Consider the following 57671-nt stretch of genomic DNA (forward strand, 5'->3'; position numbering starts at 1 on the left):
GCGCTAATGGTTAGGAAACCACAAGCGCTTTTTCTTTAAAATCTGCACCTCACATTTAGGCCTTTTTACCAACCTTATGTCCTGCAGAAGCGAAATATACTATGTATAAATAAGCTGGCAACATCGCATATAAAAATGCATGTTGAAAATCGATATGCAATTTATCTTTCATAAATCCATAGACCAACGGCCAGATGGCACCTCCGGCAATTCCCATAATCATAATGGCAGAACCCGTTTTCGTAAATTTCCCCAAGCCTTTAATACCTAGTGGAAAAATTGCAGGCCACATTAACGAATTGGCCAGCCCTAATAATGCGACAAACCAAAAAGAAACTACTCCGCTTGTAAATACAGAAAGTGCAGAAAATAAAATACCAACAGAGGTACAAATCCGGAGCGCTGCTTGCTGGCTTATGAACCTGGGGATGGTGATGATCCCAATTAAATATCCCACCAACATGAAACCTAAAGTGAAAGCAGTTGCATTGTCTCTAAACACATGGGGAACAGTACCCAATTCCCTGGCATAAGTTCCAATGATATCACCAGCCATTACTTCTACTGCCACACAAAAGAAGATAGCAAGTGCACCTAAAAATAAATGCGGATAACTAAATATTGTCTTTTTGGGACCTGCAGACAAGTTTTCGGTAACATCTTCCTCTTCCACATTTACTTCTGGAAGTTTCATAAATTTAAGCAGTACCGCAAGTAAGGCCAATACCACCGCAAGCGCGATATACGGTGCATGAAGTTGGTCTAACAACTCATTCAGGATGGTCTGTTTCTCCAGCTCAGAGGCGGCTTGTGCCAATCTTGTTTCTGCAGCATTTGCACCTTTCAAAAGCAGTGAACCAAGTACAATTGGCGCTATAATGCCCGCAGTTTTATTACAAAAGCCTGCAATCGATATCCTTTGTGCTGCACTGTCAATTGGACCAATAATGCTCAGATATGGATTTACTGCGGTTTGCAACAAGGCCATACCCGAACCCTGCACAAAGATTGCCAGTAAAAACAGTACATAGCTACTTTTTTCAGCAGCAGGAATGAACAATAAAGAGCCTAATCCCAAAATCACCAAACTTAATACTAAGCCATTGTGAAAACCAATTTTTTTAAGCATCCACGAGCTCGGAATGGCCAGGAAAAAGTAAGCAATGTAAGAAGCGAAAGTAACCAGGTAAGCTTGCAAATCTGTTTCAAGATCAAATGCTTTTTTTGCAAACGGGATAAGAGAGCCGTTAGCCCAGGTTACAAAGCCTAAGATAAAGAACAGTGCACAACAAATGATCATTGGCAGTAATGCCGTTTTGTTTTGACGTTGGTTTGGATTCATGGTTTGGTTTTAATATGATGAAGCTTACTTCTTTAACTATTTTAAGAACTTAAAACGCTAAAAATATAAAATTAAAAGGAATTACAAGCTTACTAAAATTGCTACAATTGTCTTTTTCACAGCGCAAACGATTGTTTAAGGCAGTCAGCGCAGAAATAACTTCAAAAAACCAGGAGAATTTGGATTATTTACCATAAAAAAACTCCATTAATCTGAAATTGTCATAACTTGTTATGCCCAATATATTTTTAGTTACATTTGTCATATTAATCAACAACCCCAATTAATGAAACATACAATCAATGAATTAGAAGATATCGCTTCACAAGTAAGAAGGGATATTGTTAGAATGGTACATGCCTGCCAATCCGGTCATCCGGGAGGATCATTAGGCTGTGCAGACTTTATGACTGCATTGTATTTTGAAATCATGAACCACGATACTGATTTTAAAATGGATGGTAAAGGAGAAGACCTATTTTTCCTTTCTAACGGACACATCTCGCCTGTTTTTTACAGTGTTTTAGCCAGATCCGGTTATTTTGATGTAGCAGAACTGGCTACATTCAGAAAATTAAATTCGAGATTACAAGGTCACCCGACTACCCACGAAGGGTTGCCTGGAATTCGCATTGCTTCAGGCTCTTTAGGCCAGGGCATGTCTGTTGCCATTGGTGCAGCACAAGCTAAAAAACTAAACAAAGATCATTCAATTGTATTTGCCTTACTTGGAGATGGTGAATTGCAGGAAGGCCAAAACTGGGAGGCGATTATGTATGCCCCGCATAATAAAGTAGATAACCTGATTGCTTCTATTGATTATAACGGACAACAGATTGATGGTCCGACAGAAAAGATTCTTTCACTGGAGAACTTACAAAATAAATTCGAAGCTTTTGGCTGGCACGTGATCAATTCAGATGGAAATGACATGGATGCCATTGTAAAGGCTTTACACTACGCAAAATCTTTAACAGGTAAAGGTAAGCCCATTTTGAACTTAATGAGCACCCAAATGGGCTATGGCGTTGACTTCATGGTGGGATCGCACAAATGGCATGGTGTTGCTCCCAATGATGAGCAACTTGCAAATGCATTAGGCCAGTTAACCAGTACGTTAAAAGATTATTAAGAAGAGACTTCAATGAAAAAGTATACTTACACTGAAAAAAAAGATACCCGCTCTGGTTTTGGAGCTGGTTTGCTTGAAGCCGGTAAAAAAAATCCGGAAGTAGTTGCACTATGTGCAGATTTAATTGGCTCTCTAAAAATGGATGCCTTTATTAAGGAATTTCCAGAACGGTTTTTCCAGATTGGAATTGCTGAAGCCAATATGATTGGAATTGCTGCCGGCTTAACCATCGGCGGAAAAATCCCGTTCACCGGAACTTTCGCAAACTTTTCTACCGGTCGTGTTTACGATCAGATTCGTCAATCGGTAGCCTACTCAGATAAAAATGTAAAAATCTGCGCCTCTCATGCTGGTTTAACCTTGGGTGAAGATGGTGCAACCCACCAGATTCTGGAAGATATTGGTTTGATGAAAATGCTTCCGGGCATGACAGTAATCAATACTTGTGACTATAACCAAACTAAAGCGGCTACCATTGCAATTGCAGAACATGAAGGACCAGTTTACCTGCGTTTTGGTCGCCCGGTTATTCCTGTATTTACAGATCCGGATCAAAAATTTGAAATCGGAAAAGCCTGGATGGTGAATGAAGGTACTGATGTGACCATCATTGCCACCGGACATATGGTTTGGAAAGCCATTGAAGCTGGTGAAAAATTGGCAGAATTGGGTATTGATGCTGAAATCATCAACATCCACACCATTAAACCATTGGATGAAGAAGCAGTGCTGAAGTCGGTAAAGAAAACCGGATGTGTAGTAACTTGTGAGGAACACAATAAATACGGTGGACTGGGCGAAAGCGTAGCCCGTTTATTGTCGACTGAGTTGCCAACACCACAAGAATTTGTTGCTGTAAATGATAGTTTTGGCGAAAGCGGAACTCCAGATCAACTGATGACTAAATATGGCTTAGATAGCGTGAATATTATTGAGGCGGCACAAAAGGTAATGAAAAGAGCCGGTAAATAATAACCATATAATTAGATGAAGCAGGTTGAAGATTCTGAAATAATAGCGAAATTCTCTGAGGAGAAGACTCGAAATGAAGCCTTTAACCTGCTTCTTACAAAATATCAGCAAAAAATATACTGGCACATCAGGCGACTGGTGATTGACCATGATGACGCTGATGACCTGGTCCAGGATACTTTTATCAAAGTCTGGAAAAACCTGGAAAAATTTCGCAGTGATTCTCAACTTTACACCTGGATCTATCGCATTGCGACCAATGAATGCATTACCTTTCTAAATAAAAAGAAACAACGGAACAACACCCCACTTGATGAAGTATCCGAAGAATTGGCAGAAACCCTCATCGCTTCTACAGATTTTAACGGAGATAAAGTACAGTTAAAACTTCAGCAGGCCATACTGACACTTCCTGAAAAGCAGCGCCTCATTTTTAATATGAAATACTTTGATGATTTAAAATATGAGGATATCGCGGAGATTACGGGAACAAGCGTAGGCGCTTTAAAAGCATCTTTTCATATCGCAGTAAAAAAAATTGAAGTTTTTATGCTAAATGATGACATTACCTTTTAAACCTTTTGCTGTATAATGTATCAATACATTTGTGATGGAGAATAATTTAGAAAATATCCCGAAAAACAATCCCTTTTCTGTACCGGAAGGATATTTTGATGAATCGAGAAGCAGGATAAATCAGGCAGTCTTTCTTGGCCGCTTAAAGGCACAGGTTCCGTCTGATGGCTTTACTACACCGGAAAATTACTTTGCTGAACTTACTGAACAAATTTCAGCAGGCATTGCGCTGGAAAACCTACAGGCGTTAACGGCATCAGAAGGTTATACTGTTCCTGCAGGTTATTTTGAACAACTTCAAAACAACATCATTGCAAAAACAACTGCTAAACAGAAAACACCTGTTTTGAAAATCTGGCATTCCAGCCTGATGAAATATGCTTCTGCCGCCTGCTTCATTATATTAAGCACAACAGGGTTCTATTTTTATCAGCAGCATACACCTGTACTAAAAACTGCTTATAACGACCTGGCTACTGAGCAGATGCTATATGACATAGATGAAGATGTAATCATTGATCACATCAAAGACAACAACCTACAACAGGCTAAAGCACCAGCTACAGATGTAGCTTTGGAAAACTACATTCTGAGCAATTATTCTCAAAGTGACATTGCTTCGGATTTATAAAATAACATCGAATGAAACAGTTAATTATTGCCTTTCTATTTACACTTCCAATTGTGGTTTCAGCTCAAGGGTTTGGAGACCGTAGAAATGAAATCGAAACGTATAAAATTGCTTTTTTAACCCAAAAGCTGGATCTCTCTGCTGAAGAAGCTAAAATTTTCTGGCCCATTTATAACGATTGGCAACGTGAGCAGGAAGAATTTCGTAAGGAACGTTCTCAAAAGATGATCAGTTTTAGAAAAATCTCTGAAATTGAGGAATTATCCGACAATCAAATACAGGCACTGATTACCAACGATTTCAATATGAGACAAAGGGAATTGAACCTGGACAGGCGATACTATTCTAAACTGAGAGAAAACCTGCCGATTAAAATTATCGGTAAATTTTACAGGGCTCAGGAAGCATTTAAAAAAGAATTGCTGTCAAAATATAGAAATGGCGGTCGGCCACAGCCAAATTAATTCGTAATTTTGGCGCATGCTTACACAACGCCAATTATTTCTTCAACATAACGCCCAAACAACTTTAGAACCACTTTTACTGGAATTCGTTAAAGCCAGCGGAATGTATCTTTACGATACAGAGGGCAATAAACACATGGACTTAATTGCCGGAATTGGCGTGAGTAATGTTGGTCATTGCCATCCTGCCGTGGTTAACGCCGTAAAAGAGCAGGCTGAAAAATACATGCACATTATGGTGTATGGAGAATTTGTTCAAAGTCCGCAGGTAGATTTCGCTAAGGCACTTGCCGATGTATTGCCTGCAAGTTTAAACTGCACATATTTTGTAAACTCTGGTGCTGAAGCTGTGGAAGGTGCCATGAAACTGGCCAAAAGATATACCCATCGTTCAGAAATTATTGCCTGCACCAACTCCTACCATGGCAGCACACAAGGTGCCTTGAGCCTGATGGGCAATGAGGAGTTTAAACAAGCCTATCGCCCGCTCCTACCCCAGATCAAATTTATCAATTACAATGTCATGGCTGATTTAAGCCAGATTACAACGCATACCGCAGCAGTTTTTATTGAAACCATTCAAGGAGAAGCGGGAATCAGAATTGCCGACCAGGCTTATTTTGAAGCGCTTAGAAAACGTTGCACTGAAACAGGTACGCTATTGGTACTAGACGAAATACAATGTGGTTTTGGCCGTACAGGTAAAATGTTTGGCTTTGAGCATTTCAACATCGTGCCGGATATTTTGTTACTGGCAAAAGGCATTGGCGGTGGCATGCCGATTGGTGCTTTTATCAGCTCGAATGAAATCATGATGTCCCTGGCAAGCAATCCGATTTTAGGTCACATCACTACATTTGGCGGACATCCGGTAAGCTGCGCAGCGGGTTTGGCTACCTTAAGTACCATTGTTAACGAAAATATGGTTGAAGGGGTAACGGAGAAAGGCTCGCTGTTTAAAAAATTACTCAAACATACTGCAATCAAAGAGGTTCGGGGTATTGGCCTGATGATAGCCATCGAATTTGGCAGCTTTGAACTGAACAAAAAGATCATTGACGCTTGTATTGCCGATGGCTTGATTAGCGACTGGTTTTTACATTGCAGCAATTCCATGCGCGTGGCACCACCACTGATCATCACAGAAGCTGAAATTGAAGAGGCTTGCAGAATTATCCTAAAAAATATCAATGAGCTGGCCGGCTAGTTGAGCTTTTGCCGCTTGATGAGATAAGCCTGCAATATTGGCGAAAAGCCTGCTGCAATGTCCGCATCAATCATATCGATCTTATATTGTGTACATTTTAGCTGGATAGTTCGCCGGTACCCGGCCATTCTGGATAAATAGGCGTCCTTAACTTTAGAGGTATGCGTTTTTAGGGTAGCTCCTGTTTCCATGTCAACAAACTCATAGGGACGGTTTTCAAAATTAAAATCAACTTCTTTTGCCTTATCTGTCACATTAAATATGATCACCTCGTGCTTGTTGAATTTCAAGTGCTGCAAGGCAGAAAACAATCCTTCAATATGATCTTCATTTTGAAGTGTATTGAGCATGTCGCTAAAAATAACCACCAGGGATCTTTTATGAATCAGATCGGCAATCTGGTGAAGCGCTGATTCCAGATTGGTTTGCTGATTCATCTGTTCAGACTGCAGGATTTGTTCCAGATGTGTAAACAGGTACTTTTGATGTGCAGTAGTCGATTTGGCCGTTGTATTGAGCTGTAAGTGATCGGTAAAAAGACTTAACCCAAAGGCATCTCGCTGTCGTTTTAGCAGGTAAATTAAGGCCGCAGCAGCCTGTACCGCAAAGTTCAGCTTATTGTAACCCTTTAAGGGGAAATACATGGAAGAAGATACGTCGATGATCAACTGACAGCGTAAATTGGTTTCTTCTTCGTAGCGTTTGCTAAAAAGCTTATCTGTACGGGCATACAGTTTCCAATCGATGTTCTTCACATTGTCGCCCGGATTATATAGCCTGTGCTCGGCAAACTCTACAGAGAAGCCATGAAAAGGACTTTTGTGTAAACCGGTAATGAAACCTTCTACAACTTGCCTGGCCAGTAAATCCAGGTTGCTGTTGAAATGTAAATCTTGTTCATCAATTGGCGAATCCATATCCTGTAAATATAAAAAAAGCGTTCATAATAATTATGAACGCTTTCCTTTATGGGTATGATATATTGCTTACAATTGTTTGTCTAATTTTTGAGCCAATACTGACTTAGGTACAGCACCAACTTGTTTGTCTACAACTTCACCGTTTTTGAAATACAATAACGCAGGAATGTTGCGGATTCCGAACTGCGTTGAAATCTGAGGATTGTTATCCACATTTACTTTTCCAACAATTGCTTTTCCGTCATACTCTTTCGAGATTTCGTCAACTACAGGACCTACCATGCGACATGGACCACACCATTCTGCCCAAAAGTCAACTAAAACGGGTTTATCTGATTTTAATACTAATTCCTCGAAGTTAGCATCTGTGATTTCTAAAGCCATAATTCTATTTTTTATATTAGTTATCAAGTTTAGTGTGCCAGAGCATCAAACTCTTGCAGACTACAAATATATCATCAATTGTAATGCCATCAACGTTACCGGTGCCATTATGACATTAGTTCAACTTTGAACTCACATTTAACGCAGTCAGCTGTGCTAGAAAATCATTGTTAGGATTGATTTTAAAGGACTTAGAGGGCAGTTTAACCATCACATTCTGTTCTCTATCGTAAACATCAAACAACAACTGACAGTTTTGTTGCTCCGTACTCGCCTTATTCTCCTCCAAAATGGCATAAATCTGGTTCATAAAATCGTCAGTAACCCGTTCTATAGGTACCTGGATGGTTACACTTTTAGCCAGTTTGTCGCGCAATTCAGACATTAAATTGATGGAAGTAATTTTAAACTCCCAATCCCCTTCTTTTCTAAACCGCTCGCCCACCCGACCTCTGATCTGTAAAAAGTACCCATCCGTCAGGAACTGCTTAAACTTAATGAAATCGTCACCAAAAAGCGCAAGTTCACAGGTATCGTCGTAATCTTCAAAAACCATGGTTCCAAAAGGTTTACCGGTTTTCGTCATGCGTTGCGCAGCGATAACCACCAAACCGCCTATCACCAGCTCCCGGTTTTTTAAGGCCTCAAATTCTGCAAGTACTTCTTCATTGGTATCGCCCATCCTGACCTTGTTCACCACAGAAAGATGTTTCACCTTATGTTGACAGAATTCTTTCAGCTCCAGCTTGTAATTATCCAGCGGATGGCCAGACAGGAAAATCCCGATCGCATCTTTCTCATATTTCAGCTTATCGATCAAACTCCATTCTGGTGCAACAGGCAATGCCGGCTCAGAAATCAAATCAGCAACGGTGCCCCCAAACAAAGAAGATTGTGAAGAAGACTCGTTACTCTGGAAGTCGTTGGCATATTTGATCAGCTTTTCTATGCCATTGTATTTATCATTGACACCTACAAAAAAGTATTGTGCACGATGGTTGCCAAAACCATCAAACGCTCCGCTGTATACAAAACTCTCGTAAGCTTTTTTGTTGACAGTCCTGGTATTTGACCTTTTGGCAAAATCATATAAATCTTTATAAGCTCCGTTCTCTAACCTATCCTGTATAATGCTTTCTACAGCCTTATCACCCACACCTTTAATTCCCGACAAGCCAAAACGAACTTCGCCCTGGTTGTTGACAGAAAATTTGGTTCCCGACTCATTCACATCAGGACCCAAAACCTGAACACCCATTTGTTTACACTCTTCCATAAAGAAAGCCACTTGTTTGATATCGCTCATGTTGTTCGACAATACCGCAGCCATATACTCTGCAGGGAAATGCGCTTTTAAATAAGCCGTTTGATAAGCAATCCAGGCATAACAGGTAGAGTGGGACTTGTTGAAGGCATAGGATGCAAAGGCTTCCCAATCTTTCCAGATTTTTTCCAGTGTTGCCGCATCATGGCCTTTTTCCGCCGCTTGTTTAACAAACTTCGGTTTCATCTTATCCAGTACGTCTTTTTGTTTCTTACCCATGGCCTTACGCAAAACGTCGGCCTCACCTTTGGTAAAACCAGCCAGCTTTTGCGACAAAAGCATCACCTGCTCCTGGTACACAGTAATACCATAGGTTTCTTTCAGGTATTCTTCGCAGGCGTCCAAATCGTACTTAATTTCTTCCTCTCCGTTCTTCCTGCGTACAAAACTGGGAATATACTCCAGCGGTCCCGGCCGGTACAGCGCATTCATGGCAATCAAATCCCCAAATACCGTAGGCTTAAGTTCCTTCATGTACTTCTGCATACCTGTACTCTCGTACTGGAAAATCCCTATCGTTTCCCCACGCTGGAAAAGCTCGTAGGTCTTGGCATCATCGATTGGAAAGTTATCCGGATTCAGGTCGATGTCATGTCTGAATTTCACCAGTTTAACAGTATCCTTAATCAGGGTTAAGGTTTTCAGTCCAAGGAAATCCATTTTCAGCAATCCGGCACTTTCTACTACCGAGTTGTCAAACTGGGTTACATACAGGTCCGAATCCTTGGCCGTGGCAACCGGCACAAAATTGGTAATGTCACTCGGGGTGATGATTACACCGCAGGCATGGATACCTGTGTTTCGCAAAGAGCCTTCCAGAATCTGGGCCTGCTCCAATGTTTTAGCGCCCAGATCTTTGGCACCGGCCAGATTTTTAAGCTCCAATACTTTTTCATACTCATCAGCACGAAGCGCATCTTTTAAAGCTTTCTCATCTAAAGTAAAAATCTTGGCGAGCTTCATGTTTGGAATCAGCTTGGCAATCTTCTCTGCCTCAAACAATGGCAGATCCAATACCCTGGCCGTATCTTTTACCGAAGATTTGGCCGCCATAGTACCATAGGTAATGATCTGTGCTACCTGATTGGCGCCATATTTTTTGATAACATAGTCCATTACCCGGCCGCGGCCCTCGTCGTCAAAGTCGATATCGATATCGGGCATGGATACACGATCGGGATTTAAGAAACGCTCAAATAGCAAATCGTACTTAATGGGATCGATATTGGTAATCCCCAAACAATAGGCTACAGCAGATCCGGCTGCAGAACCCCGTCCCGGGCCTACAGACACATCCAGGTTCCTTGCTTCAGCAATAAAATCCTGTACAATCAGGAAATATCCGGGATAACCGGTCTTTTCAATGGTTTGCAGCTCAAAATCCAGACGTTCTTTGATATCGTCTGTAATTTCCCCGTAACGCTTCCTGGCACCAACATAAGTAAGGTGTGCCAGGAATTTATTTTCCCCCCTTTTGCCACCATCGGCTTCATCTTCTGCAACTAAAAACTCAACAGGTATATCAAACTTAGGTAACAGTACCTCCCGGGCAAGTTTATAGATCTCGATCTTATCGATGATCTCCTGGATATTTAAAATTGCCTCCGGTAAATCGGCAAAGAGGTTTTTCATTTCCTCCGGCGATTTGAAGTAATATTCCTGATTGGGTAAGCCGAAACGGAAACCACGTCCGCGTCCAATTGGGGTGGCTTGTTTTTCCCCATCTTTTACACACAATAAAATATCGTGTGCATTGGCATCCTTCTTATTGATGTAATAAGTATTATTCGTTGCGATGAGCTTTACATCATGTTTTTTAGCCAGGGCAATCAGGGAGGTATTTACAATATCCTCATCCTGCTGGTTGTGCCGCATCAACTCAATATAAAAATCATCTCCAAACTGCGATTTCCACCAGATCAATGCTTCCTCAGCCTGCTTTTCGCCAAGATTCAAAAGTTTGCTTGAGATTTCACCATACAGGTTTCCGGAAAGCACCAGGATATCTTCCTTGTATTGTTCTATAACCGCCTTATCTATACGGGGGATGTAATAAAAACCCTTGGTATAAGCAATGGACGACATTTTTGCCAGGTTATGATAACCTGCTTTGTTTTTTGCAAGCAATACAACCTGGTAGCCATTGTCTTTTACAGACTTATCTTCGTGGTTTTCACAAACAAAAAACTCACAACCTACAATCGGTTTGATGATCGATTCCTCAGGCGTTTTGCCTTCCTCCATTGCGGCCTGATTCCGGGCTTCCACACCCTTGTTGTGGTTCAGTACCTGGGCAACAAAGTGAAAGGCCCCCATCATATTTGCATGATCGGTCATGGCCACAGCCGGCATTTTATAACCTGCAGTGGCTTTGATCAGCGAGGGAATATTGATAGTAGATTGCAATACAGAAAACTGCGTGTGGTTATGCAAATGCACAAAATTTGCCGAAGCAAGTTCCTGTTTATTCTCCTCAAGTGCTTGTTTAGAAATCTTTGGCGCTTCAGTTTTTTGTAAACGCTTTCTGATTTCTTCGGACGCTGCCTTAAGGTTAACATTCTTTAATCCAATGCGCTGGATGACATTTGGATTGGCTTGTTTAAAACGGGTTAAGTAACCTGCGTCAGAATGTAACTGGTCTGGCCTGAAGACCTCCATTTTAAGGAGCTGGAAAAAGCAACGCGTGGTTGCTTCCACATCGGCTGTTGCATTGTGTGCTTCAGCAAAAGGCTCCCCAAACAGGTATTGATGGAGTTCGGTTAGCGTGGGCAGTTTGAAACGTCCGCCCCTTCCTCCCGGTAATTTTAACAGCTCGGCTGTGGTTTCGGTACAGGTATCCAGCACTGGCATGCTTGCCATCGGACTTTCAACACCCATCCGGTGAAACTCACAACCCATGATGTTGACGTCGAAGCCAACATTCTGACCTACTACAAATTTAGATCTGGACAATGCGGTATTAAACTTCTCTAACGCCTCCGCTAAAGGAATACCCTGCTCATCCGCAAGTTCAGTAGAAATACCGTGAATCCGTTCCGCATCGTAGGGAATATTGAAACCGTCAGGTTTAACCAGAAAGTCCTGATGTTCGATCAGATTTCCCAGTTCATCATGCAATTGCCAGGCAATTTGAATACACCTTGGCCAATTGTCTGTATCAGTAATTGGTGCATTCCAATTCCGGGGTAAACCTGTGGTTTCGGTATCAAATATTAAATACATAGCTGGCAATTAATCCTCGTTTCAGAAATCAAAAATGAGTGATCAAAAATACGGAATTTTAACGGCCTTTATAAATGCGATGTGAAAATTTAAACAGTTTCCTCTTGCAGAACAGGTTGCATTTGCTGATGCTCCTGGGAAACCAGTCTGGAGGTATCGTATCCCCTTTTTTTGCAACGGCCAATGATATCCTGAAGTAAAGGCTGAGCCATTTCCGGCTTTCTTGCCATGATAAACAGATACTTATGCTTCGGATGCCCCACCACTACATAGGAATAGTCTTCTGCAAGCTCAATTATCCAATAATCTACCTTAAAAGGCCAGATGAACTGCGCTTTAAATACTGCATTTTTATAGCCACGAACAACAAAGAGTTTTGATCTTACATAATGTTGTTTGTCATCTCCGGAAAGCTTATAGGTGGTAAAAACAGCATAAAAACCATCTGGATGAACCACATAGGTTTCAGCCGTTTGTTTCCAATGCTTATCCATAAAAGTCGGGATGGAATATAACGAGTACCATTTCCCCGCATATGCCATAATATCTACATTTGGTACAGGTTGATTGTCCATAAAAGTTCTCCTCTATTATCTACTATTAGGCAAATGTAAATTCTTTATCATAAAACCAGCAAGGATGAATAAAGTTTTAAAAAGCATTTTTTAAACTCACCTAATTTTATAACTTCGACTGAAGGTAACCATATTAAATTAAGCTCGAGAAAGCTTATCACTTAAAAATATACTCATGAAGATAACCATTGTAGGTGCCGGCGCTGTAGGCGCTACTTGTGCAGATAATATTGCCAGGAAAGAGTTAGCAGAAGAACTGATTTTATTAGACATTAAAGAAGGTTTTGCTGAAGGCAAGTCAATTGACATGATGCAAACTGCCGCTTTGTTAGGATTTGATACCAAAATAAAAGGGGTTACCAACGATTATGCAAGTACAGCAGATTCTGAAGTCGTTGTCATTACTTCTGGCTTGCCACGTAAGCCTGGAATGACCCGCGAAGAGCTGATTGGTACCAACGCAAATATCGTTAAAGGTGTAACTGAAAACATTTTAAAATACTCTCCAGATACCATCATCATTGTGGTTTCAAACCCAATGGATACCATGAATTATTTAACCTTAAAAACCTCAGGATTACCTAAAAACCGGATTCTGGGTATGGGTGGGGCTTTAGACTCATCCAGGTTCAAATATTACCTGAGCCAGGAGCTGGGTTGTTCACCTGGCGACCTGAATGCGGTTGTAATTGGTGGGCATGGCGATACGACCATGATTCCTTTAATTGAACATGCGACCTGGAACAGCATTCCTGTAACTCAGTTGTTGAGTAAAGAACAGCAGGATAAAGTTGTTAAAGCAACGATGGTCGGTGGAGCAACACTTACTGGCCTGATTGGTACGTCTGCCTGGTATGCACCAGGGGCTGGTACCGCAGCCATGGTTGAAAGCATTGTGCGCGATGAAAAGAAATTAATTTCTTCGGGCGTTTACCTGGATGGCGAATATGGACAAAAAGACATTTCCCTGGTTGTTCCGGTAATCATAGGTAAAAATGGAGCAGAAAAAATCCTTGATTTTAAATTGAGTGATGATGAACAGGCTGCGTTTGCTAAAAGTGCTGATGCCGTACGCAGCATGAATGCGGTATTGAGTGACATGAATCTGATCTAACAACGCATGAGGACAATTGGTGTTCCGCTAATTTTAATAAACTTACAAGACGACGGTTTCCACCTCCTGGTGGAAATTGTTGTTTTTGGACAAAAATTAATGGCTGTTGTGGATACAGGCGCATCCAGATCGGTATTTGACAGTACTTTTATCAAAACTCATCTTACTGATATTGTGCAGACCGAAGAAACACAGGCCACCACTTTATTTACAACCTCAAACACTGTACAGGCAACCATCCCGAGGCTTAAGATTGGTCGCTTGCTGCTTCTGGAATATGAAACCGTAGGATTGGATTTAACTGCTGTTAACGAGGCTTACGATGGCTTGGGCCACCCGCCAATTGTGGCGATTATCGGCAGCGATTTATTGTTGAAATATCAGGCCTCGGTCGACTACAAAAAAATGAAACTATTTTTACACAAGGAATAAACCATTAAAAACAAAATACATCTATATCCCAAGCCCCTAAAAGTATTCCTTTTTTTGCATCATTTCATCTTATTCTCAAATAAGATAAATAATGCGATCAAACATCAAATTTAATTTTGCACAAGCAAAAAAAGTAACCGCGACTGGTACTGACGTACTTTTAAACAAGATGCTGTCCCTACGGATGGCTAAAGCTAGTTTTTTAAAATTAGTCAATGGAAACATACTGTACCACCAGGAAATCCATCACTTTCTAGCCCATATTGAGTTGTTTCAATACACACTCGAACAGGAAACCCAGGTTGATTTTTCCATTCTGAAACCAACCTTCTTCTTATCTGTAGATCTCAATAAAGATTCCTGTCATCTCGGTTACAGGCCCGCTGGGAAATATAAAAAAACATTGTCAGCCGGCTTAAATCAAATCCTGCTGATCACTTTCAGACCAGATTGGTTTCTAGAAAAATGTCAGCATTTAGCCGGGTTCAAATCACTCATCACACATTTTCGTCATTCCGATGACCAGCTTTTAAACCTATCCAATGTTGACATCGCTCAAAGTCTGTTTAAATCGTTAAAAAAAATGGATCAGGTGGTTGACGATTTCAGGTTAGACAACCAGAGTTACATTTTTATCAACAACTGTATTGACAGATACCACAACAAGCTCAATAGCAAGAAGGAATCTTCCGTTTATCACCGGCAAAAGGCGACAGCAATTTCTTTGTTTATTACGGAACATTTCAATGCAGAAATTGTCAATGACCTGCCTAAATTATCTGAGCAATTTATGGTATCAGAGCGTAGTATGGCCCGCCTGGCCAAAATCGCATTCGGAATTCCACTTCATGAACAAGTTACCAAACTCAGGATTCATTTTGCACTTGGACAATTATTGGTTACAGCCAAACCCATTAAAGAAATCGCGCAGTTAAGTGGTTACAAAGAGCCGCATTACTTTAGTAAAGTCTTTAAAAAGTATTTCGGCATTGCACCAAAAACCGTATCCAGACCATATAAAACAGCGAAATAGGGGTAAAATCCTGCCTGCATTTTTATTAAAATTTTGGCAGGATCCTCCATTTTTTAACGAAAAAATCTACCCCAATTTTGGGATATAGAAACTCAGGGTTTATGAATACAATAACAAAAAGCATGGAAAATACATTAAACAAACCTTCAAATTTTCGCCTCAACACAAAGTCCAGGGAAATGATCATGGATATCGCAGTTTATTTGTTCATTATACTTTTTATGTATACCGCGGCAAGTAAATTGTTCACGATTAAATCATTTGCCTCAACCTTAGCCAAATCACCACTTATAGGCAGCTTGAACATGTTCGTGGCCTGGTCTATTCCCCTGGTTGAAATTGCCATTAGCCTGGTACTGATCATCCCAAAGTACAGAAAAACAGGCATGCGTGCTGCGCTGCTATTGATGACCATTTTCACCGTATACCTCAGTTATATGATTCTGAGCAGCAGCAAATTGCCTTGCCATTGTGGTGGTGTCATCAGTAAAATGAGCTGGCAACAACACATCTGGTTTAATATAGGATTTATACTATTGGCCCTTACGGGTTTACAATCTCAAAAGAAATAAAAGAACTTACGCGCGTAACACAGGTAAATGCGGTGACCTGTATAAATAAACATAGCAAAAACTTACTAAACAAATTAAGATGAACAGAATTAAAAAAGCAGTATTTGGCGTTCTCGTTGCTGGTCTTGCCTTTGGGTTCAGCGCATTCACAACAGTTAAAAGACAAAGCATTTTAACTTACTACAAAACAGACATGACTTTTATAAATGCAAACGATCCCAGAGGGTATAAGTACTATTCAGATGACAGATGTGAATCTGAAGGAAATTTATGTTCAGCGAACTGGAATATAGGTACAAATCCAACCCCTTCTGAAGGTGATGCGTTACCTGCTCTGGGAGTAACATTTATAGCAAATACCATAACCGATGGGCATTTTGAATAATAACAATCAAATCAAAGGGCTACTTAAATGGTAGCCCTTTTTGATCTAACGGATGTTTTGTTGTATTCCAGTCATGCGAAGTTCTTCTTCATCCAAAGGAAAAACGTATCTACTGTCATTCGGATACAATACATAAGTATTGCCATCTAAAACCCGGGACAAAGTTTTGGCGAACCGACTATCTCTGTTTAGTCTTCTCAAATCCTGCCAGCGAAGCCCCCGAAACAACAATTCTTTTCTTCTTTCCTTTAAAATATACTCCAGTACAAGTACGGGATCAGAAATATTGATTGGAACATAGTTGCCCATCCAGCGGTTTTTTAGCAAATAATTCAAATCTGCCAATGCCGCTGAAACATGACCAGATCTGGCTGCAGATTCTGCACGAATCAAATACATTTCATCCGTAGCAAGCCCGCAAAATTGGTTTTTATCGCCACTATAATTCCCTTTAAAGGTCATACCATTTGCATTTGATGTAAAAAATATAGACCGCCGCAAATCTTTGGGATCATATGCATTGAAAAGTTCAGGTACAACAGTCAATTTTGATGCGGTAAAAATGCCATAACTAAAAACACCTTGAAAAATCACCTCAGCATTAACTTTTGAGATGGGATAAGAAACCCCCGCAGTTAACTTGCTATAATCAATCAGCCCAGCTTGAATCTGCAAAGCCAAATCTGCATAATACCCGGCACGCTCATAATTTTCCATTGCAAGGTATACTCTGGCCATCAAGGCATAAACAGCTTCTTTAGAGGGCCTACTCTTAAATTGAGCATTGGCGTTCATCAACTGACCCGCCTCTTCCAAATCAGACAAAATGCGGTCATAGGTTTCCTGCAGATTGCTCCGTTTGCTAGCTATGTTGACATCATAATCCAATCTGAGGCACAAACCTAAATCTGTACTGGCTGAAGCAGGGACATAAGCCACACAATATTCCTGGGCCAGATTAAAGAAATTAAAAGCCCTAAAAAACAGCGCGCTTCCCTTTACTTCTCTCCAGCTTTGTTCTTGGGCAGCACTGGGTTTAATCTGAGCAACTCCATAAAGTATCAGATTGGCATTTAAAATCCGCTTATATCCAGCCGCCCAATCGCCACTTAGCTCTCCAACATAAAACGTAGCAGTTGGTGCCCATATATAGGCTGATTTTTCCTGAACTGAAAAAAGAGACTGAAAGCTAGCTGTGCTCAGAAAAAAATCTCCGGAACCGATCTCTGCCAAACTTGATACCTGGGTAGAATTGAAAACAGTGAAGTTATCCAGCAGGGCCTGGTACTCTTCAATACTTTTAGGAATTAACAATGATTTATCAGGCTTGGCATCAAGCCATTCCTTTCCACAAGACTGAAACAATAGCAAGGAAAAGAATCCATACCATAAATAAACGATGCTGATTTTTTTCTTCATGAGCTTATCAAATTAATAACTTGCTTTAACGCCAAAAGAAATGCTTTTAGCTGTGGGATTGGACAACCTTAAGTATCTGAAATTAACCAGATCGGGATCCAGTCCAAATTTATTAGCTTTCCACAGGATTCCAAGCTCATTGGCATAAACATACAACTGAATTTGCTTGAATGGAATTTTTTTCCCGTTGGTAAGGTTCCAATCGTAACTAAGACTAACATCCTGCAAGCGGATATGATCTCCTTTAGCCACCGTAGCGGAAGATCCATTGTAGAATCGATCTCTGTTTGCATCAGCCCCATATATTCCCATTGATGGAACTGTGGTAGTCATCTCATCTCCGGGATTTTGCCAGCGTCGACTAAAGTCTATATTTCTGTCTTGGCCTAATCCCGATTCATACATATTGTAATAATTTATTGAGGGTTTTCTGAAATAATACCCCAACTTATAACTGATATTGATACCAAGGGTAAATCTTTTGATTGAAATGGTATTGTTAAATGCTCCAAAAATGGTAGGGCGGGCTGGTCCATGATATTCTAAGTCCCCAACACCTGTTTCAGTAATAATGCGTCCGTAATCTTTGCTGATCTCACCATTAAAAAAGCCTCTTGGATCACCATTTGACGGGTCTAATCCCGCCCATTTATAACTGTAAATCCCGTAAACAGGTTTATTTAATACGGGCCATATACTATATTGAGCTACGTAATAATCATTACCCCTTTGCAGATAATCATACCTGGTTACTTTATCCTTAGACATTGAGAATAGAAAATCAGTTTGCCAGCTAACCCTACCCCATAAATTTTGTGAATGAATGGAAATGTCCAAGCCGCTCGACTTCATTTCTGAATAATTGCCCTTAAGGGCCTTGATGCCCGTATTCGATGGAAAAGCTTTATCTCCAATCATGTCGGTTCCTTTTTTTTGGTAATATTCTATCTTACCACTAAGAACCTGTTCTTTAAGCCCAAATTCAATTCCAAAATTGGCAATACCAATCGTTTCCCACCTCAACTCCGGATTGCCAATATTTCCAAAGTTTGCATAAGGCAAATTGGTATTGGTACTAAGTAAGCCAGTGTAAGCAAACGTGGTGATTCCTGTATTTTTTTTATCCAGATTTCCATTAAAACCATAAGATGCCCTGACTTTTAGAACAGGAAGCCATTTCAGCCGATAAAATTCTTCCCGATCCAGATGCCATAAAAACCCCGCAGACCACAACGGCACATACTTCTGATTCGTTTTTACACCAAAATAATTTGAAGCATCTGTACGCATACTACCAGACAACATATATTTACTGTCATAAGTGTAAGAGACCTTAGCGAAAGAAGAAAGAATCCGATCTAATTTACCATATAAATTAGTTACTGTGGAAATATTCGTTCTGCCCGATGGGTTTAAATTAAACAAAGTTGAAGTATCCACCGCTACGGATTGGCCTGTCCTGGAATCATAACCATATTTCCAATATCGGTATTTTTGAGTATCATATTCTGAAAGCTCATATCCCGCAATGGCATCTACTTCATGTTTTTCCCAGCTTTTTTGATAATTTAATTCAGCTCTAAAATTCTGCGATCTGATTCTGTCAACGTTTTGAATTTGTATCGCCCCAAGTGGAACATGATAACCAACGACTTTCCCGCCTTGTACTTCGGAATATCGATTGATTACATCCCGGGTAAAAAAACTCTCCTGGCCATTGATGGATTCAACAATATTTTTGATTTGCTCATTTTGGTACTTAATTTCAGCATTCAGGCCCGCAATGATGGTGTATTTTAAGCCCAAATTCACCCGGTAATCGTTATTGTTGACTCTTGAAATATTCCGGTCCAGCTCATCCAGAGGAACATAAGTCCAATCCAAAAAACCTTGCGAATGTGCCTTGGTTTGGAATTCAGCACTGCGGCTCCAATTAAAAACTGTTGGTTTGCCATTTTGATCTTTGAACTGGTAATAGGGATCGGCGTTCATTGTCCTGAAAATTGAACTATCGATTTTCCCAATGTTTCCAACATAATATAAACCACCTGTCAACTCCAGATGCTTTCCGATTTTTACGGTATGATGCGTATTGACCGTAATCCGGTTGTCCTCATTGTTTCTCAGACTCAATAAAGAACGGTCATATCCTACCGAGAGGTAATGCGTGGATCTTGTAGTACCACCACTCATATTCAGAAAATATTGCTGTGAAACTGGTTTCTGATAATAATATTTCAGTTCTTCCTCACGAAAATCCTTAGCCCGCAGGGCATTCAACTGGATGGCAGTTTCTGAGGAAGAATAGCCTTTTTTTTGTTTATCCAACAACCGGACAACCTGTGAAAGCTCATTATGATTCACCGGATCTGCCAGGGCGGCATTATATTTACCATTGTTGAACAAGAAAGTCTCAATATCAATATAATCCGAAGAAGACAAATAATAGGGATTGTAAAACACATCGGCCTTCCCGGATAAGGTCAGGTTACTATTGAAACTCAAATTCAGGGGCATTTTGTTTTTACCCTTTTTTGTGGTGATGACAATGACGCCATTTCCGGCCCTCACTCCCCAGATTGCAGCTGACGCAGCATCTTTCAATACGGTCACACTGGCCACATCATTTGGGTTTAAGGCATCCCAGCCGGCATTAAAAGGGAAATTATCCAAAATGATCAATGGCTGATCATTGGCGTAAATGGTACTTCTACCCCTGATCGACAAATCAAGCCCCCCTAAAACTGTACTAATTGTATTTTTATTAAACAACAAACCACTGGTTATCCCATCCAGCCGGCTAATCAGATCACCACCTACCTTGCGTTTGATCTGCGCATTGTCAACCAATATAAAACTACCTGTACTTTGATCTTTAGGTGTCTGCTGGTACCCCGTGCTCACAATATCAACCTGATAAAGGTCATATTCCTTTACCACATCGTCATTTTTTAAACTATCTGCATCAAGCGGTTTATTTGGAAGACTGTCCTCAGTTTTTTTCCGGTCCTTTACAATAACCATTTTATTTTCAATGGTATATAATAACGGAAGTTTACCCGACAGGTAGTCCATTACCTGCTTTAATCCGGCATTTCGAAAAGAGACATCCAGATTTTGATTGGCAGTAAAGGCCTGCTCGTTCCATACTACACTGTAGCCTGTTTGCGACTTAATTTCTTTAAAAAGCTGCAAAAGCGCGATGTTTTTACGCACAAGATTTACAGTCTGGGCACGAAGACCCACACTTATCAATATAAAAATAAGGATAAAAACTTCTTTTTTGAAACGCATTATTGTATTACAGTAACCCTTCTCCCATCTATTTTAAAATGCACATTGGCAATCAGTTCAAGCGTTTTCAAAACCTCAGAGATTTTCGCCGACTTCGAGATCATCCCACCCAACTGAGCGCCGTTACCTTTGCCATTTTTATAAATTACGTCCACATCATACCAACGGGTAATGACATGCATAACCTTTTCCAATGGCATATTCCGGAAAATAAACTCTCCATTTTTCCAGGCTATACTTTCATCGATATCCACATGCTTCACGCTAACCGCCGAGCCATTCAAAATGGATTGTTCATTCGGTTTCAACAATTTAGTGGCGCCTAATACCAGCTGACCATCTTTAAACTCGCCCGCTGATCCATCAATCGGAGCCGTTGGTATAAAATCAAGTGTTGATGTTTTCTTTTTTGAAACAGGTGTAACCGCAATCTGCCCTTCAAGTAAGGTTGTTTTGATATCCCCTTCATTTTGATAGGCATTCACATTAAAATGTGTACCCAGTACTTCAATAATTTGCCCCTCACTAAACACGGTAAATGGCACAGCGCCAGAGCCTGTTTTTGATTCGGTTGATTTACCTTTAACCTTAGCTACTTCAAAATATGCCTCACCAGTTAACTCGACACGTCTGGGACTTTTACCATCAAAACCTGGTGCAAATTTAATTGTACTGGCATCATTGAGCCAAACCCTTGTCCCGTCAGGCAATACCAGTTGATACGTACTTCCATTGGAAGTCGCAACCATAACCTGTTCATTTTTACCAATAGCATCGCTGTTCCCGGTCAGTCGTTTTGTATCTGCAACGGCATCACCATCGCTATATTTCACAAAACCACCACTTAGATTGATGCCCGATTTGGCAGGGTTCAGTGGTATTTGCGCCCCGGTTGACAAAGTCAAAACCACTTTATTAGAGCCACTCAATTGAGTGGTTTGAATTTCAGGTAAGGCATCCAGCGGTTTAAAGAAATTTAGCGCCAACCCAACCAATACAGTGGAAATTATAGCCGCTGCACCCAATGTAACGATCAGTTTTTTAGAAATCGTATTTTTCCGGGGTATAGGTTTGTTCTGACTCCGCATCCGGGCTATAGCGACCAGCGCGCTTCCCAAATCGAAGTTCAATTTATGTGTATAGATACTTTCTGCATTTTCGCCGTAACCTAAAAACAACATCAGTTCTTCATGGTTAATTTCACCAATAACATGGTCACTGTCGTAAATAAAAAAGCTTTTCAGCTTCTCTTTACGCAGAATGGTTAAGGCATCAGCCACCAGTTGTTGTGAATATAATCTTATCGATTCCAGCTTTATAACAATTTAAAGTTCATTCTTTCAAAAGTATCCAACTCATTCATTCACATCTCGTCTGACAACTAAAAATCAATTGATCAACTGGCAATTCGGGCGTTAATAATATCATTCAATTTTGTACAAAACAAATGAAATGAGCGTGTTTGAGATAAATTTAATAAATAGTCTGTCATTTGAGCCAAAATTTCGGAAAAAAGTTCTGACACAAAAAAAGCTATCTCCTGGGAGATAGCTTTTTAAACTATTGATTAACTAAGCATCAATCTTAGCATATTTAGCATTTCTTTCAATAAACTCTCTTCTTGGTGCAACCTCATCGCCCATTAGCATAGAGAAAGTATGGTCACATTCTGCAGCATTTTCAATTCCAGCCTGCATTAATGTACGCGTTGCCGGGTTCAAAGTGGTATCCCACAACTGCTCAGCATTCATCTCACCCAAACCTTTATAACGTTGAATGTGTACGCTTTCTTCTTTACCAGCTCCTTTTAAGCGTTGTACTGCAGCATCCCGTTGCTGATCATTCCAGCAATATTCAAAATCCTTACCTTTCTTAACCTGGTACAATGGCGGCGCCGCAATGTAAACATAGCCTGCTTCAATCAAAGCTTTCATGTACCTGAAAAAGAAGGTCAGAATTAATGTGGTAATGTGCGAACCATCAATATCCGCATCCGTCATGATGACAATTTTATGATAACGGAGTTTGGTCAGGTTTAAGGCTTTATCATCTTCAGGAGTACCAATACTTACGCCTAATGCAGTAAACATATTCTTAATCTCCTCATTTTCGTAGATCTTATGTTCCATCGCTTTCTCCACGTTCAGGATCTTACCCTTTAATGGAAGAATGGCCTGGAAGTTACGGTCACGACCTTGTTTGGCTGTACCACCAGCCGAGTCACCCTCCACCAGGTAGATTTCACATTTTTCCGGATCACTGTCAGAACAATCTGCCAGTTTACCTGGTAAACCTGAACCTCCCATCACACTTTTCCGTTGTACCATCTCACGTGCTTTCCTTGCCGCTGCACGCGCAGTTGCAGCAAGGATTACCTTGTTAACGATCATACGGGCTTCCTTTGGATATTCTTCCAGATAAATGCCCAATGCTTCACCAACAGCGATATCCACCGCACCCATTACTTCCGAGTTACCCAACTTGGTTTTAGTTTGTCCTTCAAACTGTGGCTCCTGTACTTTTACAGAAACAACAGCAGTCAAACCTTCCCTAAAGTCATCTCCGGTAATTTCAAATTTCACATTTTTTAGCAATCCTGATTTATCAGCATAAGCTTTCAATGTACGGGTTAACCCTCTTCTGAAACCTGCAATGTGTGTTCCACCTTCATGGGTATTGATGTTATTCACATAAGAATGCACATTCTCAGAATAACTGTCATTGTATTGCAAAGCAAGTTCAACTGGAATTCCGTTTTTAATCCCTTCTACATAGATTGGTTCAGGAATTAATGAAGGCCGGGTGCCATCCAAAAACTGAACAAATTCCTTTAAACCACCCTCAGAGTGAAACAATTCTGTTAAGAAATTGCCATCTTCATCCAGTTCGCGCTCATCCGTCAGTGTCAGCTTAATTCCTTTATTCAGGAAAGAAAGTTCTCTTAATCTCGACGCCAAAGTATCATAACGATACTCGGTAGTCTGTGTAAAAATAGTTGCATCCGGAGTAAAGGTTACAATCGTACCCCTTTTATCGGTATCACCTATCGATTTAACATCATAAAGTGGTTTACCAATATTATATTCCTGTACCCAGATTTTTCCTTCTCTATGTACTTCGGCACGTAAATGTGTGGACAAGGCGTTAACGCAACTTACCCCCACACCGTGTAAACCACCAGATACTTTATAGGTATCCTTGTCAAATTTACCACCTGCGTGCAATACAGTCATTACAATTTCTAATGCCGATTTTTGCTCTTTTGTATTGATCCCGGTTGGAATACCACGACCGTTATCTTCAACCCGGATAGAGTTGTCTTTTAATATATTTACATATATGGTATCGGCATGTCCGGCCAATGCCTCATCAATCGAGTTATCTACTACCTCATATACCAAATGATGCAAACCTTTGATTCCGGTATCACCGATATACATGGAAGGACGCTTACGCACCGCTTCTAACCCTTCTAATACCTGTATATTATCGGCCGAATAATTTGACTTTGGATCCTGTTCTTCGCTCATATTTTTTTATAAAACAATAAGAGTCAAAAATAACCAATTATGCTCAATTTAAGGCAAATGTGGATAACTATTTCATCAAAAATGACCTAAATCTGCGCTAAAAAACAGAGTTCTTTAGGATACTGATTTTGAAATTTTATATTTGTTGAAATTTCTTGATAAAAAAGAAAGCAGACGGGATTCAAATCGGCGCCAAAAGGCTCTTAAAAGAACAATGAACGCTACATTTGACAAATAAAAGAACAATATATTAAATGAAAACAACATTAAAACTAAGCAGCATTGCTACAGCAGTAGCCCTGGTTTCAGTTATGGCTTCTTGTCAGAACAAAGACAATAAAACCGCTCCGGCAGCAAAATCTGAAACAGCAGCTGTTTCTACTTCAGAAAAAATCGTTTATGTAAACTCTGATTCTTTATTGACTAAATATCAGTACTTCAAAGATTTGAAAGTAAAACTGGACGCTAAATCTAAAACTGCTCAAACAGACCTTGCAGCAAAACAACAAGCTTTCCAACGTGAAGTTGCTCAATATCAACAACAACAAAATACACTTCCGGCAGATCAGCGCGCATCAACTGAAGAAAGACTTGGTCGTAAACAACAAGAGTTACAGGCTTATTCTCAAAATGCAGGCGCAGCCCTTCAAAATGAGCAAGCTACTGAAAATGAAAAGTTATACGATAAAGTTGCGCAGTACCTGAAAACTTATGCAAAAGGAAAAGGTTACAAAATGGTCCTTACCTATTCTAAAGGAAACAGTGCCATTTTATTTGCCGACGAAGCTTTAGATGTAACAAGCGAAGTAATTGTTGGCTTAAACGAAGCTTACAAAGCAGACAAAAAATAAGTAAAAAACAACAATATTGAAATGCTCCGGTAATTCGGGGCATTTTTTTTGCAGCAAAATTAACTATGAATACGACAGATCTACAACACGAAAAATGGATGAAAATGGCAATCCAGCTATCCGAGCAAAATGTACTTGAAAGCATTGGCGGCCCTTTTGGCGCTGTGATTGTAAAAGATGGGGTACTTGTTGCCGGGAGCGGTAACAAGGTAACTTCAACAAATGATCCTACAGCACATGCAGAAGTGTCGGCCATCAGACTGGCTTGCGAAAAATTGAAAACTTTTGACCTGACTGGCTGTGTAATTTATACCAGCTGTGAACCCTGCCCCATGTGTTTAAGTGCTGTTTACTGGGCAAGAATTGATACGATTTATTATGCCAATACCAAGCAGGATGCCGAAAATATCGGCTTCAGTGACAAGTTCATTTATGACGAGCTGGAAAAACCCATGAACCAGCGTACACTCCCGATCAAACAAATGATGAGAGACGAGGCCTTAAATGCATTCAAACTTTGGGACCAGTCGGCAATGCGGATCAGCTATTAGCCGATCAAGCTACTCCGTTTCCTGATCATCAAATAAGCCCTCAATCAGATCGTCTGTTTCACGACGGTCTTTTTTAGTTGGCCTGCCCGCACCCCGATCGCGCTTAAGCGCAGGCGCATGAAACATCGATTTGAATGCATGTGTCTCCTCCAAGGGCGTAATGTCTTTATATTTCGTTACAGCGATTTTAGACTCTACCCGGTTGTACAGCAGTTCAACCACTTCAATCACCTTCTTTTCAATGCCTTTAGATACCTGGTAAACATCCCCGGGTTTCACAATCGCCGAAGGCTTCAGGTTCTGCCCGTTAAATTTGATACGACCGGCTTTACAGGCCTCAGTAGCCAGACTTCTGGTTTTAAATAACCTTATGGCCCATAAATATTTATCTATCCTCAGTTTTTCAGCTTCACTCATAACCCTGCAAAAATAGACATTATAACAATTTAAAAAGATTTATCGTGGAAAATGCAGAGAAATGATCATTCAATACATAAAATTCATTTATTTTGTCAAAAAATAACAAACAATCATGATAGCAGAATTAAAAAAGTTAATTGAAGCCGCTTGGGAAGACAGAACTTTATTAGAATATAGTGAATATTGCGAAGCAATAGAAACAGTAGTAATGCAACTGGACAAAGGTGAACTGCGTGTTGCAGAGCCGGTACTGAACTCATGGGGTATCAATGAATGGATCAAAAAAGCGGTAATTCTTTATTTCCCAATCAGACAGATGAAAGAAATGGAATCCGGTCCTTTTGTTTTCCATGATAAAATGAAATTGAAAACCAATTACAAAGAAATCGGTGTACGTGTGGTTCCTGGTGCTAGTGCCCGTTATGGTGCTTATTTAGCAAAAGGTGTAATTATGATGCCTTCTTATGTAAATATAGGCGCGTATGTGGATGAAGGTACCATGGTTGATACCTGGGCTACTGTAGGTTCCTGTGCACAGATTGGTAAACACGTCCATTTAAGTGGCGGTGTGGGCATTGGTGGTGTTTTAGAACCAATCCAGGCAGCTCCGGTAATTATCGAAGACAACTGTTTCCTGGGTTCCAGAGCAATTGTTGTGGAAGGTGTACGTGTTGAAAAAGAAGCTGTATTGGGTGCAAACGTAGTATTAACCGCTTCAACAAAAATTATTGATGTAACCGGGCCAACTCCTGTTGAATATAAAGGTATCGTTCCGGCGAGATCTGTAGTTATTCCAGGTTCTTATGCAAAGAAATTCCCGGCAGGAGAATACCATGTTCCTTGCGCATTGATTATCGGAAAACGTAAAGAGTCTACAGATAAAAAAACTTCTCTTAACGATGCTTTAAGAGAAAACAATGTAGCCGTTTAATACATCATGAATATTGGTTTTGATGGAAAAAGAGCAGCAAATAACCTGACTGGATTAGGAAATTACAGCCGCTCCTTAATTGCACATTTGGCAAAATATTTCCCTCAAAACCAATATCTCGTTTATACGCCCAAATTAAAGGATAATCCGCAAATCACATCCTTTAAAAAAGCCAGTGACAATATTCGTTTCATTTTACCTGCAAAAGCCGGGTTACTTTGGCGAAGTTTAGGGATCAAAAAACAATTGCTGACCGACAAAATTGATCTCTTTCATGGATTAAGCCATGAAATCCCAATCGGAATGCGAAATACAGGCATACCAACACTGGTTACCATTCATGATCTGATCTTTTTAAAGTTCCCACAATATTTTGGCCGGATTGACCGGTTGATCTATCACTTAAAAATACGCTATGCCTGTAAGCATGCGGATAAGATTATTGCCATTAGCGAACAAACCCGACAGGACATCATCGCAGCTTACCAGGTAGATCCCGGCAAAATTGAAGTTGTTTATCAAAGTTGTGATGACGCATTCAAAGTGCTGGCTGATGAAAACTTGAAAGAACAGGTGCGCAAAAAGTATAAGTTACCCTTAAAATACATTCTCAATGTTGGCACCATTGAATCCAGAAAAAACCTACTGACCCTGGTTCAGGCCTTAAAAGACGTTGATCCTGAATATAAGCTGGTTGTGGTTGGAAAAAAAACAAGCTATGCCAAACTGGTGATCACCGCAATTGAACGCCTGGGTTTGGGCGATCGCATTGTATTTTTAAAAAACATTCCTTTTCATGATTTACCTGTCATTTACCAAATGGCATCCGTTTTCTGCTACCCTTCATTATATGAAGGCTTTGGTATACCCATTATCGAAGCCCTTTATTCCAACGTTCCCGTAGTGGCAGCAACAGGATCCTGCCTGGAGGAAGCCGGTGGCCCGCAAAGCCTGTACGTAGCACCAATGGATCATGAACACCTGGCATCTTGCATCAATAAAATCCTTACAGATGCTGATTTACAAAACAAAATGCGTAAATATGGGCTGGAGTATGTACAGAAATTTGACAATAAACTGGTAACCAGCCAAATGATGGATATCTATAAAAATACTTGCTCCGCAACACATTTTATACATCAATAAAATTAAATTAATGAAGATTGCTTTTGATGCAGAACGGATGAAATATCCGTACACTGGTTTATTTGAGTATTGTTTGCAACTGGGTGAAGCCTTGCGAAAAACTGCTGCTACAAATGACCAGCTTGCTTTTTATATGCGTCAGGAGGATGAAAAATTCTTTAGTGGAAACATTGAAGGACTGAAACAAAAAAGCCTCCATAAATTCCTGTTCCCCCGATATCAGGGGATCGATGTCTGGCACACCACCTACCAGACCTCCTGGTATATGCCAAAAGACCGGAAAATAAAAAGGGTGCTGACCATACATGACCTTAACTTCTTGTATGAAAAGGAATCCCTGGAAAAACAGCAACGGTACCTTAAAAAGGTACAAAAAAATGTAGATCGTACAGATCACATTGTGGCCATTTCCGAATTTACGAAAAAAGACATCCTGGAAAACCTGAATACTCATGGCAAACCAGTGTCCGTAATATACAATGGCTGTGTATTACAGACTTTCCCAAATTATAAAAACGATCAGATTTCCCATGCGCAGCCATTTTTATTTTCATTGGGCACAGTAATTCCAAAAAAGAATTTTCATGTTTTAGTGTCCCTATTGCAGGGCAATCCATACGATCTGATTATTGCCGGCAAATCCGATGAAAATTATAAACAACAGATTTTAACTGAAGCAGGAAAATATGGTGTCGCCAATCGGGTAAAAATCATTGGCCCGGTTTCCAACGAAGACAAATACCTCTATTACAAACATTGCAAAGCTTTTTTATTCCCCTCTATTGCTGAAGGTTTTGGCATCCCGGTTATAGAAGCCATGTCTTTTGGCAAACCTGTATTCCTGTCAACAAGAACTTCATTACCTGAAATTGGTGGTCATCTGGCTTATTATTTTGAACATTTTGAGCCTGCTTATATGCAAGCGGTATTTACAAAAGGCATGGCCCATTATGAACAGACCAAACCCACTTCGGAAATCATAGCACATGCGGCCCGGTTTACCTGGGAAAAAAGTGCTGAAGCCTACTGGCAGATTTACAAAAGCTTAAAAGCATAACACTGATATAAAATTGTAATTTTACACCATGCTAAGAACAGAGATTGACAAGGCGCTTGCAGTTTTAAAAGCTGGCGGCGTCATCTTATATCCTACCGATACCATCTGGGGCCTGGGATGTGATGCGACAAATGAAGCTGCAGTGGCAAAAATAAATGCCATTAAAGGGCGTGCTGAAGATAAGAGCCTGATTATTTTATTGGATTCAGATGCCAAACTTCAAAGTTACGTTACTGAAATTCCCGAAGTGGCTTATGAATTAATTGAATATACAGAGCAGCCACTGACCCTGGTCCTATCCGGTGCAAAAAATCTGGCAAAAAATGTCATCAATGCGGATGGAAGCATCGGTGTCCGGATTGTAAAACACGATTTTTGTGAACAACTGATCCAGCGTTTCCGTAAACCGATCACCTCTACCTCCGCAAACTTATCCGGACAACCAGCTCCAAGATTTTTTGACGATATTGCGGATGAAATCAAAGCGGCTGTCGACCATATCGTAGATTGGGAGCAGGAATTAAAAGTGGATAAAAGGCCATCCACCATTATGAAATTATCCCCGGGAGGGCAATTTTCCTTTATTAGAAAGTAAGTTTTACTACTTTTGCAAACTCATAAATGAAAGAATTTTTACAACACCCTGTTTTTAAGACCCTTGCTGAAATAGCGCATGAACATCACATCGAAGCTTATATCATCGGTGGCTATGTGCGCGATATTTTTTTAGAAAGACCATCTAAAGACATCGATATTGTAGTGTTGGGAAATGGAATTGAGTTTGCGGAACTGGTTGGAGCGCAACTGAAAAGTAAAGTTGCCGTCTTTAAAAACTTTGGCACAGCCATGCTCAAGTTTAAAGAGCTTGAAATTGAATTTGTAGGAGCAAGAAAAGAATCCTACCGCTCAGATTCCCGCAAACCAATTGTGGAAAACGGAACCATAAAAGACGATCAGCTCAGAAGGGATTTTACCATCAATGCCTTGGCCATCTCCTTAAATGAGCAAAATTATGGCAACCTGGTTGATCCATTTGATGGCTTAACAGATCTGAAAAACAAACTCATCAGAACACCGTTAGATCCTGAACTTACCTTTTCTGATGATCCGTTACGCATGATGCGCGCTGTTAGATTTGCAGCCCAGCTTAATTTCAGTATAGATGAACCGGCGCTAAACGCCATCAGAAAACAAAAAGAACGCATCAGCATCGTTTCCAAAGAACGCATCACTGATGAATTGAATAAAATCATTCTTTCCAAAGTACCATCCATCGGATTCAAATACTTATTTGATACCGGGCTGTTACATCTGGTCTTTCCGCAAATGGCCGGCTTATATGGCGTGGATGTGATCAATGGAAAGGGGCATAAAGATAATTTTTACCATACCTTGCAAGTGCTCGATAACATTTGTGAAACCACAAACGACCTTTGGTTGCGTTGGGCTGCAATTTTACATGACATTGCAAAACCGGCTACCAAACGTTTTGAAGAGGGACATGGCTGGACATTCCATGGACACGAAGACAAAGGTGCCCGAATGGTTCCTAAAATCTTTGCACAATTGAAACTGCCCCTGAACGAAAAAATGAAATACGTTCAAAAGCTGGTGCAACTTCACCTCCGCCCTATTGTCCTCGCGCAGGAAATTGTAACCGATTCGGCAGTCAGGAGATTACTCTTCGATGCCGGAGAAGATATAGAGAGCCTCATGCTGTTGTGCAATGCGGATGTTACTACAAAAAATGAATATAAGGTAAAGAAATACCGCAACAACTTTGAACTCGTTAAGCAGAAACTGAAGGATGTTGAAGAACGTGATAAAATCAGAAACTGGCAACCCCCTGTTTCAGGAGACGACATCATGCAAACCTTTGGCTTAACTGCCGGAAAAGAAGTCGGCCTCATCAAAAATGCGATCCGGGAAGCAATTCTGGAAGGTGAAATCACCAATTCGTACGAAGAGGCCATACAATTTATGCTCAAAAAAGGCAGGGAATTTGGCCTGTCCCCTATAAAGCATTAATACAAATTATAGAAAGTATATTTTATTTTTTAATTTTATACCGAGAAAAGAAGCTCCAATGGCAATTTATAGATTTAGAATAAGTTTCGAAGATTTCGATGAAGTAGTACGGGAAATAGATATTAAATCAACCCAAACATTTGAAGATTTACATAAAGCGGTGCACAGATCTACAGGATATTCTGCAGAGAAGTCCTCATCTTTCTTTGTAAGCACAGACAATTGGATTAAAGGTGATGAAATTGCCTATTTACCCAATCAACGTAAAATAGACAGGGGCGTTGCTTTAATGGAAAAATCCAAGCTGAGTAACTTTATTGAAGATCCGCACCAGAAGTTCTATTACATCTATAATTTCGACAGGCCCTTCGACTTCCATGTAGAGCTGATTAAAATTATTTTAGAGACAGATCCAAGTATTGAATATCCATTCCTGGTTAAAAGTACCGGTGAAGCACCAAAAATTATTGATAAAAACAACTTTGGCGCAGTGGCCGTTTCAGCCAACCCGGTTTCTTCAGAATTCGACTTCCTGAATGAGATGGATTTTGTACCGGAAGATACCGAAGAACTGGAGGCTATGGGCGGAAGAGGCATCAATGCAGAGGAAAAGTCCGATGATACTGATGAGGAGGAGGATACCGAAGATGCAGACGAGTTCTCTGACAATGACAACTACGAAGACGAATACGATAGCAAAGACGATTATTAATGCCGGCTATGGCATTGCAAAAAACATTAATTGTGGTGGTCGGCCCAACGGCCATTGGTAAAACAGCCTTAGCCATTAAGCTGGCGCAACATTTTGACACAGAGGTTATCTCTGCAGATTCCAGGCAGTTTTTTAAAGAAATGGAAATAGGCACAGCCAAACCTTCAACAGAAGAATTGGCTGCTGCCCCACACCATTTCATCAACTCCCATAGTGTGCAAACCTTATTTAGTACAGGCGATTTTGAATCTCAGGCTTTACTGCTGATCGAAAGCCTGTTCAAAACACATCAGATACTCATTATGGTTGGTGGCTCCGGCTTATACATCGACGCCCTTTGCAAGGGATTAGATGCTTTGCCAGACACAAACATGAACATTCGGGAACAGCTCAACCTACAGCTGGCCAACGAAGGCATTGAAGCCATTAAAAGCCAACTGGCCGAACATGACCCTGAATATTATGCTAAAGTGGATCAGGCCAATCCTCAGCGCATGATCAGGGGATTGGAATTTTTCCTGTCAACCGGCACTAAGCTATCTGCCCATCTGACCAACAGCAAGAAGATCCGGCCTTTTAAGATTGTCAAGATCGGTTTAAATATGGATCGTGCGGCTTTATACGAGCGTATAAACCTACGCGTAGATCAAATGATGAGTGCAGGCCTGTTGGAAGAAGTAAAGTCATTACAAGCCTTTAGAAACTATAACGCATTAAATACGGTAGGCTATTCAGAGTTGTTTGCTCATCTGGATGGAGATTTGTCCCTGGCGGAAGCAGTAGAAAAAATTAAGCAAAATACCAGGCGCTTTGCAAAAAGACAGTTAACCTGGTTCAGGAGAGATGACAGCACCGCCTGGTTTGAACCAAATCAGCAGGACGCCGTCATCAATCATATCGTGCAGCAAATCAGTTAAGCCTGAGCAGCTGGTCCGCCAAAGTTCATTGGAAAGCCAGGAGGCTCTTCCTGGGTTTTAATACGTCCGTTTATTGCTTCGTATTTATCAACATTATCCTGCATCGCTGCCACCAGTCTTTTGGCATGCTCAGGTGTCAATATAATTCTTGATTTTACCCTTGCTTTGGGTACACCTGGCATTACCCGGATAAAGTCCAGTACAAACTCTGTATTGGAATGGGTAATGATGGCCAGGTTAGAGAATATCCCTTCTGCAATTTCCTCAGAAAGCTCAATATTTAATTGGTTGTCGTGTTGTTGTTGTTCTTCCATATAACAAACTTAGATAAAAGACCGCTTGCTTTTACAAAACGGGGCAAAAAAAAATCCCCCTACTAAAAGCAGGAGGATTTAAAAAGATATTTAAAGTATTATGCGTCTACTTCTTCTTGTTTCGAAGCCAATAATTTATCGTATTCTTCCTGAGAACCAACAATGATACGCTCATATCCACGTACACCAGTACCTGAAGGAATTAAGTGTCCAACAATAACGTTTTCTTTCAATCCAAGCATATTATCACGTTTACCCGCAATGGCTGCTTCATTCAGTACTTTAGTAGTTTCCTGGAATGATGCTGCAGAGATAAACGATTTAGTACCCAATGATGCACGGGTAATACCTTGCAGAATTGAACTCGCTGTAGCAGGTCTTGCGTCACGAACTTCAATTTGTTTCAAATCTTTACGTTTCAATTGAGAATTTTCGTCTCTTAATTTACGCAATGAAATGATCTGACCAGGTTTTACTGTGTTTGAATCACCAGCATCTTCAACAACTTTTTTGTCGTAGATCTCATCGTTTTCAATCATAAAGTCCCAACGGTCAACAGAGTTATTTTCTAAGAAAATGGTATCTCCCGGATCCTCGATATGAACTTTCTGCATCATCTGGTGAACGATTACCTCGAAGTGTTTATCGTTGATTTTTACACCTTGTAAACGATAAACCTCCTGGATTCCGTTAACCAGGTATTCTTGTACTGCCGCAGGACCTTTAATCGCTAAGATATCTGCAGGAGAGATTGAACCGTCAGATAATGGCATACCAGCTTTCACAAAGTCATTATCCTGAACCAGGATGTGTTTAGACAATGGAACAAGGTATTTTTTAACTTCACCATCTTTAGATTCAATAGTGATCTCGCGGTTACCACGTTTCACACCACCCAAAGTTACCACACCATCAATCTCTGTTACTACAGCAGGGTTAGAAGGGTTACGTGCTTCGAAAAGTTCCGTTACACGTGGTAAACCACCCGTAATATCCCTTGTTTTTCCTGTTGCACGAGGTATCTTAACCAAGATCTGTCCAGTTTGTACCATATCACCTTCATCAATTGCGATGTGGGCACCTACCGGGATGTTGTATCCACGGATCAGTTCACCTTTTTTATCTACAACTCTTACTGAAGGGTTTTTAGTTTTATCACGTGTATCGATAATTACTTTCTCACGGTGACCAGTTTGTTCGTCTGACTCTTCGCGGAAGGTTACACCCTCTACAATCGCATCAAATTCAATCTTACCAGCAAACTCAGAGATAATTACCGCGTTATATGGATCCCATGAACAAATACGATCTCCTTTAGTGATTTTAGCACCATCCTCAACGTACAAGAATGATCCATAAGGGATGTTATTGGTCATGATGATTTTACCAGTACCAGGCTCAACAATTTTGAATTCACCTGAACGGCCCAACACGATATTGGTTAAACCTTCTTCTGTTTTAGTTTCAACTGTACGAACGTTTTCAAATTCGATGATACCATCAAATTTAGCCGTAATCTGAGATTCTGCAGCGATGTTCGATGCAGTACCCCCAACGTGGAACGTACGTAGTGTCAACTGTGTACCCGGCTCACCGATTGACTGTGCAGCAATTACACCGACAGCTTCACCTTTTTGAACACGTTTACCAGTAGCAAGGTTACGTCCGTAACATAAAGCACAAACGCCTCTTTGATTTTCGCAGGTCAATACCGAACGAATTTCAATACCTTCTAAAGGAGACTCTTCAATCGCTTTCGCAATGTCTTCGTCGATATCCTGTCCGGCAGCAACCAACAGTTGACCATCTAAAGGATTGAACACATCGTGAAGAGAAATACGACCTAATAACCTGTCATACAACGGCTCTACGATATCCTCGTTATCTTTCAATGCAGTGGTATACATACCTCTCAATGTACCGCAATCCTCAGAATTAACGATCATATCCTGGGCCACATCATGTAAACGACGTGTCAGGTAACCAGCATCGGCTGTTTTCAAGGCCGTATCCGCCAAACCTTTACGAGCACCGTGAGTAGAGATAAAGTATTCCAATACTGACAGTCCTTCTTTAAAGTTAGACAAAATCGGGTTTTCAATAATCTCACCACCTGAACCTGATTTCTGAGGCTTAGCCATCAAACCACGCATACCGCACAGCTGACGAATCTGCTCTTTCGAACCACGGGCTCCAGAATCCAACATCATGTAAACAGAGTTGAAACCCTGGTTATCACTCGATAACTGAGTCATCACGAATGATGTTAAACGGTTATTGATACGCGTCCAGATATCGATAATTTGGTTGTAACGTTCGTTGTTGGTAATGAAACCCATGTTATAGTTGTTTCTTACCTCATCAACTTCTGCAGAAGCCTGCTCCAATAAAGCATGTTTTTCAACAGGAATGTTTACATCTTGTAAATTAAATGATAAACCTCCCCTGAATGCCATTTGGAAACCTAACTCTTTAATATCATCAAGGAATCTTGATGCACGAGCCATTCCGGTTATTTTAACGACATGACCAATGATATCCCTTAAAGATTTTTTGGTCAGCAATTCGTTGATGTAACCTACTTCTTCCGGTACCATTTGGTTAAACAATACACGTCCAACAGTAGTTTCAGTTAACTTGTTAACAATAGTTCCATCTTCCAGTTTCACATTTACTTTTACTTTAATAAAAGCGTGAAGGTCGATACGTTTCTCATTGTAAGCAATGATCACTTCCTCCGGAGAGTAGAAAGAGAAATCTTGTCCTTTAACTACACGTCCTTCGTCTGTTCTGCGGCCTTTAGTAATGTAATAAAGACCCAAAACCATATCTTGTGAAGGTACAGTAATCGGCGTACCGTTCGCAGGGTTCAGAATGTTATGTGCAGCAAGCATCAATACCTGGGCTTCCAAAATAGCAGCATGACCTAAAGGTAAATGCACCGCCATCTGGTCACCGTCAAAATCCGCGTTAAAAGCCGTACATACCAATGGGTGCAACTGGATAGCCTTTCCTTCAACCAATTTAGGTTGGAAAGATTGAATACCCAATCTGTGTAGCGTAGGTGCACGGTTTAACAATACCGGGTGACCTTTCAGCACATTCTCCAAAATGTCCCAAACCAAAGGATCTTTTCTGTCTACAATCTTTTTAGCAGATTTAACAGTTTTAACGATACCCCTTTCGATCATCTTACGGATGATAAATGGTTTGAACAGCTCAGCAGCCATATCTTTAGGTAAACCACATTCGTGTAATTTAAGGTTCGGACCTACAACAATTACCGAACGCGCAGAATAATCCACACGTTTACCCAATAAGTTCTGACGGAAACGACCTTGTTTACCTTTCAAAATATCAGAAAGGGATTTCAAAGCACGGTTACCTTCAGTCTTAACTGCGTTTACTTTACGTGAGTTATCAAATAACGAATCTACAGCTTCCTGTAACATACGTTTTTCGTTACGTAAAATTACTTCCGGAGCTTTGATCTCGATCAAACGTTTCAAACGGTTGTTACGGATAATCACACGACGATACAAATCGTTCAAATCTGAAGTCGCAAAACGACCACCTTCCAATGGTACCAAAGGACGCAATTCTGGTGGAATAACCGGAACGATCTTGATGATCATCCACTCTGGATTATTCTCAATGCGGGATCTTGAACCACGGAAAGCCTCAACAACCTGTAAACGTTTCAAAGCTTCGTTTTTACGTTGCTGAGAAGTCTCGTTTGCAGCCTGGTGACGCAGGTTATATGATAAAGTATCTAAATCAATACGTTTTAATAAATCCTCTAATGCTTCAGCACCCATTTTGGCGATGAATTTATTAGGGTCTTTATCATCCAAATATTGGTTTTCTTTAGGCAACTTATCCAGAATATCTAAATATTCCTCTTCAGTTAAGAAATCCATATATTGAATACCTTCTTCTGCCATAAAACCAGGCTGAATTACTACATAACGCTCGTAGTAAATGATCAGGTCTAATCTCTTTGTAGGCAATCCCAATAAGTATCCGATTTTATTTGGCAATGAGCGGAAATACCAGATATGCGCAACAGGAACCACCAAATTGATGTGTCCCATACGCTCTCTACGTACTTTCTTCTCAGTTACTTCAACACCACAACGGTCACAAACAATACCTTTATAACGGATACGTTTATACTTACCGCAATGACATTCGTAATCTTTTACCGGACCAAAAATACGCTCGCAAAACAAACCATCACGTTCAGGTTTGTAAGTACGGTAATTGATAGTCTCAGGTTTCAACACCTCTCCACTAGAACGCTCTAAAATAGCCTCTGGCGACGCCAGGCTAATGGTGATCGAGGTGAAGTTGCTTTTTAATTTATTATCCTTTTTGTAAGACATAGTTCTTTTGTTTGAAAGTTGAAAAATTTAAAAAGTCGGGATGCTTTTCAGACAAGCTTCATCACATCCCAACCAAATAACTTTCAACATTAGTCTAACGTAATATCTAAACCTAATCCACGTAATTCATGTACCAATACGTTAAACGATTCTGGTACACCAGGAGTAGGAAGGTTCTCGCCTTTTACAATCGCCTCATAGGTTTTTGCTCTACCGATCACATCATCCGATTTAACAGTCAGGATTTCTTGCAGGATATTGGCCGCACCAAATGCTTCCAATGCCCAAACCTCCATCTCACCAAAACGCTGACCACCGAACTGGGCTTTACCACCCAATGGTTGTTGAGTAATCAATGAGTACGGTCCGATTGAACGGGCGTGCATCTTATCATCAACCATGTGACCTAGTTTCAACATATAGATAATACCTACAGTTGTTGGCTGATCAAATTTCTCACCTGTTAAACCATTATGTAAATAGGTTCTTCCAGAAGCAGGAACACCAGCCTTAGCAATCCAGTCTTCTACCTCGTCATGTTTCGCACCATCAAAAATTGGAGTTGCAAATTTAACACCCAATTCTTTACCGGCCCATGCCAATACAGTTTCATAGATCTGGCCCAGGTTCATACGTGAAGGTACACCCAGTGGGTTCAACACGATATCAACAGGAGTTCCGTCATCAAGGAATGGCATATCTTCATCACGAACGATACGGGCTACAATACCCTTATTACCGTGACGACCAGCCATCTTATCACCTACTTTTAATTTACGTTTCTTAGCTACATAAACTTTTGCCATTTGAACAATACCGGAAGGCAACTCATCACCTACACTGATTGCAAATTTATCGCGTTTATAAGCACCAAGCTCTTCGTTTACACGAATACCGTAGTTGTGCAACAACAATTTGATCTGATCGTTTTTGTCATCATCAGTAGTCCATTTGTATGGATTGATGTGTGCATATTCTAAATCAGATAAACTTTTCTGAGTGAATTTGGCTCCTTTAGGGAATAACAATTCCTTGTAAACGTTATATACACCCTGAGATGTTTTACCATTCACAATCTGGAACAATTTATCTACCAATTCATTTTTCAGATTTGTAGTTGCAATATCGTATCTCTTGTCTAACTTCTCGATCGCAGATTTTTCTTCCGCTTTGGTAGTTTTCTTAGCTCTAGAGAACAATTTGGTATCAATTACCACACCTCTGATTGAAGGCGGAGTTTTCAAAGACGCATCTTTTACATCACCGGCTTTATCACCAAAGATGGCACGGAGTAATTTCTCTTCCGGTGAAGGATCAGATTCACCTTTTGGCGTAATCTTACCAATCAGGATATCACCTTCTTTAACTTCAGCACCGATACGGATGATACCGTTTTCATCTAAATCTTTAGTAGCTTCTTCCGAAACGTTAGGGATATCTGGTGTCAATTCCTCTTCCCCACGTTTGGTATCACGTACTTCCAATTCAAATTCTTCGATGTGCAATGAAGTAAAGATGTCTTCACGAACAATACGCTCGCTAATTACGATCGCATCCTCAAAGTTATATCCCTGCCAAGGCATGAAAGCAACTTTTAAGTTTCTTCCCAATGCCAGCTCACCGTTTTCAGTAGCATAACCTTCACAAAGTACTTGTCCTTTAACAACTTTCTGGCCTTTCTTAACAATTGGCTTCAGGTTGATACAAGTATTCTGGTTGGTTTTCTTGAACTTGATTAATTTATAAGTTTTGCTGTCACCTTCGAAAGAAACCAAACGATCGCCGTCGTTTCTTACGTATTTAATGGTGATTTCGTTAGCATCTACATATTCTACAACACCGTCACCTTCAGCATTGATCAATGTTCTTGAGTCACGTGCAACGCGACCTTCCAAACCTGTACCAACGATTGGTGCTTCAGGACGTAACAATGGTACGGCCTGACGTTGCATGTTCGATCCCATCAAAGCCCTGTTCGCATCATCATGCTCCAGGAACGGAATCAACGATGCAGCAATAGAGGTAATCTGATTTGGCGCCACGTCCATTAAGTCTAATTTCTCAGGCTCAATAACCGGGAAGTCACCCTCATAACGCGCTTTTACACGTGTAGTGGTGAAATTACCTTGATCGTCATAAGCAGCATTTGCCTGTGCGATCGTTTTACCATCTTCATCTTCAGCAGACAAATAGATAACCGGTTCGTCAACAGCAACTACGCCATTCTCTACCTTTTTATATGGAGTTTCAATGAAACCTAAATTATTGATCTTCGCATGCACACACAAAGATGAAATCAAACCAATGTTTGGTCCCTCTGGTGTTTCAATGGTACACAAACGACCATAGTGGGTATAGTGAACGTCACGTACCTCGAAACCGGCACGCTCACGTGACAAACCACCTGGACCTAAGGCTGACAAACGACGCTTGTGCGTAATCTCTGCCAAAGGATTCGTCTGATCCATAAATTGCGACAACTGGTTTGTTCCAAAGAATGAATTAATTACCGACGATAAAGTACGGGCATTAATCAAGTCAGTTGGTGTGAAAACCTCATTGTCACGAATGTTCATACGCTCACGGATGGTACGGGCCATACGTGCTAAACCAACACCAAATTGAGCGTACAATTGCTCACCTACTGTACGAACACGACGATTCGACAAGTGATCAATATCATCCACTTCTTCTTTAGAGTTGATCAGTTTGATCAGATATTTAACAATCGCGATGATATCTGCTTTTGTCAATACCTTTACGTGATCAGGTGTATCCATTTTCAACTTACGGTTGATACGGTATCTACCTACATCACCAAGATCATAACGTTTATCCGAGAAGAACAAACGCTCAATGATACCTCTCGCAGTTTCCTCATCAGGTGGTTCTGCATTACGCAAAGCACGATAGATGTTTTCAACAGCCTCTTTTTCAGAGTTCGAAGTATCTTTTTGTAAAGTATTATATATAATGGTATAATCAGCCTGACTGGCACCATCATCTTTAGACAAGATAATCGTTTTAACACCAGCGTCGATGATCATATCAATATGGTCGTCTTCTAAAACAGTATCCCTGTCTAAGATCACTTCATTACGATCTATAGAAACTACCTCACCAGTATCTTCATCCACAAAATCCTCAACCCATTTTCTCAATACTCTAGCAGCAAGCTTACGGCCGATATATTTCTTTAAACCTGATTTGCTAACTTTTACTTCATCAGCTAAATCAAATAATTCCAAGATGTCTTTATCAGAATCGTAACCAATTGCACGCAATAAGGTGGTAACCGGGAATTTTTTCTTACGATCGATATAAGCATACATGACGTTATTTACGTCAGTTGCAAACTCGATCCAAGATCCTTTGAAAGGAATAACACGCGCAGAATATAACTTAGTACCATTGGTGTGACGGCTTTGACCGAAGAACACGCCTGGAGACCTGTGTAACTGAGAAACAATTACACGTTCTGCACCGTTAATCACAAATGTACCTTTAGGAGTCATATAAGGTATGGTTCCTAAATACACATCTTGAATAATGGTTTCAAAATCTTCATGCTCTGCATCATTACAAGAAAGCTTCAGCTTCGCTTTTAATGGAACACTATAAGTTAACCCGCGGTCAATACACTCTGGTATATCATAACGTGGCGGATCAATAAAATAATCAAGGAATTCCAAAACAAAAATGTTTCTGGAATCAGTGATTGGGAAATTTTCAGCGAATACCTTAAACAATCCCTCGGTATGACGGTTGTCTGAAGTGGTCTCGATCTGAAAAAACTCTCTGAATGATTGCAACTGCACATCTAGAAAATCTGGGTAATCTATGATATGCTTACTACGTGCAAAATTTACTCTTTGGTCGACTTTATTTGCCAATGGACTAAAGTTAATTTAGTTTAAGAATAAACTATTTGTTTGGTTTGCCGCTAAACATTTTCATCAACCAAACTAAATGAAATGTTTATAAACAGGTATAGACTCCGACTATACAGTCGGAGTCTACGTTTAGAGTTATATTAAAATTAAGCGATTACTTAATTTCAACTACAGCTCCAGCTTCTTCTAATTGAGTTTTCAAAGCATTAGCTTCGTCTTTAGAAACACCAGCTTTTAATTCTTTTGGTGCACCGTCAACTAAGTCTTTAGCTTCTTTCAAACCTAAACCAGTTAAGTCTTTTACCAATTTAACAACTGCTAATTTAGAACCACCAGCTTCTTTCAATATTACATCAAAAGTAGATTTTTCTTCAGCTGCAGGAGCAGCATCACCAGCAGGACCTGCAACAGCAACTGCAGCAGCAGCTGGTTCAATACCATACTCGTCTTTTAAGATTTGAGCTAATTCGTTAACTTCTTTAACTGTTAAGTTTACCAATTGCTCAGCAAACGCTTTTAAATCTGCCATTTTTATAGATTTTTAAAAATTTACGTAAAAATAATTATTTAATATGAACTTATAAGGTGTCCCTTAACCTTCTCTTTCTTGAAGAGTTTTAACAATTCCTGCAATTTTGTTTCCGCCAGACTGTAAAGCCGAAATAACGTTTTTAGCTGGTGACTGTAATAATCCAATGATGTCTCCAATAAGCTCTTCTCTTGATTTCAAGCTTACCAAAGTATCCAATTGGTTGTCACCAATAAATACTGTTGAATCGATATAAGCAGCTTTCAGCTGAGGTTTATCAGTTCCTTTTCTCAAGGCTTTGATCAGCTTAGCTGGACCATTACCTACTGTTGAGAATAATAATGCTGATTGGCCTTTAAGCGCAACAAAGATCTCTGATGCATCACCTTCTAATCCTTCAATCGCTTTTCTGATTAAAGTATTTTTAGCTACCTGCATTTCAATCCCGCTTTCGAAACATTTACGACGGATGCTGTTTACTTTCTCAACAGATAAGCTTGATGTATCGGCAATGTAAAAATTACCGTATTCCTGCATCTTCACTTGAAGAGCCGAAACGACTTCGTGTTTTTCTTCTCTGTTCATAATTAGATCCCCGCTACTGATTTAGTTTCGATTGCAATTCCAGGACTCATAGTAGAAGAAACATGAATGCTCTTAAAATAAGTTCCTTTTGCAGCAGATGGTTTTAATTTAGAAATTACCTGAAGTACTTCTAAAGCATTTTCATATATTTTATCTGCTGGGAATGATACTTTTCCTATCGAAGCGTGAATAATTCCACTTTTGTCAACTTTAAAATCAATTTTACCGCCTTTAACATCAGTAACTGCTTTACCAACTTCGTTGGTTACAGTACCTGACTTAGGGTTAGGCATTAAGTTCCTTGGACCTAAAACGCGGCCCAATTTACCTACCTTCGCCATACAAGCAGGAGTAGTGATAATAATGTCAACATCAGTCCATCCACCTTCAATCTTGGCTACATATTCGTCCAAACCTACGAAATCTGCTCCTGCAGCTTTAGCCTCTTCTTCCTTATCAGGAGTACAAAGTACTAAAACACGTACAGTTTTACCTGTACCATGAGGTAAAGTAGCAATACCACGTACCATTTGATTGGCTTTACGTGGATCTACACCTAAACTTACATCGATATCAACCGATGCATCAAATTTAGTCGTAGTGATCTCTTTTACCAAAGCAGCCGCATCCTTTAAAGAATACGATTTACCAGATTCTAGTTTAGCATGTGCCTTTTTTTGATTTTTTGTTAATTTAGCCACTGTTGTAAACTGTTTTTTGTTAATTAATTTGTCCAAGGTGCATCACCGCTAACGGTGATTCCCATACTGCGTGCTGTACCGGCAACCATACTCATTGCCGACTCGATAGTGAATGCATTTAAATCAGTCATTTTATCTTCAGCAATTGACTTAACCTGATCCCAAGTCACCGAACCAACTTTCTTACGGTTGGGCTCAGCAGAACCACTCTGTAATTTAGTAGCATCCTTTAACTGGATAGCAACCGGAGGGGTTTTGATGATAAATTCGAAAGACTTGTCAGCATAAACAGTAATTACAACTGGTAATACTTTACCGGGCTTATCTTGGGTACGAGCATTGAATTGCTTGCAAAATTCCATTATATTCACCCCCTTAGCACCCAATGCAGGTCCTACTGGTGGCGATGGATTTGCAGCTCCACCCTTGATCTGTAACTTAACAAGTGCACTGACTTCTTTTGCCATTTTCTGTTTTTGTTAATTTGTAATACTCAATGTTATAATGTTGGAAGCAAGTAACATTTAAGATTTTTATATAGTATATACTACTAATTATTCTTTTTCAACCTGCATATAGTTCAGTTCCAATGGAGTTTTTCTTCCAAAGATCTTTACCATAACTTTCAGTTTTTTCTTCTCTTCGTTAACCTCTTCAATTACGCCGGTAAAACCGTTAAATGGACCGTCCATTACTTTAACGTTTTCACCCACATAATAAGCTACGTTCATGGTTTCACCTTGCTGGCTCATCTCATCAACTTTACCTAAAATGCGGTTAACCTCTGCCTGACGCATAGGTACTGGATTTCCACCCTTATCCCCTAAAAAGCCAATCACACTATTAACGTTCTTAATAATGTGCTCTAACTCTCCATCTAATGTAGCTTCTATTAAAACATAACCCGGGTAAAAGTTACGCTCCTTGGCAATCTTCTTGCCATCTTTCATCTGGTAGTATTTCTCCATAGGGATCAATACCTGAGGTACCAAATGCGAAAATCCTAAACGGCTAATTTCAGAATCGATATATTGTTTTACCTTCTTCTCTTTACCGCTTACAGCTCTAACTACATACCACTTCAACTGATCGTTCATTTAGCTATATTAATTAGAAAGTGATTTATAAAAAGTATCTAAAACAAAAGTAGAACCCTTATCCATAGCAAAGACAACCAATGCAATGATAAATGAAGCTATCAAAACCAACACTGCAGAATTTTGCAATTCTCCCCATGTAGGCCAGGTAACCTTCTGGGTCATTTCTTCATATGATTCTTTAAAAAATTGAACTACTTTAGCCATAATTATTTTTTTGCACGGGAACAAGGATTCGAACCCTGATCAAAGGTTTTGGAGACCTCTATTCTACCGTTGAACTATTCCCGTGTGTTTTCTATCTCTCTTCCAAGATCTAGAGCTTTCATTAGAAGCAAAGTACTTAGGTGTTTAAAGCCTAAGTACTTTGCTTTATTTTGATTCAACTCCCGAAGGAATCAAATACTATTTTAAAATTTCAGTTACCTGACCAGCACCTACTGTTCTACCACCTTCACGGATAGCGAAACGTAGACCTTTTTCCATTGCGATTGCGTTGATCAATTTAACAGTGATCGTAACGTTATCACCTGGCATAACCATTTCAGTTCCTTCAGCTAGTGAGATCTCACCAGTAACGTCTGTGGTACGGAAATAGAATTGTGGACGGTATTTGTTAAAGAATGGAGTGTGACGTCCACCTTCTGCTTTTGACAATACATAGATCTCAGCTTTGAAATCAGTATGAGGATTTACTGAACCTGGTTTACAGATTACCATACCACGACGGATATCAGTTTTCTCAATACCACGTAACAACAAACCTACGTTATCACCAGCCTCACCATAATCAAGGATCTTACGGAACATCTCAACACCTGTTACAGTTGATTTAAGATTTTCTGCACCCATACCCAAGATCTCTACTGGATCTCCTGAGTTGATTACACCACGCTCAATACGACCAGTTGCAACAGTACCACGACCAGTGATCGAGAATACGTCCTCAACAGGCATCAAGAATGGAAGCTCAGTCAAACGTGGAGGAATTGGAATGTAGCTATCAACAGCATCCATTAATTCCATGATTTTACCAACCCATTTCGGATCGCCGTTCAAACCACCAAGAGCAGAACCTTGAATAACAGGAATATCATCACCAGGGAATTCATAGAATGATAACAATTCACGAATTTCCATCTCTACTAATTCTAACAATTCAGGATCGTCAACCATATCCACTTTATTCATGAATACTACCAATGAAGGTACACCAACCTGACGAGCCAATAGAATGTGCTCACGAGTTTGTGGCATTGGACCATCTGTAGCAGCTACAACGATGATAGCTCCATCCATTTGCGCAGCACCAGTAACCATGTTTTTCACGTAATCCGCGTGACCTGGACAGTCAACGTGAGCATAGTGACGGTTAGCTGTTGAATATTCAACGTGTGCTGTATTAATAGTGATACCTCTTTCTTTTTCCTCTGGAGCAGAGTCAATAGAATCAAATGAACGCGCCTCAGATAAACCAGCATCAGATAACACTTTAGTGATAGCTGCTGTTAAGGTTGTTTTACCGTGGTCAACGTGACCGATTGTGCCGATGTTTAAGTGCGGCTTACTGCGGTCAAACTTTTCTTTTGCCATGTTTTTATACTTATTAGTAGGTTAACTTTTTATTTATTTATTGTTTTGATACAATTTCAACACAAAAAACCTTGTTCAACTGCTTTAATTCACAGATCCAACAAAGCATCTTTTATTTTGAGCCAAAGATGGGACTTGAACCCACGACCTCTTCCTTACCAAGGAAGTGCTCTACCGCTGAGCTACTTCGGCTTTCTTTATCTCAGCGTGCAATTCATTTAATCGAAATACAGATTAAATTACTATACCCCTGCCCACCTTTTCCTTATTGAGCGAAAGACGAGGTTCGAACTCGCGACCTATAGCTTGGAAGGCTATCGCTCTACCAACTGAGCTACTTTCGCTTTTTATGGTGGGGGGAGAAGGATTCGAACCTTCGAAGTCTTGCGACAACAGAGTTACAGTCTGTCCCATTTGGCCACTCTGGTATCCCCCCGCTTTTAACGACTCAAATATTGCTACCTGATGTTAAAAGAGCCTCCTATCGGAATCGAACCAATGACCTACTGATTACAAGTCAGTTGCTCTACCAGCTGAGCTAAGGAGGCTTATATATTACATTTCACCAATCTAGTGCAATGTTTTTGATAATATTAATCTTTCACAGAACAACCCCGATCTTTCAAGAGAAACGCCCTCTCTGATTGGGATTGCAAATGTACACCAATTTTAATACGATCCAAAATTATTTTAAAAAAAAATTGACGGGATTTAGCCCCGTCAATTTTCCTGTTAAAAATCCTAAAAATATCTCCTTAATAATCAGATACTTCATCGGCATTTAAAATCGCCTTATGCTCACTTAATTTTATTCTTGTTTTATCTTTATGTTTGGTTATTTGTTTTCGTAATGACTCAATTGCTAAATCTGTAGCTTCCTCAAAAGATTTACATTGCTCCTTTGCGAACATCGTTTGCCCCGGCACATTCAACTTAATCTCGCTGATCTTGTTCGCTTCGTCTTCTACATTCTCCAACTTTAAATACACTTCACCGCTAATGATCTGGTCAAAGAACTGATCTAATTTATCCACTTTCCTCTGAATAAAATCTAATAACTTCTGGTCTGCATTGAAATGGATCGATTGAACTGTAATTTTCATGTTTTCCTCCTTTTTTATGCCTTTGGATGGGCTTGTTTATATATTGTTTTTAATCTTTCTATTGAATTGTGCGTATACACCTGGGTTGCCGCCAGGCTTGCGTGCCCTAAAAGCTCTTTAATCGCATTCAAATCTGCCCCCCTGTTCAGCAGACTGGTAGCATAAGAATGTCGCAATACATGCGGACTTTTCTTATCCTGTGTGGATACATATGTCAAATAACGCTGCACAGTACGGTAAATAAAAACCGCATATGCATCTGCTCCTTTATCTGTAACGATTAAGCGACCACTTTTGTTATGAAAATTTTGTAATGATTTCAATTCGAGGTAATCTTTAAGCTGATGCTCAAGGGTTTTACCTATAGGAATAATGCGTTCTTTATTTCTTTTACCCAGAACTTTGATGCTGCACTGGTAAAAGTCAACGTCTGTATCTTTCAGGGAAATCAATTCCGACAAGCGCATCCCGGTGCCAAACAAGGTTTCAATGATCAGCCTGTCACGCACAGAAGAGAAACTGTCGTCAAAAAACTCCTTTGAATCCAGCAAAACATCCAGCTTGGCATCATCTACAAATACCGGCAAACGTTTGGGGGCTTTAGGTGCCTTTACCAGCGACATCGGACTACTGCGGACCAGTTGCTCCCGCTGTAAAAACTTATAAAAGCTACGCATCGCAGACAGCTTCCTGGCCACGGACGTTTCAGCCACTCCTGAATCCATCAGCCAGACCATAAAATTTCTCACATGCACATATTTCACTTCCAGCAAAGGCAGTTCAAAAGTTAACTGCATGTAATCCCGAAACTGAAACAGATCGGTCTGGTAAGAAGATACGGTATGTGCAGAATATCGCTTCTCGTGCTGGAGATAAGTTATAAATTGGTCAACAGGCATAGAAACTATTTAGGTGCTCGATTGAGTGAATATACAAAACATTAATCCAAGAATTCGAAATTTGAAGCAAAAAAAAAACGCCACCGAAAAATCGATGGCGTTTTAATATCATATAAACTCTGAGAACTAGATAGTTCCTTCCAGTTGCATATTCTGTTTGTAAATTGCGTGTTTAACTAACGTACGACGGGTTACAGATTTTTTCTCGTAAGCCTGACGACTGCGAAGTTCTCTTAACACACCAGTTTTCTCGAATTTCTTCTTGAAACGTTTCAAAGCTTTATCTAATGATTCGCCGTCTTTAATATTAATAATGATCATAACGTTAAAATACCTCCTCTCGTTGTTTTTAGGACTGCAAAGATAGGGCTTTGATTTGATAATCAAAACAATATCTCAATTAAATTAATAAAATTCGGTTTTGATCGCCCGAATCATATATTATCCATATTTTTAACTTAAATATCTGCTATATGAAATCTAAAAAACCGCTGTACATTATACTTGCCATTCTGATCGTGGTACTTATTGGCTTTGTTTATTACCGCTATTATTTCACTTTTGGTGAGGGCGTTAAAGCCGGACAATTGAATTATGTTGTTAAAAAAGGCTATGTGTTTAAAACCTATGAGGGCAAACTGATCCAGACCGGCATCCGCTCACAAACCGGAAACATCCAGTCCAACGAGTTTGAATTCTCCGTTACAGACAAAGCCATTGCAGAAAAAATGATGCTAAACAGCGGAAAGGTATTTGAGCTTCATTATATAGAGTATCTGAACAGCTTACCATGGCGGGGCTACAGCCCCTTTGTCGTAGACAGTATCATCTCTATACAGTAAAAAATAAATCCGGAACCTTTTGGGTACACCGGATTTACCAGTTTTATTATTGGTTAGAATAAAGCTTGTTCAAACTGAAGGTTAATCCTTCAGCACTTCTCTGGCAATTACAATCTTCTGAATTTCAGAAGTTCCCTCACCTATTGTACACAATTTGCTGTCGCGATAAAATTTCTCTACCGGAAAGTCTTTTGTGTAACCATAACCACCAAAGATTTGTACCGCCTCGGTTGCACACCTCACCGATACCTCCGATGCAAAATATTTAGCCATAGCCGATTCTTTAGTCATCGGCAAATGACGGTTTTTCAAATCTGCAGCTTGTCTGATCAACAACTCAGCAGCCTCAATCTCGGTAGCCATATCAGCCAGTTTAAAACTGATTCCCTGAAAATTAGCAATCGGCTGTCCAAATTGATGACGCTCCTTAGCATAACCTACAGCTGCCTCATAGGCGCCTTTTGCAATACCCAGTGATAAAGCTGCAATTGAGATCCGGCCACCGTCAAGCACCTTCATGGCTTGTTTAAAGCCTTCACCAACATTTCCCAATAGGTTTTCTTTCGGTACACGGCAGTTGTCAAAAATCATTTCAGTAGTTTCAGAAGCACGCATCCCCAGTTTATTCTCCTTCTTACCTGCAGAAAACCCCGGTGTACCGCGCTCCACAACAATAGCAGAAATCCCTTTAGAATCGCCCTTCTCTCCCGTCCTTACCATCACCACGGCTACATCACCTGTTTTACCATGGGTAATCCAGTTTTTAGCACCATTGATCACATATTCATCACCATCCAATGTGGCTGTAGTCATCATACGTAAAGCATCAGAACCCGTATTGGCCTCTGTTAATCCCCAGGCACCAATCCATTCTGCAGTAGCCAGTTTTGGTAGCCACTTGCTTTTTTGTTCTTCATTTGCAAATGCCAGAATATGGCCGGTACATAACGAGTTGTGGGCAGCAACAGATAATCCGATCGAACCACAAACCTTTGCCACTTCCACAATAACATCAACATATTCCTGGTAACCGAAACCAGAACCACCGTAAATTTCAGGAACTAAAACACCCATCAACCCCAGCTCACCAAGTTTTTTAAAAACTTCAATAGGGAAATGCTGCGCTTCATCCCATTCCATAACATTTGGCCTGATATTTTTCTCAGCAAAATCTTTCACCATTTTCCTGATCATCAGTTGATTTTCTGAGACACTAAAACTATATCCTACAGAACCGTCCATTGTTTCTAACATAAATATCGTTTGAATTTGGGCAATGATAAACAAATAAAATCACAGCATCACCAGCCAAAAATTAGCTAAATAGTAGAACAAAACGGTATTCAGTTCATTAACCGTATCCTTTCATTTTAGACAAACCAAAAGACCAAAAAAATTATTTATATTTTTTTTGAAAAAAAAATATAAATATTGCCCTTATGAATCGCATTCGCGAAAAACAGACTCAGCAAAGAAAAACCAATAAGAAAAAAATAAGCTTAAAAGACCTAATTAATATGCCGCCAGTGAAAACACCTGACCGGTATAAGGACTTAGCCGGGCGGCACCGTTCAAAAAATCCAGACTAATGATAAAAGAATAAGCCGCCACCTCTGCATCCAATTGCTGGATGAGCTTTGATGCAGCAACCACCGTTCCGCCTGTTGCCAGCAGATCGTCGTGGATCAGCACCTTTTGCCCCGGTAATAAAGCGTCCTCATGCATTTCAATTACCGCATTTCCATATTCTAAATCATAAGATTGCTGTAAAGTTTTATAAGGCAGTTTCCCTTTTTTCCTGATCGGGATGAAAGGAACATTAAGCAATTGGGCCAGAGCAGGACCAAATAAGAAACCCCTGCTTTCAATCCCGGCAACCACATCAATTTCCACTCCAACCAGCTGCGCTGCCAGTGCAGCGGTAATCTCCCCACACAACAAAGGATCTTTGAGTATCGGCGTAATGTCCTTAAAAACAATGCCCGGTTTTGGAAAATCATGCACATCACGTACAATCGCTTTTATTCTGGATTCAATCATGGTTCAAAAATAAGGTATGGTTTTAAAAGCGCAATGGTTTCAGGTGTTAAAATCGCGACCCGAGATAAATCAGCAAGTTCCTTATAGTTGCCATGTTGTTTACGATATTGCACCATCGCATTCACCTGTTTATAACGGATATAAGGATTATTTTTAAAGTCTTCAACCCCCGCCGTATTGATGTTGATTTTTCTGATCTTAGTTTCATCGATCCGGACCTGGTCTTTCAGTTCAAGGTACTTCACAGAATCAATTCCAAATACCTCCATCAGTTGTTCTTTCTTATAAAAACCACCAATGCGGTTGCGGTATTTTACAATGCGATTGGCAAAAGTCATCCCTACCCCCTTTATCAGATCCAGTTCAGTTGTATCCGCACCGTTCAGCTCTATCACTTTCAATGCCGGTTTTACAAAGGCGGGCCGCGGTACAAAAGCCCGGTTCTGCTGCTCAGCCTTATTTTTAATGTGCACATAAGGTGCAAGTTCAGCATACATCCGATCACTAATGGTATACATTTTCCTGAGGTCCTCAGTTTTTCTAAACTGACCACCGCGACTCCTGTAAGTCAGTATGGCCTGAGCTTGCCTGGCCGATAAACCCAATTTTTGCCATTCTGCACTGCCAATGGTATTCGGATCAAAAATAAAACGTTCTTTAATCCTGGTTTTGGGCTTATATTCAACACGATGATGGATCTTCAGCCGGGATGTGTCTTTGCTGTTCAGTGCCGAAAGCTTCAGTACCGCCAACTGCTCCTCTTCATCCACCGGTTCCTCCGGCTTAACTAAGCTATATATATAAGGAAATAAAGTAATCAATAAAATCAGGACCAGCAGTGCCAGCACACCATTAAATTCACCTTTAGTAAAACCAAAGTTATTATTAAGCCATCTTTTCATTGGTAAACGTTCAATATTTTCAGTATAAACCTTATTTATAACACCTTACAAACAAATACAAAAGATTAGGCCAGTCTTCATTCATTCTACTGCTAATGTACTACTGTTATTTAGAATAATAAATCTTATTTTTGAAATTGCTTTACAATGGATTAACCAATTTTTAAATGAAGATCATAACTACTAAAGAGTTCGCAAAGGCTACTAAAATTGACAAATTGGGGGTTCCTGGTCTGGCAGAGCTGCTGATGGAAATGATGAAGCTGAACGACATCAATAAAGTCTTTTCGCAGAATGAGCATTTCAATGGATTAGAATTTGTAGATAAAATATTAGAAACAATTGGTGTAAGTATAGATTTTGATGAGGATGACCTCAAAAACATCCCCAAAAAGGGCGGTTTTATAGCCATTGCCAATCACCCTTATGGTGGTGTTGAAGGTCTGGCACTGGTTAAACTGCTCTGCACCGTACGGCCTGAAGCTAAAGTGATGGTCAACTTTATTCTAAAAAAGATCCCTAACCTGAGTGAATTCTTTGTAGCTGTAAACCCATTTGAAAATGTACAGCACTCCTCAAGCATCAGTGGCCTGAAGGCAACCTTTGATTTGTTACAAAGCGGTACACCTATTGGAATTTTCCCTGCCGGCGAGGTTTCGACTTTTAGCCTGGACAAACAGGAAATCACCGACCGCATATGGCATCCGGTAGTGGGCAAACTCATTGCAAGGGCAAAGTTACCGGTTGTACCCATCTATTTCCACGGCAACAATGGTGTACTGTTCAATATTTTAAGTTTCATACACCCCACACTCAGAACGGCCAAATTACCATCCGAGTTTTTAAATAAACAGGGACTTAAAATTAAGGTCAGAATTGGCAAGCCGATCAATATCGAAGACATCTCATACCGCAACAATACCAATAAGCTACTTGATTTTTTAAGGGCCAGGACTTATGCTTTAGGTACAGGTCTGGAAGAAGAAAAGAAACTATTCAATCCTATCAACTTATTCAAGATTAAGAAAATACCGCATCCGGTTGTAGAAGAAACGGAACGCAACTTAATTGTAGGGGAAATTGAAGAACTGGAAAGCTTTAGGGTCTGGGCAGAAAAAAACTACGAAGTTTACATCGTACCTACGGCAGCGATCCCAAACATCCTAAGGGAAATCGGCCGATTGCGTGAAATCACCTTCAGGGAGGTTGGAGAAGGCACCAATAAAAAGATAGACCTGGACAATTACGACATCTATTACCATCACCTTTTCATCTGGGATAAGGACCTGCAAAACATAGTAGGCGCCTATCGTATCGGTAAAGGCGATGAGATTTTAAATACCATGGGCCGCCGCGGCTTTTACCTTTCCGAACTGTTCAAAATTAAGGAACCTTTTTACCCGGTATTGAGAAAAGGTATAGAACTTGGCCGTTCCTGGATCCGCAAAGAGTATCAGCAAAAACCCCTGCCCTTGTTTTTACTTTGGAAAGGCATTTTAAAATACCTGCTGGATAATCCGCAATACCGCTATATGTTCGGACCGGTAAGTATCAGCAACAATTTCTCTAAATTCTCTAAGTCGCTCATTGTAGATTACATCACTAAAAATCACTTTGACTATGAGCTGGCGCATTATGTAAAACCCAAAAACAAATTCAAGGCAGATTTATCAGCCATCGATAAAGACCTCCTGATTGAAAGCAGCGAATCTTTAAAAGACCTCGACAGTTTGATTTCCGATATTGAGAACTCGCACATTAAAATACCGGTATTGCTCAGACAGTACATGAATTTAAATGCGAAAATCATTTGTTTCAATATAGATCCCAAGTTTTCAGACTGCCTGGATGGCTTCCTTGTTGTAGATATGCAAAACATTCCTTCAGAGATGTTGGAAAAAATCGGCAAGAACTTTTAACAAAACAAAAAGCCACGACATCCATCGTGGCTTTTTGTTATCAACTAAACCTAAACTTTATAAATACTAACCAAATATTTATGCCACAAAAGTAAGGTCATATTGTTAAGGCCTTGTTAATTGTTGATTATCATAAATATTTTTAAAGCGCCTTCAGGTTTTATTTTAGTTCAGGACAAAATTTGGATAGAAATACTGTTTAAGATTCACTACATTATTTGTTTGTGCAGTTGTTTTGGTTCCCATCGTAATACTCGCCTCAATAATCCACTTGGTTTGATCGGCCGGTTTTCCAGGCGTTAAATTGATGCCCTTTACATAGCCATCTGTCGGCTCTAAAGCTGTAGAAAGGCAAGAGGCACAGGTATTGATCAATTTAACCCTGCCGGATATTACATCCTGTTTATTTAATAAAAAAGAATTTCCTTTCATCGGTGCCTTGATATATAAAAGAAATCCGACCCCATTTGCATTTACATTTGCCGAAAACAACCGGTATTCCCCACTTTTGGGTGTATATTCTTCCGTATTGAAATCCGCATGTTCAGTAAACTGATATTTACAGTTTCCATTTGCAGGACATGGGGTTAAATCCCTTTCTAGGATATGAATTTCATCAGCATCTGATTTGTGCTTGGAGCATGAAATGATACATAGACTCAGCACTAAAAATGCCATCAATAACTTAGTTTGCTTGTTCATATTTTTTGCGTTTTCTAATGATACGTAGATTAGCTGCTTTTCGCTACAGCGCCAATATTAAGCTTATGTTAAATATTCAAGCCCTTTGATTGCTACTAAACAAGAAAGACATAAACAGCTATAAACGTGACCAATAAGCGACAAAGCAGTGCAAAAAGGCTTTACAAAAGCACGATTTATATGTATATTTAATGTTACCAGTAAATTAAATTTAAACACCATGAGCCGTTTGCTAAAAATACTCGGTACGCTTATAGTCATACAGGTCATCACCCTGAGCACTTATGCTCAGGATAAAAGCTATAATGCCAGTTTTGAATTTTACAATGAGACATTTAATCTTCAGATTGATTCGTCCATTCTGATTCACACCAAATCTGTGCTTTCTGAGCAATACATTAAGGCATGTTATGACCAAGTTAATGCCGGCAAATACAGGCCCATCATGGATAGTTTAATCGCTTATAAAACCAAACACCAGCTAAACGACTGGCTTTATTATCAACTCATCAGGAAAACAGCACAATCCATAAGCCCTAAACAAGAAAATTACGAGCGATACACATTTTACAAATGGTTTTTAATGGGTAAATCGGGATACGATGTGCGCTTAACCATAGCCGACAACCGGATTATATTTTATGCCTATAATGATGAGGACATTTCAGATATTCCCTTTCTGTTGTTTAAAAACAAAAAATACATGTGCCTAAACTACCACGATTACGCACATGCAGATCTCAATAAGGTTCCTCCTTACGATATGATCAATATCCCTGATGCTCAAGATGCATTTTCTTACAAAATCACGCGAATGCCTGATTTTAAACCAGAAAACTATGCCGAGAAAAAACTGGAGTTCAATTACAAACACAAAATATATCACTTCAACATCAAACTGAATCCTGATGTAGCCGCAATTTTTACCAATTATCCTGTAGTAGACTTTGCCGATTATTTTAATATCCCGCTAAGTAAAGAAACTTACGGTTCCTTCATCCCATTGCTAAAAAGTAATGTCAGCCGAATGAGTCAAAAAAAAGGAATCGATTACCTCATGCGCTTTACCCGTTACGCTTTTCTGTATGAAAGCGATGAAGATAACTTTGGCAAAGAGAAACGCCTGTCGCCAGAAGAGACGCTATTTGCCAAATACAGCGATTGTGACGACCGGGCCGCTTTATTCTTTTACCTGGTTAAAGAAATTTACAACCTGCCCATGATTGCCCTCTTATACCCTACACACATTACCATGGCTGTCCAGTTTGACAAGCCCATTGGCGATCCAATTGTGTACAAAGGCAAAACCTATTCCATGTGCGAGCCCACTCCGCAACAACAGGATCTAAACATCGGACAAATCGCTGCCAAACTTAAAAACACGGCTTATCAGGTCGTTTATCAGTACGATCCAAAAAACAGGTGAGCTGAACTGCACAACTTGGCATAAATACTGCTAGTGAATAGCGAATTAAACTACTGAATAATATGTCTTTAAAGGCTTTCCAAAGAAACCACATCAGGGTATTTTTACTGCTGATCTGTTTCCTGGCCACACTTCAACATACTTTTGCTCAAAAACAACCCAAAAAAAGTAAACATCTGGCTACTGAGACCGAAATCCCATTACTGGTCAACAAAGTAGAAAGCTATACCTTAACAGTCGACAAGAACAACTTTATCCTAAAAAAAGGTTTTGATTTCAGCGCAGTTGAAAAAACGTTGCCTGATATTGAGAAAAAGCTCAAAGCCTTTAAACTAAAGTTTGAACAACAGGGACAAAAGATGAACCTCCGTAGTTTAAACAGTGCAGTTATTTTATTGAAAGAGCAGTCAGGCAACCTGACCGTATATAAAAACATACTGACCGACTATAACGAACAAATCACCAAAAGCAATATAGAGGTTAAAAAGATACTCAGTGACCCCGACCTCAATGTAATCATACCAGATTCCGTATTAAATGAGCAGCTGAACGATTTGCTAACAGAATCCAGGCTTGTAGATACACTCCAGAGAAGAATGCTCTCCAAGGTAAACCTATTACGCAACAGATTGTCGATCAATATGCTCCAATTGAACGACCTTTCTTCTGACATGACTTATTTGTCTATTTCCAAAAAGATGAACATGTTCTCCAAAGAGGAACCTGCATTATTTAGTCTGAAGTTAAATCAATATCCACAAAGCTTTCCGCAAATTATTGCCGATGCTTTTCAACGCTCCTGGAAGATCATAAAAATCTATCTGCCCGGCAAAATCCATATCGTAACCATTTCACTATTGGTTTTCATTTTTACTACAGTATGGCTCCTTTCCAACCTGCGGCGAATCAGGAAACAAGAGGATGCGGCAACTGTGCTTTTGCAGGTAAATTTTCTAAAACGCGGCATCCTGGTCGGATCATTAATGGCCTTATTTACCTATGCACCATTATTTTTCGGCAATCCAACCATGTCTTTATTACATGCTATCGAAGCCTTAAGACTGCTATGCCTTTGTTTTCTGATCTGGCCGTTCCTAGCCAAAAGTTCCAGGCTAATGTGGACTGGACTTATCCTGCTCTGGTTTTTCTACGCTACAGACGATATATTACTTGACACTGCTTTTGGAGAGCGCTGGGGACTATTTATTGCTGGCATCTGGCTCATACTACTTTGCGTAAAAATGATCCGCCAAAACAAACCATTCTTTATCCATATCGAAGAATCACCTGCTACTAAAGCCATCCTCATTTTTACACTGGCACAGGTGGTGCTCTCTGTGTTATTCAATTTAACAGGATTACTTAGTCTGGCAAAAATATTTGGCGTAAGTGCCATTCAATCCCTGATGCTTGGTATTTCGTTGAAAGTAGTCTGCACGATGGTATTAGAAGCCATTTATCTGCAAACTGAAGCTTATCACGATAGCCGTTTCTCTGACTTTATCAATTTCAAAGAACTGCAACACCGTTTTCAGCGCAACTTATGGATTATAGCTTTAATCATTTGGGTAATCGGCCTGATCCGGAACCTCACTCTATA

At 40.1% G+C, this 57671-nt stretch carries 51 protein-coding genes and 5 tRNA genes (1 of these 56 running past the window's edge); 24 read left to right on the forward strand and 32 right to left on the reverse strand.

The genetic code is table 11. The features are described 5' to 3' along the window. Positions 1–55: 55 nt before the first annotated feature. On the reverse strand, positions 56–1342 hold the full coding sequence (locus IM797_RS27025) for a sugar MFS transporter (protein WP_228099161.1): 1287 nt from the start codon (positions 1340–1342) through the stop codon (positions 56–58). Positions 1343–1607: 265 nt separating this feature from the next. Here IM797_RS27025 and IM797_RS27030 point away from each other — a divergent pair, with 265 nt between their 5' ends. Genes IM797_RS27030 through IM797_RS27055 form a run of 6 tightly spaced genes read left to right on the forward strand, consistent with a single transcriptional unit; the run spans position 1608 to position 6324 of the window. Beyond that, a complete protein-coding gene (locus tag IM797_RS27030; protein WP_370583131.1) occupies positions 1608–2474 on the forward strand; it encodes a transketolase in 867 nt (288 codons plus the stop codon). Positions 2475–2486: 12 nt separating this feature from the next. Further along, entirely contained in the window at positions 2487–3446 is a 960-nt protein-coding gene (locus IM797_RS27035) for a transketolase family protein (protein ID WP_194130352.1), read from the forward strand. A gap of 15 nt (positions 3447–3461) precedes the next feature. Further along, a complete protein-coding gene (locus IM797_RS27040; RefSeq protein ID WP_194130353.1) occupies positions 3462–4022 on the forward strand; it encodes an RNA polymerase sigma factor in 561 nt (186 codons plus the stop codon). Positions 4023–4056: 34 nt separating this feature from the next. After that, positions 4057–4653 (forward strand): hypothetical protein, encoded by a 597-nt coding sequence (locus IM797_RS27045; protein ID WP_194130354.1) that lies wholly within the window; start codon positions 4057–4059, stop codon positions 4651–4653. Positions 4654–4664: 11 nt separating this feature from the next. After that, entirely contained in the window at positions 4665–5117 is a 453-nt protein-coding gene (locus IM797_RS27050; RefSeq protein WP_194130355.1) for a hypothetical protein, read from the forward strand. 16 nt (positions 5118–5133) lie between these two features. Next, on the forward strand, positions 5134–6324 hold the full coding sequence (locus IM797_RS27055; protein ID WP_194130356.1) for an aspartate aminotransferase family protein: 1191 nt from the start codon (positions 5134–5136) through the stop codon (positions 6322–6324). On the opposite strand, the gene IM797_RS27060 is transcribed toward IM797_RS27055, so the two are convergent. The 4 genes from IM797_RS27060 to IM797_RS27075 form a co-directional block, all read right to left on the reverse strand. Further along, positions 6321–7241 (reverse strand): DUF58 domain-containing protein, encoded by a 921-nt coding sequence (locus IM797_RS27060; protein ID WP_194130357.1) that lies wholly within the window; start codon positions 7239–7241, stop codon positions 6321–6323. The two genes, IM797_RS27055 and IM797_RS27060, sit on opposite strands and share 4 nt — an antisense overlap. 69 nt (positions 7242–7310) lie before the next feature. Further along, positions 7311–7628, reverse strand: a complete 318-nt coding sequence (trxA, locus tag IM797_RS27065) for a thioredoxin (RefSeq protein WP_194130358.1) — start codon at positions 7626–7628, stop codon at positions 7311–7313. 115 nt (positions 7629–7743) lie between these two features. Further along, on the reverse strand, positions 7744–12174 hold the full coding sequence (gene dnaE, locus IM797_RS27070) for a DNA polymerase III subunit alpha (protein WP_194130359.1): 4431 nt from the start codon (positions 12172–12174) through the stop codon (positions 7744–7746). A gap of 89 nt (positions 12175–12263) precedes the next feature. After that, complete coding sequence (locus tag IM797_RS27075; protein WP_194130360.1) at positions 12264–12749, reverse strand: lipocalin family protein; 486 nt, start codon at positions 12747–12749, stop codon at positions 12264–12266. 175 nt (positions 12750–12924) lie between these two features. Here IM797_RS27075 and mdh point away from each other — a divergent pair, with 175 nt between their 5' ends. The 5 genes from mdh to IM797_RS27100 all read left to right on the forward strand — a co-directional run bounded on the left by mdh (position 12925) and on the right by IM797_RS27100 (position 16285). Continuing rightward, positions 12925–13863 (forward strand): malate dehydrogenase, encoded by a 939-nt coding sequence (gene mdh, locus IM797_RS27080; RefSeq protein ID WP_194130361.1) that lies wholly within the window; start codon positions 12925–12927, stop codon positions 13861–13863. 6 nt (positions 13864–13869) lie between these two features. Further along, the gene (locus tag IM797_RS27085; protein WP_194130362.1) at positions 13870–14295 is read left to right on the forward strand and encodes an aspartyl protease family protein; all 426 of its coding nucleotides are present in this window, start codon (positions 13870–13872) and stop codon (positions 14293–14295) included. A gap of 91 nt (positions 14296–14386) precedes the next feature. After that, positions 14387–15328: a helix-turn-helix transcriptional regulator gene (locus IM797_RS27090; protein WP_228099162.1), complete on the forward strand. Its 942-nt coding sequence runs from the start codon at positions 14387–14389 to the stop codon at positions 15326–15328. Between the two features lie 122 nt (positions 15329–15450). Next, positions 15451–15900: a MauE/DoxX family redox-associated membrane protein gene (locus IM797_RS27095; protein ID WP_194130363.1), complete on the forward strand. Its 450-nt coding sequence runs from the start codon at positions 15451–15453 to the stop codon at positions 15898–15900. Positions 15901–15979: 79 nt separating this feature from the next. After that, a complete protein-coding gene (locus IM797_RS27100) occupies positions 15980–16285 on the forward strand; it encodes a hypothetical protein (protein ID WP_194130364.1) in 306 nt (101 codons plus the stop codon). 45 nt (positions 16286–16330) lie between these two features. Here the strand turns inward: IM797_RS27100 and IM797_RS27105 are convergent, their stop codons facing one another. The 4 genes from IM797_RS27105 to gyrB all read right to left on the reverse strand — a co-directional run bounded on the left by IM797_RS27105 (position 16331) and on the right by gyrB (position 24528). Next, positions 16331–17704, reverse strand: coding sequence for a RagB/SusD family nutrient uptake outer membrane protein (locus IM797_RS27105; RefSeq protein ID WP_194130365.1), 1374 nt, complete (start codon positions 17702–17704; stop codon positions 16331–16333). A gap of 12 nt (positions 17705–17716) precedes the next feature. Then, positions 17717–20998, reverse strand: a complete 3282-nt coding sequence (locus tag IM797_RS27110) for a SusC/RagA family TonB-linked outer membrane protein (protein ID WP_194130366.1) — start codon at positions 20996–20998, stop codon at positions 17717–17719. Beyond that, positions 20998–22278, reverse strand: coding sequence for a FecR family protein (locus IM797_RS28805; RefSeq protein ID WP_194130367.1), 1281 nt, complete (start codon positions 22276–22278; stop codon positions 20998–21000). The genes IM797_RS27110 and IM797_RS28805 overlap by 1 nt, the downstream gene beginning before the upstream one ends. 291 nt (positions 22279–22569) lie before the next feature. Next, positions 22570–24528, reverse strand: coding sequence for a DNA topoisomerase (ATP-hydrolyzing) subunit B (gyrB, locus tag IM797_RS27120; RefSeq protein WP_194130368.1), 1959 nt, complete (start codon positions 24526–24528; stop codon positions 22570–22572). Positions 24529–24782: 254 nt separating this feature from the next. On the opposite strand from gyrB, the gene IM797_RS27125 reads away from it, so the two are divergent. Next, a complete protein-coding gene (locus tag IM797_RS27125) occupies positions 24783–25379 on the forward strand; it encodes an OmpH family outer membrane protein (RefSeq protein WP_194130369.1) in 597 nt (198 codons plus the stop codon). A 65-nt stretch (positions 25380–25444) separates the two neighbouring features. After that, on the forward strand, positions 25445–25930 hold the full coding sequence (locus IM797_RS27130; RefSeq protein ID WP_228099163.1) for a nucleoside deaminase: 486 nt from the start codon (positions 25445–25447) through the stop codon (positions 25928–25930). Between the two features lie 9 nt (positions 25931–25939). On the opposite strand, the gene IM797_RS27135 is transcribed toward IM797_RS27130, so the two are convergent. Continuing rightward, the gene (locus IM797_RS27135; protein ID WP_194130370.1) at positions 25940–26347 is read right to left on the reverse strand and encodes an RNA-binding S4 domain-containing protein; all 408 of its coding nucleotides are present in this window, start codon (positions 26345–26347) and stop codon (positions 25940–25942) included. Positions 26348–26462: 115 nt separating this feature from the next. Between IM797_RS27135 and IM797_RS27140 the strand changes: the two genes are divergently transcribed. Genes IM797_RS27140 through miaA form a run of 7 tightly spaced genes read left to right on the forward strand, consistent with a single transcriptional unit; the run spans position 26463 to position 33141 of the window. Continuing rightward, on the forward strand, positions 26463–27281 hold the full coding sequence (locus IM797_RS27140) for a 2,3,4,5-tetrahydropyridine-2,6-dicarboxylate N-succinyltransferase (RefSeq protein ID WP_194130371.1): 819 nt from the start codon (positions 26463–26465) through the stop codon (positions 27279–27281). Positions 27282–27287: 6 nt separating this feature from the next. Next, positions 27288–28427 (forward strand): glycosyltransferase family 1 protein, encoded by a 1140-nt coding sequence (locus IM797_RS27145; RefSeq protein ID WP_194130372.1) that lies wholly within the window; start codon positions 27288–27290, stop codon positions 28425–28427. Positions 28428–28437: 10 nt separating this feature from the next. Then, positions 28438–29484 carry a glycosyltransferase family 1 protein gene (locus tag IM797_RS27150; protein ID WP_194130373.1) on the forward strand — a complete coding sequence of 349 codons (1047 nt, stop codon included), beginning with the start codon at positions 28438–28440 and terminating at the stop codon, positions 29482–29484. A 28-nt stretch (positions 29485–29512) separates the two neighbouring features. Beyond that, positions 29513–30079, forward strand: coding sequence for an L-threonylcarbamoyladenylate synthase (locus IM797_RS27155; protein WP_194130374.1), 567 nt, complete (start codon positions 29513–29515; stop codon positions 30077–30079). 26 nt (positions 30080–30105) lie between these two features. Then, positions 30106–31512: a CCA tRNA nucleotidyltransferase gene (locus tag IM797_RS27160; RefSeq protein WP_194130375.1), complete on the forward strand. Its 1407-nt coding sequence runs from the start codon at positions 30106–30108 to the stop codon at positions 31510–31512. Between the two features lie 58 nt (positions 31513–31570). Beyond that, positions 31571–32224 carry a hypothetical protein gene (locus IM797_RS27165; protein ID WP_194130376.1) on the forward strand — a complete coding sequence of 218 codons (654 nt, stop codon included), beginning with the start codon at positions 31571–31573 and terminating at the stop codon, positions 32222–32224. 8 nt (positions 32225–32232) lie between these two features. Beyond that, positions 32233–33141 (forward strand): tRNA (adenosine(37)-N6)-dimethylallyltransferase MiaA, encoded by a 909-nt coding sequence (gene miaA / locus IM797_RS27170; RefSeq protein WP_370583130.1) that lies wholly within the window; start codon positions 32233–32235, stop codon positions 33139–33141. Here the strand turns inward: miaA and IM797_RS27175 are convergent. The 18 genes from IM797_RS27175 to rpsU form a co-directional block, all read right to left on the reverse strand. Continuing rightward, complete coding sequence (locus tag IM797_RS27175; RefSeq protein ID WP_194130378.1) at positions 33138–33455, reverse strand: DUF3467 domain-containing protein; 318 nt, start codon at positions 33453–33455, stop codon at positions 33138–33140. The two genes, miaA and IM797_RS27175, sit on opposite strands and share 4 nt — an antisense overlap. A 98-nt stretch (positions 33456–33553) precedes the next feature. After that, a complete protein-coding gene (gene rpoC / locus IM797_RS27180) occupies positions 33554–37840 on the reverse strand; it encodes a DNA-directed RNA polymerase subunit beta' (RefSeq protein ID WP_194130379.1) in 4287 nt (1428 codons plus the stop codon). An 89-nt stretch (positions 37841–37929) separates the two neighbouring features. After that, positions 37930–41733 carry a DNA-directed RNA polymerase subunit beta gene (gene rpoB, locus IM797_RS27185; RefSeq protein WP_194130380.1) on the reverse strand — a complete coding sequence of 1268 codons (3804 nt, stop codon included), beginning with the start codon at positions 41731–41733 and terminating at the stop codon, positions 37930–37932. Positions 41734–41887: 154 nt separating this feature from the next. Continuing rightward, positions 41888–42262, reverse strand: coding sequence for a 50S ribosomal protein L7/L12 (gene rplL / locus IM797_RS27190; RefSeq protein ID WP_173090973.1), 375 nt, complete (start codon positions 42260–42262; stop codon positions 41888–41890). A 63-nt stretch (positions 42263–42325) separates the two neighbouring features. Beyond that, on the reverse strand, positions 42326–42847 hold the full coding sequence (rplJ, locus tag IM797_RS27195) for a 50S ribosomal protein L10 (RefSeq protein WP_194130381.1): 522 nt from the start codon (positions 42845–42847) through the stop codon (positions 42326–42328). 2 nt (positions 42848–42849) lie between these two features. Further along, complete coding sequence (gene rplA / locus IM797_RS27200) at positions 42850–43548, reverse strand: 50S ribosomal protein L1 (protein ID WP_194130400.1); 699 nt, start codon at positions 43546–43548, stop codon at positions 42850–42852. A 23-nt stretch (positions 43549–43571) separates the two neighbouring features. After that, positions 43572–44015, reverse strand: a complete 444-nt coding sequence (gene rplK / locus IM797_RS27205; RefSeq protein ID WP_008243137.1) for a 50S ribosomal protein L11 — start codon at positions 44013–44015, stop codon at positions 43572–43574. Between the two features lie 87 nt (positions 44016–44102). Next, complete coding sequence (gene nusG, locus IM797_RS27210; RefSeq protein WP_194130382.1) at positions 44103–44645, reverse strand: transcription termination/antitermination protein NusG; 543 nt, start codon at positions 44643–44645, stop codon at positions 44103–44105. 9 nt (positions 44646–44654) lie between these two features. Next, a complete protein-coding gene (secE, locus tag IM797_RS27215; RefSeq protein ID WP_194130383.1) occupies positions 44655–44852 on the reverse strand; it encodes a preprotein translocase subunit SecE in 198 nt (65 codons plus the stop codon). Between the two features lie 13 nt (positions 44853–44865). Continuing rightward, a tRNA-Trp gene (locus IM797_RS27220) sits at positions 44866–44936 on the reverse strand. A 114-nt stretch (positions 44937–45050) separates the two neighbouring features. After that, entirely contained in the window at positions 45051–46238 is a 1188-nt protein-coding gene (tuf, locus tag IM797_RS27225; RefSeq protein ID WP_194130384.1) for an elongation factor Tu, read from the reverse strand. A 120-nt stretch (positions 46239–46358) separates the two neighbouring features. Then, positions 46359–46430: transfer RNA gene (locus IM797_RS27230), tRNA-Thr, on the reverse strand. A 79-nt stretch (positions 46431–46509) separates the two neighbouring features. Next, positions 46510–46582, reverse strand: a tRNA-Gly gene (locus tag IM797_RS27235). Between the two features lie 6 nt (positions 46583–46588). Then, positions 46589–46674 (reverse strand) — tRNA-Tyr (locus IM797_RS27240). A 39-nt stretch (positions 46675–46713) separates the two neighbouring features. Further along, positions 46714–46786 (reverse strand) — tRNA-Thr (locus IM797_RS27245). 207 nt (positions 46787–46993) lie between these two features. Next, positions 46994–47341 carry a ribosome hibernation-promoting factor, HPF/YfiA family gene (hpf, locus tag IM797_RS27250; RefSeq protein ID WP_194130385.1) on the reverse strand — a complete coding sequence of 116 codons (348 nt, stop codon included), beginning with the start codon at positions 47339–47341 and terminating at the stop codon, positions 46994–46996. A gap of 14 nt (positions 47342–47355) precedes the next feature. Then, positions 47356–48240 carry a tyrosine-type recombinase/integrase gene (locus IM797_RS27255; RefSeq protein WP_194130386.1) on the reverse strand — a complete coding sequence of 295 codons (885 nt, stop codon included), beginning with the start codon at positions 48238–48240 and terminating at the stop codon, positions 47356–47358. Between the two features lie 126 nt (positions 48241–48366). Further along, entirely contained in the window at positions 48367–48561 is a 195-nt protein-coding gene (gene rpsU, locus IM797_RS27260; protein WP_194130387.1) for a 30S ribosomal protein S21, read from the reverse strand. Between the two features lie 152 nt (positions 48562–48713). Here rpsU and IM797_RS27265 point away from each other — a divergent pair, with 152 nt between their 5' ends. Next, positions 48714–49082, forward strand: coding sequence for a hypothetical protein (locus IM797_RS27265; RefSeq protein WP_194130388.1), 369 nt, complete (start codon positions 48714–48716; stop codon positions 49080–49082). A gap of 81 nt (positions 49083–49163) precedes the next feature. Here IM797_RS27265 and IM797_RS27270 read toward each other — a convergent pair whose 3' ends face one another. The 3 genes from IM797_RS27270 to IM797_RS27280 form a co-directional block, all read right to left on the reverse strand. After that, on the reverse strand, positions 49164–50336 hold the full coding sequence (locus IM797_RS27270) for an acyl-CoA dehydrogenase family protein (RefSeq protein ID WP_194130389.1): 1173 nt from the start codon (positions 50334–50336) through the stop codon (positions 49164–49166). A 258-nt stretch (positions 50337–50594) separates the two neighbouring features. Next, positions 50595–51122: an adenine phosphoribosyltransferase gene (locus tag IM797_RS27275; protein WP_194130390.1), complete on the reverse strand. Its 528-nt coding sequence runs from the start codon at positions 51120–51122 to the stop codon at positions 50595–50597. Further along, positions 51119–52024, reverse strand: a complete 906-nt coding sequence (locus IM797_RS27280) for a helix-hairpin-helix domain-containing protein (RefSeq protein ID WP_194130391.1) — start codon at positions 52022–52024, stop codon at positions 51119–51121. Before IM797_RS27280 ends, IM797_RS27275 begins: the two co-directional genes overlap by 4 nt. 167 nt (positions 52025–52191) lie before the next feature. Here IM797_RS27280 and IM797_RS27285 point away from each other — a divergent pair, with 167 nt between their 5' ends. Further along, entirely contained in the window at positions 52192–53943 is a 1752-nt protein-coding gene (locus IM797_RS27285; RefSeq protein WP_194130392.1) for a lysophospholipid acyltransferase family protein, read from the forward strand. 165 nt (positions 53944–54108) lie between these two features. Here the strand turns inward: IM797_RS27285 and IM797_RS27290 are convergent, their stop codons facing one another. Further along, positions 54109–54645, reverse strand: coding sequence for a hypothetical protein (locus tag IM797_RS27290; RefSeq protein WP_194130393.1), 537 nt, complete (start codon positions 54643–54645; stop codon positions 54109–54111). 220 nt (positions 54646–54865) lie between these two features. Between IM797_RS27290 and IM797_RS27295 the strand changes: the two genes are divergently transcribed. Together IM797_RS27295 and IM797_RS27300 are read left to right on the forward strand one after the other, a co-directional pair. Continuing rightward, positions 54866–56071 (forward strand): hypothetical protein, encoded by a 1206-nt coding sequence (locus IM797_RS27295; RefSeq protein WP_194130394.1) that lies wholly within the window; start codon positions 54866–54868, stop codon positions 56069–56071. A 62-nt stretch (positions 56072–56133) separates the two neighbouring features. Continuing rightward, positions 56134–57671, forward strand: the 5' portion of a protein-coding gene (locus tag IM797_RS27300; RefSeq protein WP_194130395.1) for a mechanosensitive ion channel family protein. The gene runs 820 nt beyond the window's last position; 1538 of the gene's 2358 nt are visible here — the first part of the coding sequence; its start codon is at positions 56134–56136; the stop codon falls past the right edge of the window.

The organism is Pedobacter sp. MC2016-24, from assembly GCF_015223055.1.
Classification (GTDB): Bacteria; Bacteroidota; Bacteroidia; order Sphingobacteriales; family Sphingobacteriaceae; genus Pedobacter.

Excerpts from the sequence above, each read along its gene's own strand:
- IM797_RS27025 (WP_228099161.1), bottom strand. The coding sequence starts at position 1,342 with ATGAATCCAAACCAACGTCAAAACAAAACGGCATTACTGCCAATGATC.
- IM797_RS27035 (WP_194130352.1), top strand. The coding sequence starts at position 2,487 with ATGAAAAAGTATACTTACACTGAAAAAAAAGATACCCGCTCTGGTTTT.
- IM797_RS27040 (WP_194130353.1), top strand. The coding sequence starts at position 3,462 with ATGAAGCAGGTTGAAGATTCTGAAATAATAGCGAAATTCTCTGAGGAG.
- IM797_RS27045 (WP_194130354.1), top strand. The coding sequence starts at position 4,057 with ATGGAGAATAATTTAGAAAATATCCCGAAAAACAATCCCTTTTCTGTA.
- IM797_RS27050 (WP_194130355.1), top strand. The coding sequence starts at position 4,665 with ATGAAACAGTTAATTATTGCCTTTCTATTTACACTTCCAATTGTGGTT.
- IM797_RS27055 (WP_194130356.1), top strand. The coding sequence starts at position 5,134 with ATGCTTACACAACGCCAATTATTTCTTCAACATAACGCCCAAACAACT.
- IM797_RS27060 (WP_194130357.1), bottom strand. The coding sequence starts at position 7,241 with ATGGATTCGCCAATTGATGAACAAGATTTACATTTCAACAGCAACCTG.
- trxA (WP_194130358.1), bottom strand. The coding sequence starts at position 7,628 with ATGGCTTTAGAAATCACAGATGCTAACTTCGAGGAATTAGTATTAAAA.
- dnaE (WP_194130359.1), bottom strand. The coding sequence starts at position 12,174 with ATGTATTTAATATTTGATACCGAAACCACAGGTTTACCCCGGAATTGG.
- IM797_RS27075 (WP_194130360.1), bottom strand. The coding sequence starts at position 12,749 with ATGGACAATCAACCTGTACCAAATGTAGATATTATGGCATATGCGGGG.
- mdh (WP_194130361.1), top strand. The coding sequence starts at position 12,925 with ATGAAGATAACCATTGTAGGTGCCGGCGCTGTAGGCGCTACTTGTGCA.
- IM797_RS27085 (WP_194130362.1), top strand. The coding sequence starts at position 13,870 with ATGAGGACAATTGGTGTTCCGCTAATTTTAATAAACTTACAAGACGAC.
- IM797_RS27090 (WP_228099162.1), top strand. The coding sequence starts at position 14,387 with ATGCGATCAAACATCAAATTTAATTTTGCACAAGCAAAAAAAGTAACC.
- IM797_RS27095 (WP_194130363.1), top strand. The coding sequence starts at position 15,451 with ATGGAAAATACATTAAACAAACCTTCAAATTTTCGCCTCAACACAAAG.
- IM797_RS27100 (WP_194130364.1), top strand. The coding sequence starts at position 15,980 with ATGAACAGAATTAAAAAAGCAGTATTTGGCGTTCTCGTTGCTGGTCTT.
- IM797_RS27105 (WP_194130365.1), bottom strand. The coding sequence starts at position 17,704 with ATGAAGAAAAAAATCAGCATCGTTTATTTATGGTATGGATTCTTTTCC.
- IM797_RS27110 (WP_194130366.1), bottom strand. The coding sequence starts at position 20,998 with ATGCGTTTCAAAAAAGAAGTTTTTATCCTTATTTTTATATTGATAAGT.
- gyrB (WP_194130368.1), bottom strand. The coding sequence starts at position 24,528 with ATGAGCGAAGAACAGGATCCAAAGTCAAATTATTCGGCCGATAATATA.
- IM797_RS27125 (WP_194130369.1), top strand. The coding sequence starts at position 24,783 with ATGAAAACAACATTAAAACTAAGCAGCATTGCTACAGCAGTAGCCCTG.
- IM797_RS27130 (WP_228099163.1), top strand. The coding sequence starts at position 25,445 with ATGAATACGACAGATCTACAACACGAAAAATGGATGAAAATGGCAATC.
- IM797_RS27135 (WP_194130370.1), bottom strand. The coding sequence starts at position 26,347 with ATGAGTGAAGCTGAAAAACTGAGGATAGATAAATATTTATGGGCCATA.
- IM797_RS27140 (WP_194130371.1), top strand. The coding sequence starts at position 26,463 with ATGATAGCAGAATTAAAAAAGTTAATTGAAGCCGCTTGGGAAGACAGA.
- IM797_RS27145 (WP_194130372.1), top strand. The coding sequence starts at position 27,288 with ATGAATATTGGTTTTGATGGAAAAAGAGCAGCAAATAACCTGACTGGA.
- IM797_RS27150 (WP_194130373.1), top strand. The coding sequence starts at position 28,438 with ATGAAGATTGCTTTTGATGCAGAACGGATGAAATATCCGTACACTGGT.
- IM797_RS27155 (WP_194130374.1), top strand. The coding sequence starts at position 29,513 with ATGCTAAGAACAGAGATTGACAAGGCGCTTGCAGTTTTAAAAGCTGGC.
- IM797_RS27160 (WP_194130375.1), top strand. The coding sequence starts at position 30,106 with ATGAAAGAATTTTTACAACACCCTGTTTTTAAGACCCTTGCTGAAATA.
- IM797_RS27165 (WP_194130376.1), top strand. The coding sequence starts at position 31,571 with ATGGCAATTTATAGATTTAGAATAAGTTTCGAAGATTTCGATGAAGTA.
- miaA (WP_370583130.1), top strand. The coding sequence starts at position 32,233 with ATGGCATTGCAAAAAACATTAATTGTGGTGGTCGGCCCAACGGCCATT.
- IM797_RS27175 (WP_194130378.1), bottom strand. The coding sequence starts at position 33,455 with ATGGAAGAACAACAACAACACGACAACCAATTAAATATTGAGCTTTCT.
- rpoC (WP_194130379.1), bottom strand. The coding sequence starts at position 37,840 with ATGTCTTACAAAAAGGATAATAAATTAAAAAGCAACTTCACCTCGATC.
- rplL (WP_173090973.1), bottom strand. The coding sequence starts at position 42,262 with ATGGCAGATTTAAAAGCGTTTGCTGAGCAATTGGTAAACTTAACAGTT.
- rplJ (WP_194130381.1), bottom strand. The coding sequence starts at position 42,847 with ATGAACAGAGAAGAAAAACACGAAGTCGTTTCGGCTCTTCAAGTGAAG.
- rplK (WP_008243137.1), bottom strand. The coding sequence starts at position 44,015 with ATGGCAAAAGAAGTCAGTGCACTTGTTAAGTTACAGATCAAGGGTGGA.
- nusG (WP_194130382.1), bottom strand. The coding sequence starts at position 44,645 with ATGAACGATCAGTTGAAGTGGTATGTAGTTAGAGCTGTAAGCGGTAAA.
- secE (WP_194130383.1), bottom strand. The coding sequence starts at position 44,852 with ATGGCTAAAGTAGTTCAATTTTTTAAAGAATCATATGAAGAAATGACC.
- tuf (WP_194130384.1), bottom strand. The coding sequence starts at position 46,238 with ATGGCAAAAGAAAAGTTTGACCGCAGTAAGCCGCACTTAAACATCGGC.
- hpf (WP_194130385.1), bottom strand. The coding sequence starts at position 47,341 with ATGAAAATTACAGTTCAATCGATCCATTTCAATGCAGACCAGAAGTTA.
- IM797_RS27255 (WP_194130386.1), bottom strand. The coding sequence starts at position 48,240 with ATGCCTGTTGACCAATTTATAACTTATCTCCAGCACGAGAAGCGATAT.
- rpsU (WP_194130387.1), bottom strand. The coding sequence starts at position 48,561 with ATGATCATTATTAATATTAAAGACGGCGAATCATTAGATAAAGCTTTG.
- IM797_RS27265 (WP_194130388.1), top strand. The coding sequence starts at position 48,714 with ATGAAATCTAAAAAACCGCTGTACATTATACTTGCCATTCTGATCGTG.
- IM797_RS27270 (WP_194130389.1), bottom strand. The coding sequence starts at position 50,336 with ATGTTAGAAACAATGGACGGTTCTGTAGGATATAGTTTTAGTGTCTCA.
- IM797_RS27275 (WP_194130390.1), bottom strand. The coding sequence starts at position 51,122 with ATGATTGAATCCAGAATAAAAGCGATTGTACGTGATGTGCATGATTTT.
- IM797_RS27280 (WP_194130391.1), bottom strand. The coding sequence starts at position 52,024 with ATGAAAAGATGGCTTAATAATAACTTTGGTTTTACTAAAGGTGAATTT.
- IM797_RS27285 (WP_194130392.1), top strand. The coding sequence starts at position 52,192 with ATGAAGATCATAACTACTAAAGAGTTCGCAAAGGCTACTAAAATTGAC.
- IM797_RS27290 (WP_194130393.1), bottom strand. The coding sequence starts at position 54,645 with ATGAACAAGCAAACTAAGTTATTGATGGCATTTTTAGTGCTGAGTCTA.
- IM797_RS27295 (WP_194130394.1), top strand. The coding sequence starts at position 54,866 with ATGAGCCGTTTGCTAAAAATACTCGGTACGCTTATAGTCATACAGGTC.